Source organism: Nostoc sp. DSM 114160 (assembly GCF_053470305.1).
Genome location: NZ_JBPFGO010000001.1, coordinates 3603445 through 3661115, shown reverse-complemented (window position 1 = coordinate 3661115; position 57671 = coordinate 3603445). Strand labels below are relative to the sequence as shown.

The window sequence follows — 57671 nt, the reverse complement described above, 5'->3', positions numbered from 1 at the left end:
ATTGGTGTGATATTCAGTTTATTAACGGGAGCTGCCGTTGCCTTGTGCATAGATGTTCTGAACACTCATGATATTAAATTAGCAAGAATTCTGTACAGTTTTCTCAAACCTAATGATGTGCTTGTAGGGGATAGAGCTTTTTGTGCTTACGCCGATATGTTTAGTATCAAAAAGTTTAATTGTGATGCCGTGTTTCGTAAACATCAATCTCGCACAACAACTATGCGAAAAGGTAAAATTGTTGGAGATTGCGACAAATTAGTTACTTGGTATAAGCCGAAAACTTGCCCAAAAGGATTGGATAAAGATGAATTTAATGCTTTACCTCCTTCCATAACTGTGCGAGAGATTTACTATTATATTGTTATTCCTGGTTTTCGGACTCAACAAGTTAGCTTAATTACCACTCTTTTAGATGGATCTTCTTATTCTACTCTGGCAATTGTTGGGCTTTACGGACAACGCTGGGATGTTGAACTAAATTTAAGACATCTCAAAACTACCTTGGGTATGGATATTCTGCGATGTAAAACACCTTCGATGATCCGCAAAGAAATTTACGTTTATTTGCTGGCTTACAATCTACTTCGTAGCTTAATGTGGTCGGCTGGAACTACTTATACTACCTCTCCAAATCGCCTATCACTGCAAGGTACTCGCCACCATTTAATTAACTTTATTCCCTCTCTTATAGCAGCAACTTCTCAAAAACGGCACCAAATTTATCGCACTTTACTCAAAGTTATTGCTCACAAGGCTGTTCCTGACCGCCCAGCTAGAAATGAACCACGAGTCCGTAAACGTCGCCCCAAAGCCTACCCCTTAATGACCAAACCCCGGCATGAATTACGCAAACAATTGCAAACTGCTTAATTGATAAGCGTTTCCGCTTTTCTTAGTGCCATTCCTATCCGAGTCAAATTACCTGTTTTCGGGCAAGTGAGGTAAATTCTGATGATGTTTCTAGCCTGTCTGAATATTCAGAGATACTACAAGACCCAGCTTTAGGCTGGAACGAGTTTTCTACCAAAGCGGTAGAGGTTCATATTGTCCCTGGGGACCATGTAACAATGATGACTCACCCCCATGTTTTGACTCTAGCCGATCGCTTGCAAACATGCATTGAGAAAGCACAGGTAAATAGTGGAGTGAAATAATATGAGCCGACACTCTACACTTGGAATGCGAATTTTTATCTTCATCTGGTTGGGGCAGATGGGTTCTCTAATCGGCTCGTCTCTTACGAGTTTTGCCTTAGGAATCCGGGTATATCAGAATACACAGTCTGTAACCCTGCTGGCTTTAATTCTCCTGTCTGCTAGCTTACCATCAAGCTTAATCGCCCCGGTGGCTGGTGTCTTGGTAGACCGTTGGCCGCGCCGTTGGGTAATGATTTTCAGTGATTTTGGTGCTGGTTTGAGTACATTGGCGATCGCTTTACTACTTTTCGCTGGTAAGCTGGAAGTCTGGCACATCTGCATCGCTTCCGCCGTCAGTTCTGGATTCAGCGCTTTTCAGTTGCCAGCTTATAGTGCTGCTACTACTTTATTGGTTCCTAAACAATACCTTGACCGCGCCAGTGGCATGATCCAGTTAGGACGAGGAGTCGCTCAACTCCTATCACCAATACTGGGGGGCTTACTTTTAGTCACCATTCAGCTACAGGGAATTATCCTAATTGATTTCCTCACCTTCCTCTTTGGCATCATCCCTTTATTATTGGTAAAGTTCCCTGAACCGAAAATCACTAGTATCAGTCATCCTCAGACAGTTCAAAAAAGTTCCTTACTGCAAGAAGTAACCTCTGGCTGGGATTATATCACTGTCAGACCAGGGCTTTTAGGGCTGTTAATGTTCTTTACCATCAGTAATCTGCTTGTGGGAGCCGTTGAAGTGCTAATTAGACCATTGGTGCTGTCCTTTGCCTCACCTGCTGTCTTGGGTACGATGACATCCTTTGCTGGTATTGGTTTGCTAGCAGGCAGTTTGATTATTAGTACTCGTGGCGGGCCAAAACGATTAATTCATAGCGTGATTGGGTTTCAGTTACTTGGTGGATTTTGTATTGTAGTTGCTGGGTTACGCGCTTCCGTCCCACTGATTACTCTTGCTGCTTTTCTATTCTTTTTCGGCTGGCCGATTTTAAACACTTGTGTTCAAGTTATCTTTCAAAAAAAAGTTGCCATTGATGTGCAAGGAAGAGTTTTTGCAATACGGCAAATGGTTGCTGATGCATCGTTTCCGTTGGCTTATGCGATCGCCGGGCCACTAGCTGACAAAGTATTTGAGCCTTTAATGGTTGCTAACGGCCCCTTAGCCGGAAGTATTGGACAAATTATCGGTGTTGGTCCAGGTCGCGGCATTGGGTCTAATGTTAATCCTCATGGGCGCACTAACTGTACTAGTGGCTATAGCAGCTTATCAGTACCCTCGTTTACGGCTAGTAGAAGATGAACTACCGGATGTTATATGAATAACAATGTTGAGTGTTGACTAAAAAAGATTTATGCAAGAGATGTCATGAACGTAATTCATAACAAACTATGAAAATCTCTTAACAGTCATCGGCGATCGGTCAACTATTGGAAACTGAATTGATCGTAGACTTTTTGCATAAATAACTTTTGTATTGCTGACAATATTAATTAAAAGCTCACACCAAGTTGTCAAGGTGCAAGGAGACTAAAAAGTTAATTGTTACAAGCTAAAAAAGCATCTCAAGCTTTTATCCTTCGTGTTCTCTGCGGTTCGTTGTTTCACAATCCGCGTGTAATTCATAAAGCTATGTCTTCAGGTTATTCAATATTTGTGTAATCAGTTTGATATTGCTAACTTAGATTAAATTTTTAGGAGTAGAAAATGATATTAGCTACAGAAAAGGATATATCACATCTGGATTTATTTTCAATTAATCAAGGGATTTTAGGGACAATTGGTAATACACCCTTGATTAAGTTAAACCGGGTTATGCAATGCGATCGCTTTCAACTTTTTGGCAAGCTAGAAATGTTTAATCCTGGAGGTAGTATCAAAGACCGTCCAGCTTTCAATATGCTCAAAAGAGCCTTGGAATTAGGAAAGATTGATTCTGAAACTACAATCATCGAATCTAGTTCCGGGAATTTAGGCATCGGTCTGGCGCAAGCATGTACTTTTCTCGGCTTACGTTTTATCTGTGTAGTTGACTTGAGAACAACACAACAAAATATCAATATTCTTAAAGCATATGGAGCAGAGATTGTTCTAGTAGCAAAGCCAGATCCAATCACAGGAGATTATTTGCCAGCTCGAATTAATCAAGTGAGGTCATTGATTGCTTCTATTCCTAATAGCTTTTGGTGCAATCAGTATGCCAATTTAAATAATTCTTATGCTCATTATCAGACTGTACATGAAATTGTTACAGCACTACATGGACAGCTTGATTACTTGTTTTGTGCTACTAGTACTTGTGGCACACTTCGTGGTTGCTCTGAATATGTTAAGGGTAAAAAGCTTAAGACAAAAATTATTGCTGTTGATGTTGAAGGAAGTGTGATTTTCGGAGGTAAACGAGGTAAACGACTCATTCCTGGGCCTGGTGCAGCAAGAATTCCAGAGTTATTTAAACCTGGATTAGAGGATGAACATTTGTATGTATCTGATTTAGATTGTATTGTGGGTTGTCGTAGTTTACTCAAACGAGAGGCAATACTAGCTGGAGGTTCATCAGGAGGAATTATCTCTGCAATTGCCAAGAAAGCACGAGAGATACCTAATGGTGCAAACTGTGTTGCTATTTTATGCGATCGCGGTGAACGCTACCTTGACACAATTTATTCAGATAATTGGGTTGAAAAATATTTTGGTAATGTTTCTTCTGCTTGGCAAGATTAAGTTATCTGCTAAATATTCGCTTTTTAGATATTTTCTATTTACTACACAACAGAGGTTTTTTGTATGAACGACGATCGAATACTTATTTTAAAAGGCGATGAAATTGTCTCGTTATTTCACAACCGTGATTTGGAAATAATGCAAATCATTCAATCTGCTTATCAAACTTATGAACAAGGTAATAGTTTCTTGCCTCATTCTAGCTTTTTGCGTTTTCCACAAAATACTAAAAATAGAATTATTGCTTTACCAGCTTATTTAGATGGTGAGTTTGAGGTAGCAGGCATCAAATGGATTGCTTCTTTTCCAGACAATTTAGCTATGGATATGGAGCGAGCCTCAGCTGTATTAATCTTAAATTCAACACAGAATGGCCGTCCCCAAGCTATGATAGAAAGCTCTGTGATTAGTGCAAAACGTACTGCTGCTAGTGCTGCGATCGCGGCCGATCGTTTGCAGGGTGAGCAATCATTAACTAAAGTAGGTATGATTGGCTGTGGTTTAATTAATTTTGAAACCTTGCGTTTTCTCTTAGCTAGTCGCCCTGAAATAGAAACCTTATTTATTCATGATTTAAGTTTAGCTAGAGCAAAGCAATTCAAACTTAAATGTCAGCAGCTGTGTGAGCACTTAAACATTCTTATTCTGGAAGATCCCAGCAGTGTTTTACAAGCTGCATCTTTAATATCTTTTGGCACAACAGCAAGTAAACCATATATATTCGATACTTTAGATAGTAATGCTAATAAAATAATCTTGCATATATCTCTACGAGATTTATCACCAGAATTCATTTTATCAGCCGACAATATTGTTGATGATATAGACCATGTATGCCGTGCTCAAACATCTATTCATCTTGCTGAACAACTCACAAATAACCGAGATTTTATTAGATGTAGTATAGGCAGTATTCTTAATGGTGTAGCTCAACCACGACAAGAAAACAAAATTGCTGTATTCAGTCCTTTTGGATTAGGCATCCTTGACTTAGCTTTAGGAAAGTTAGCCTACGATTTAGCTACTAAAGAAAATCAAGGAACAATTATTCAATCATTTTTCCCTATTTCCTGGCTACAACGCAATTAAATATTAGTTTCAAAGTAAATCACTTTGGAATTTTTGTGTATTGATGATTCAAACAAGTACAAAAATATCAAGAAGTATCTCATACAAACTCGGTAAAGGATATATTCTTGAAAAACGAAAAAGCAGATTGAAAACCGTTTTACTTATACATTTTACAGGATGTTTAATTACGAGCTACGAATTAGTATCGGTTATTAGGAGTAATTGAAATATATGGCTATGCCCAAGAATTTAGAAAAGCTGCAATCTTTTTATGAAAGTCAGAACATGAAGCTCAAAAAACATATAAACTTTAATTTGACAGTGCCCTTAGTTTTGGCTGTAATTGGAGCTGCGATCGCTTTACCACTCTATAGTTTTCTAAGTTCTCAATCTCCTAAGCAAAGTCAGAAAGCTACTACAGTAATTCCTACCTCTAAACCTGTTGTTAATGAAAGTGTTACTGCTTTAGGACGCATACAACCTAAGGATAAAATTATTAACCTCTCCGGTTCTTCGTCTTTTCAATATGCGCGGGTATCTAAGATTTTTATCAAAGAAGGAGATCGAGTTAAGCGTGGACAGGTAATTGCTATTTTAGACAGCTTAATTAAACTACAAGCTGCTCTACAACAAGCTAAGTTAAAAGCCAAAGTCGCTCAAGCAGAGCTTGATAAAATAAAAAGTGGTGATGCCAAACAAGGAGAAATTTCTGCTCAGAAGGCACAAATTGCTAATATAGAAGCTCAATTTCAGGGAGATATAGCTACTCAAAAAGCAAAAATTGCCCGTTTAGATGCAGAATTGAAGAACGCTCAAACAGAATATTCACGTTTTGAGCAGCTATATAAAGCAGGTGCGATCGCGGCTTCCGAAATTGATAGTAAACGTTTAAATGTTGCTACTCTTCAAGAACAAATCAATGAAGAAAAAGCTAATCTCAACAGAATTTTATCAACTTCCCCCAAGCAGATTTTAGAGAGTAAAGCCAACTTAGAAAAGCTCAAAGAAGTTCGTCCAGAAGATATACAAGTTGCTCAAATTCAATACGAACAAACAAAAGCAGCCATAGTTGAAGCAGAGGCCGATTTAGATTTAGCTTATGTCTATGCTCCCGTAGATGGCACAATTTTAAAAATTCACACTTTTGCTGGAGAAAGCATTAGTGATAAGGGAATAGTTGATTTAGCTCAAACCAAAGATATGTATGTAATCGCTGAAGTTTATGAAACTGAAGTTGGTAAATTAAAAATAGGAGATAAAGCTACCATATCTAGTAGTTCATTGGCTAAAAAGCTAAATGGCAAAGTTGAGAAAATCGGTTTACAAGTTGGTCAAAAAGAAGTATTTAACGGGGATAAAACTCTAGACATAGATGCTAGGGTAGTCGAAGTTAAAATTCGTCTTAATCCATTGGATACTGAGGAAGCAGCCAAACTAATTAACTTGCAAGTTGAAGCAAGAATTAATATTAATCCATAAACTTTGATTTAATTATGATTCCCAAAATACCTATAGCTTGGCTACAACTATCATACCAAAAGTCTCGTTTATTAGTAACTTTAATGGGCGTAACTTTTGCAGTGTTTCTTATGTTTATACAATTAGCTTTTCGTGATGGCCTATATGAAGATGCAATCACTATACATAAAACCATTCAAGCAGATTTAGTTTTACTTCATGCTGACACTAACTACTTTTTTGGTATCAAAGAATTTCCTCGTAATTATTTATATATGATTTCAGGAATTAATGGTGTAGCATCAGCTAGCCCATTATATTTTGCTGATGGTAAATTTAAAAATCCTGAAACTTCAGTGACAGAGACTATAGGAGTTTGCGCGTTTAGACCCGATCGACCAGTTTTAAATTTACCAGATGTGAATCAGTTATTAGATACTTTACAAAAACCAGATACGGTTTTATTCGATAAATTATCACGAGGTGAATATGGCCCTATTGCTTCAGATTTTCAAAATAAAGGTTTGATTACTACTGAATTATCAAATCACAAAATCAATGTTGTTGGTTTATTTTCACTGGGAGGAGGAGTCATGTCTCAAGATGGGCTGGTCATTACTAGTGATTTAAATTACTCTCAATTACTGAATGTGCCGCTAGAAAAAGTTGCTGTTGGAGTTGTTAAACTCGATCCAGGTATTCAACCAGAAAAGGTAATTGAAGAATTCTCCAAAAGATTCCCTGGCAACAATGATGCTGTTCCTGTCAAGTTAATTACATTAAATAAATTCATGGAACTGGAAAAAGAACATTGGAAGAATTCTACTCCAATTGGATTTATTTTTAATTTAGGTACACTTATAGGTTTAGTTTTTGGTGGAGTGATTGTTTATCAAATTTTATATGCACAAATTGCTGACAACTTATATATATATGCAACATTCAAAGCTATTGGATATTCTAATTTATATTTAGTAAGTATTGTTATTCAACAAGCTATTTTAATGTCATTGATGGGGTACATTCCTGGATTTGCTCTATGTCTTTATCTATATAAGTTTGTTCAAGACGCAACTCGTCTCCCCATGTTTATGACTTTGAGTCGAGCCATAATTGTCTTTTTACTCACAACTACAATGTGTTCGATCGCTGGCTTACTAGCTATGAATAAACTACGTTCAGCCGATCCTGCCGATCTCTTTCGCTAATTGAAGAATAAATCATGACAAATGCAAATAACAAATAACAAACATGCAACCAGTTATTCAAATTCAAAATCTTAATCACTATTTTGGGAAACGTTTATTACGTAAGCAGGTTTTATTTGATATTAATTTAACAGTGCAACCGGGCGAAATTGTAATTTTGACTGGGCCTTCTGGTTCGGGGAAAACAACTTTATTAACTTTAGTTGCTGGTTTAAGGTCAATTCAAGAGGGAAGTGCTAAAGTTTTAGACTGTGAACTTTATAGAGCTAGCGATAAACAACTTCTGCGATTACGTCGCCAAATTGGTTATATTTTTCAAAGACATAATTTAGTACCATTTTTAACAGCTTCTCAAAATGTGCAGATGTCTTTGAATTTGCATCATAATCTTTCTAAGCGCGAACTAGATAAAAGAGCAGAGTTAATACTAGATGTAGTTCACTTAATGCACAGGATAAATTACTATCCCGAACAACTTTCTGAAGGACAAAAGCAAAGAGTTGCGATCGCTAGGGCTTTGATTAGTCAACCGAGAGTAGTTCTTGCTGATGAACCAACTGCTTCTTTAGATAAAAATAGTGGACGTGATGTTGTTGAATTGATGCAACAACTTGCAAAAAACCAAGGTTGTGCAATTTTGCTAGTCACTCATGATAACCGCATCCTTGATATTGCCGATCGCATTATTCATATGGAAGATGGGTGTTTGTATTAATTGATGACGGTTAACGGTTGACCTTCGCCTTGCTCATGCCATTACTCTGCTGTCTAGCTTTAAAAGGTATAAGCCTTATCTCGCATACCTTATAGCTTTTCTTAGTGCCATTTTGTTATATAATACTATTCACCTCAATTTTCGTGCTTTAGGCAAAAAACGAATCATCTTGAAGTTGACATTACAAAGTTTAGAAGTCAGCATCAGTCAACGTATCACAGACGGCATCTGCGGTTTTGAGCTTCTTCCTTGGCTTGCAACTCCTGATGCCAAAAATATGGTTGCAGGTGATGGGGTGTTGAGTGAGTTGTAAAGATGGAGATCGGGCAGAAATATATTGCGATCGTGTGAGAGCTTCAAATGAGAATTTTTGTTCCAGGGCGTCTTTGTTTGTTCGGAGAACACAGCGATTGGGCAGGAGAATATCGCAGTGTTAATCCTCTGCTCGAAAAGGGCTACACCTTAATTGTTGGTACTAATCAAGGAATTTATGCCGATGTCTTGCCTAATCCTAATGAGTTAATTATTCGTACTTCTCTCAATGATGGTAGGGGTTATGAACCTCTGAGATTACCTATGGAATCTAATACCCTGAAGTGCATAGCGGCAGAGGGCGGTTTTTTTAGTTATGCTGCTGGTACAGCATATCAAATTCTGACTCACTATGATGTTGGCGGACTTGAGGTTGATAATTATCTAACCGACTTACCCATCCAAAAGGGATTATCTTCGAGTGCTGCCTTTTGCGTTTTGATTGCAAGGGCTTTTAATCGTCTGTATGACTTGAAGATGACAATTCGTTCAGAAATGGAGTTTGCCTACTTGGGAGAAAGAACCACTCCTAGCCTTTGTGGTCGTATGGATCAGGCTTGTGCTTATGGAAATCGCCCAATATTGATGATATTTGATGGTGAAGAAATCGATCTGCTCTCCCTTCAAGTTAGTGAGGATTTGTTTCTTGTGATTGTCGATCTTGGCGGCAGCAAAAACACACAAGAAATACTACAAAAATTGAATCAGTGTTATCCTTTTGCTATTAATCCAATACAGCAAAATGTCCAAAAATATTTTGGTTATATTAGCTCTGAAATTACCCAGGCAGCAGTTGAAGCAATACAAAAAGCAGATGCCCAACTTCTTGGAGCTTTAATGACAAAAGCCCAAACAGAATTTGATCGGCACGTAGTTCCGGCTTGTCCTGAGCAATTAACTGCAAAAAAGCTGCATCTGCTTCTCGAACACGAGCCTCTTCAGCCTTATATCTTCGGAGGAAAAGGTGTGGGTTCTCAGGGCGATGGCACTGCACAACTGATCGCTAAAAATCAAGAGAGTCAAAGAAAAGCTATCGAAATTATTGAGCGTGATTTTCCTCAAATGCAAGCGTTACAGTTAACTATTTCAAGATTACCAGCTCCTATGATTGACTTAGCTGAGGACAAAAAGCAGTATAGGGATGTTTGTTAAAATACTACCAGTCCGCTAAATTAAAATTGTTGACTATGGGATTCTCATACCATTTTGGATTTTAAATTTTAGACTTCGGCTGCGCTCAGTCGAACGATTTTGGATTGTGAAACATCCAGACGAATTAGTTAAGAGCTTCTTAAAGCCAACTAAGCGATCGCCCATTCCATCCAATCTTGATGACCGAGAAGTAATTGACAAATGCCGATATTTACCGATTAGCTATGAATGATTCTTCACGAATAGTTGATGACACCAATGGCGGGCGCAGGCAAAGATAAGCAAGAGAACCAAGTAAGGGAACAAACACCACTGCTAAAAATACCTCGGTATTAGGGAAACGGCGACGAGCCATATCATCACCAACAACAGTAGGAAATAAAAGATAAAATAGGCAAAATGCCAAGCTCATGCCATTGATAAAGCGATCGCTCTGGAACTGCTGCACATAATCTCCCCAATCACCCAAGGCAAAACCATAGACAAGCAAGACAACTGTGCTGAAAGTTAAGACGATACCATAAATGCGAGAATCCAACAGATTCAAAAAAGTATCCTTTTGTCCAGAAAATTGTTGATTAGGTTCGCGCAAAGCCAAATACGGCAAAAGACCAAGTACACCCGAAGCCACTGATGCGATCGCAAAAGGCCAAAACCGAATCGATTGCATCCTGCCATCAATGAACAATAAACTACTGTAAATTAATAGCCAAATACCCACTAGAGAAAATAAAGACAGGATAATTGGATTAATAGTAGTCCATTGAAGAGTAAATATATTTTTCAACAGCGTTAGCGTTTCATCTAAGTGCAGAGGCGGTGCCAATAATAAAATATAGGCAATAAATCCAGCCCACAGTAACCAGAATGCAAGTTTAAGAGTCATAATCTTCATTTAGTTGCATAAAATTATTTCCAAGACACAATTAATTGAGTTTTATAGTGTCTTTATGTCGATCCTAGAAGTTTTTTGACATCCTCACCGAGCTAAAGGCGCGGTGATTCTGGAGTAATAAGTAATGAGTATATACCTATTTTTCATCCACTCATTACTCCAAAATCATTACTTTAAAGCATTGCGTGAAGCACAGGGTTTTAAACCTATTTTTCTGATAAAGCAGCTAGGATTTAACTAATTGATAGTTAAATCCTGACTGCATTGTAAATTATGAATCCTCTGCTCGTTGTCGCTCAATGGGTAGAGCTTCTACAGTTGAAAAAGGTAACATAGTTGCTCAAGTCCAATTTATTACCAATCACGTTTGAAAATAGATCGCTCTCCACACTCCACGAGCAACATCCACAACCTCGGCATAATAGACTTCTTGGCATTTGTCGGGAAAAGGGGAAAGGGGAAAAAGGTACTGCAAAAGTCCCTTTCCCCTTTAACCTTTACCCTTTTCCCCCTCTTGCAAAAAGCACTTTTGCAAGAGGTCTAATTGCTTCATCTCACCGTACCCGTACACCCAATTTTGTATCCCAATGCAGGGGTTTATCTGCTTTTTGCAGGGGAGACTCCGGCATTTGACCTACTGAAACGCCGTATTTCCAATTTGGCGGACAGATAGCAATGTAACGTGCATAACCTCCTAAACCACCTTTGAATTTGGGATACCCAATAGAGATTAACGCGCCTGTTTCTGGCACCCGATCTAGATTTGTAACACCCTCTGCTTGGGTATATCCATTTTTCAACAGCCAAGCTTCCCCTTCGAGTGTTGGGGTGCTGTCTGTATCAAGGGGTTCGTGTCCGTGGAAAAGAATTTTGCGCTCAAGGTGCAGAAACTTTAAAGCTTCTAGCTTCACCCCAGGAAACTTAGTTCTTGTAGCTAGTTCGGGGTTTGGCCATGATGAAGACCAGTCAGAGCGAACAAACACAACTGAGCCTTGAGGAATTTTGCCATATTTGCGTTCCCAATCCTGAATATCTTTGACACTCAAATGGTAATTGGGGTCTTTGGCAACTTTATCCTGGATCGGAATTATTACTAGAGGACGAACAGCAAAGGTCGCTGGCAACTCATCGATAGCTGGATAATCAGGGTTCCAGTGAGCAGGTGGATCTAATTGGGTTCCTAGCTGATCGGTGGATAAATCGTAATGAGTTGCTTCAAACCCATCCTTTTGGTAAGTGTATGGCTCACTCGTTTTTGGGTTGATGGCAGGCGCAAACTTTGATGAACCAAAACCTGACCATACAGGAATTGAAGGAGCGATTGTATGAGTCAAGTCAACATATTTGGCGTTTTTGAGCGACTGCTGATAAACTTGCCACAGATGAGGCTCACGTCTGGGTTGTACCGCGTTTACAGACACCAAACCAACACCAAACAGAACTATTAAACAAACAATTCCCCAGAAAGTTTTTTGAAATGGTTGACGCAAAAATCTATCTAGTTTTTGCAAGGTATGTGTTTGGTTACATTGCGGCAGTATTGTCATTTGTGAAAGCTTATTATTTTTGAAAGCTCTAATTGTTTTACCACAAATTGCTACATTGTTTATTCTGTAACTCTTTTGCAATACAAAAAAGCCCAGTCATCTCATAACTGGGCTTTTAGCATCTCAATCAATTATTGTCGGTAGAGTAGTTGCATTACAACCAATTAGGTAGTAGGAAGTTCAAGATTAACTTTGACAACTTTGTTCTTTTCTTGCTCGGACTTGGGTAGTGTCAAATTCAAAATACCGTCTTTATAATCTGCGGTGACATTGGTATTTTGAATCCGAGCAGATAGAGGAATTACACGTTGGAATTTACCATAGTAGAATTCGCTCTTGGTAGTGCCATTGTTTTCGGTTTGAGTTTGGGACTTGCGCTCACCGAAGACGCGAACAGCATCTTGGGTCACTTGAATATCTAAGTCTTTAGCTTCCAGTCCTGGCAGTTCTAACTTGAGATGAATAGCATCATCAGTTTCTTGTAGTTCAGCAGCAGGAACTTTGATAAAGCCTTTTTCAAACCGTGCAGATGGGACTCTGGTATCTCCAAGTAAGCCATTGATGTGACTTAAGTGAGCGTTCAATTCTTGCCAGGGGTTGTAACGAATTAGTGCCATAACTCTTTCTCGCAAAAATCCATCTCTTGTTTAACTTTTTTTGCACTTGCCTTTGTGCTTATGTATTTATAATAAGTATGGTTATAAGTCCTGTAAATTCGGTTAGTATCATCCAGTAATTGATGATTACCGCACCAAATTAAGCAGTAAAAAAAATTACGAGAACTAGCTATTGCTTCGGCATCGTCTCCCAAGCCAAATTTTTATTTAAGTACCGCTAACACTTCATCTGGGCAAAATTATTCTAGTTCCTGGACTGCTGTCTGCAAACTAAGATAGGGTTAAATGCCATCTCTAGAAAACTCAAGTTATGAAGTACAAAATTTTAGCTACACTCGTAGTACTAGCGACTACTAGCTTTGTTACTCCTGCTAAATCTCAAGAACCTGTAACTGAAGTTCCAGCAACATCAAATCAAGTTGTGAATGCTTGTGTTCAAAATCAAGCCCAAACTTTACCAAATCCTTTTACTGATGTTCCATCAGACCATTGGGCTTTCAAAGCAGTTATGACCATGCACTATTGTGGTGCATTTCGCCAAGCTACACCACCAACAATTTTAAAAAAACTCCAACCCACTCAACGTCAACAACAACCACAGCAAGAACAACGGTTTGAAAAATAATTACCTATCAACTGTTGCCCGTTTCTGTTGCTCGATCGGGAATGAGTAATTTGTGCGTCCATCGTGGTTATGTTCCGCAAAGAGTTTAATCAAGCGATCGCTAGAAATATTTATTGCGTAGCTTTCGCTCAAGGCTCTGCTTAGAATCAGACAGTCTCTTTTGAGGCTAAATTTCCCAAAATTTAGAACTCAGTACCAACCAACCTATCGCAGACGGTATCCGCTTCTCTACTCTCTACCTCTAATTTAGTTATAAAACTTCCTCAACCGGATTAGAACAAGCAAATAGAGAGCGATCGCACCAAGCTCACTGCCTTGATGCGATCGCAACTGGGAATTTTATTGTGGAATGCGTTCAGCTCCGAACTTGCGCTGATGCCAGTAAGGATAAATTGGCGCGATCGCGCTAACCTGATTGAGCCGATTTACTTCCTCTGATGTTAGCTCCCACTGAGCAGCACCAAGGTTGTCTCGAAGTTGTTGTTCATTCCGCGCTCCGATAATAACCGATGTAATACCAGACTGACGTAACAGCCAGTTGAGTGCGACTTGAGCAACACTGACACCACGGTTATTAGCCACTTCGTGCAGAACTTCCACAATGTCGTATCCCTTTTCCAGGTCACTGACAGTGCCAATATCACCGATTTTTGCTCGTCGCGTTCCTTCTGGTTCCGACTGACCACGACGATACTTACCTGAGAGGAAACCAAAAGCAAGCGGACTCCACACCAAGATACCCACACCTCGATCTAAACTTAGAGGAATTAGTTCAAATTCCAACTCTCGCGCCACAAGCGAGTAATAAACTTGTTGTGACACATAGTGCTCCAAGTTCAAACGCTCTGATACAGACAGCGCCTTCATTAAATGCCAAGCTGAATAATTAGAGCAGCCAATGTAGCGAACTTTGCCACTACGTATAAGTGAATCTAAGGCGCGAAGCGTTTCTTCTAGTGGAGTCAGAGCATCGAAACCATGAACTTGATAGAGGTCGATGTAATCTGTGTTTAATCGTCGTAGGCTGTCCTCACAGGCTCGAATCAGATGATAACGTGACAATCCAGTATCATTTGCTCCTTTTCCCATACGACCATAAGCCTTAGTTGCAATAATTACATCAGAACGACGCTTTCCGAGAGCTTTACCAAGAATCTCCTCAGAAAGTCCATTCGAGTAAACATCTGCTGTGTCAAAGATGTTGACACCTGCATCAAGGCAAATATCAATCAGATGTCGCGCCTCGTCTACCTGAGTCGCTCCAATTTCTTGGAAGAAGTCGCTACCACCGAATGTCATTGTACCGAAACTGAGAACCGAAATCTTAAGACCGGACTTTCCTAAAAATCGCGTTTCCATCACTCTAATTCCCCGATTTAGGTGTAAATCCAAGCTAAGACTGCGGATTTTGCCTAAGCCCTAACAAATTTCCGTCAAGATCCTTGAAAGTGGATAATTGCACTCCATGACCGACATCTGTAATTGGCCCAACTGAGACTCCTTTTTCAGTCAGGCTTTGACGAGCAGTAACTATATCATTGACAACAAAGGTACTGACAGTATTACCTGGTTCAACTGAGTTACTCAAGTTCAATCCGATTGCAAAGCGTGGAATATCAGGAAAACTAAACTGTCTCCAGCTAGGTGTGTCATATTTTTCTTCAGGAACTAACCCAAGCTTGGACTTGTACCACTCGGCACTAGCTTCGAGATTAGTAACGTCTAGTTTAGTAACAAAACTATATTCACCAAAAGTGTTTTTCAATGTCATATTCTACTGTGCTAATCCAGAACTTTTGTAGTAGAGCTATTATAAGCTTTTTAGTAAAATATACTCCAAGCTTACCAATTAATAGTAGTTTGGTTTTGCTCGTGTACTTTTACTCTAAAAGCCGCGCTTTTACGTCTAGGCACTCCAACAAAAGTTCAACCACAGTGAGCTTTTGTCCACTATTGGAATTATAAAGCGCATAACTTCATACAGCTTCAAGGGGGAAAGAGTTTAAATTCCTTACCATGAATTCCCTTTCCCCTTTCCCCAGCCCTCACAAGCGCATTTTTGGGTTGGCAGACTACTAGTATATTAACTGAGGATTTCTATATAGCCATCCGTTCCATTCACCCGAATTCTCTGTCCGTCATCGATCAGTTTGGTAGCATTATCCACTCCAACAACTGCACTTATGCCATATTCACGTGCGATAACTGCTCCATGTGTCATTAGTCCACCAACTTCGGTGACTAGTCCTTTTATAGATACAAACAATGGTGTCCAGCTAGGGTCAGTAAAGGAGGTGACTAATATATCTCCATCTTCTAGATCGGCATCTTCCATGTTTAAGATGACACGCGCTCGTCCCTCTATAACTCCAGAAGAAACAGGTAGACCGATAATAGCTTCGGCAGGGAGATTTTCTCGTTTGTACCGACCTGCAATAATTTCACCGTCAGATGTAATAACACGTGGGGGAGTTAGTTTTTCATATAATTTGTACTCGTCTTTTCGTTTGCCGATAATCTGGTAATCAAGTTTATTTGTGCGTACAACTTCGCGGAGTTCTTGAAAAGTGAGATAGTATATATCTTCTTTTTCATTAATAATGTTGGTTTGTACGAGTTGTTCCGCTTCTTTGAGTAAAGCCTGCTTATAAACGAAGTAGCGGTTAACTATGCCGTATTTTGGATATTCGCGATAACCGATGAAATTCCGAATTAGGCGGATCATTCGTTTTGTTTCTTCGGACTTTTGTTCGCCATCCGGTAATTGCTTCAATCGCTCTAATAACTCTTGTTCTTTCTTTAAAGCTGACCGTTGCCCTTGCTCAAATTTACGCTCGCTTTCACCAGGCTCAAAATTTTTGATGTTACTGAGAATCATCGGAACAAGTGTGGTTGGGTTTTCGCTCCAACGAGTTCTCGTAAGATCGATTTCTCCAACACATCGCATTCCGTATTTGTGAAGAAAAGTAGCGATCGCGTTCTGGGCTTCCTGTCCACCCTCAAGCTTCACCAATTCACCTAGAAAGTTATCCTCTTTTACCTGTTGCAAATACTCAATGACTTCCGGGTAAGGACGAATCGCATCCGCAACATCCAATAGTGCCAGACCCATTTCCGACGTAATATTGTTGGGTGCTGATTGAGAAAGTGTATCCGCTGCGTTTTTTTCGCCTAACCACTCGTTCATTTTTTCATTGATCCAGGAGGAAGCATTCATCCCAGTCATAAGCACACCAAAACTCTGTGAATCAGCGTTGGTCTTCTTTAATTGCTGGATATCTTCCAGGATAAAATCAAACAGATCCGCTCCTGATTTTGTTTGGATGGTTTGTTTTAACGCATCGATCGAGGTTTGACTCTGTTGAATCAAATCAGCAACAATCGCCGGATCGTAGTCGTTTAGGGTTTGAAAATCCGCAGGCGATCGACCTTTACCGCTTTTGCCGGAACTCTGCTCGTCGGGTAACGATTTTATAAAATCTCCCCGCTCTAGGATGGTTGTAAGTGCGTCTTTCATGAGCGGATCGGATTTTCCCAATGTGACGTTTAATACCGTTTCTCTGCTGACAGGTGAAGCCAGCGTCGCTGTAACATCAACAAACAACCTTCCACCAGCAGTGTGCATGGGTGCATGGGTCATTAACAGGAAAAAAGACAATCCCAATGGTTTCATGGCATCGGTCATCATTTGGTTGTGACCGACAGATACATAGACGTGATTTTCGCGATCGCTTGTTTCAGGAATGGGATATAAAGTCGTGATGGGGCGACTCTGGACAATATGAAATGTGTCATCAACCAAACACCATTCGATGTCCTGGGGGCAGCCGAAATGTGCTTCAATCTTCCTACCGATGCGCTCAAGCTGTACAATCTGCTCGTCTGTCAGTGCTTGTCTATTCTGCCGTTCAGGTTCAATTTCCTGTTCTTTCGTACCGCCATCTTTTAAGGCGTAAATAGCTAGCTTCTTGGTAGATATCTTCTTATCAATAATCTTGCCGTTACACACTTTATAGTTATCAGCATTCACAAGCCCGGATACCATAGCCTCACCAAGTCCGAAGCCCGCATCAATGGATAACACCTTCCGATTAGAAGTGACGGGATCGGCAGTAAACAGAATTCCTGCTACCTGGGGAAAGACCATCTTCTGAACAACCACAGACAGGTGGACTTGACGGTGGTCGAAGCCGTTTTGGAGGCGGTAAATTATTGCTCTCTCGGTAAATAGCGATGCCCAGCACTTACTGATCTGCTTTAAAATTGCTTCCTTCCCGATAATGTTCAAATACGTATCCTGCTGGCCTGCAAAGGAGGCTGTCGGTAAATCCTCAGCAGTTGCGCTGGATCTTACTGCATAGGCGTTTTTTTCTCCAAGCCTGGAGAGGTGGTGGGCGATCTCTTCATTAATGTCTTGAGGAATGGCTATCCCTTCGATGAAAGAGCGAATCTCACCGCTAAGTTCGCCGATTTTGTCCCGGTCTTCCACCAATAGATGCGATAACTGTTCGAGTAATTCGTTAATCGACGACGTTTCCCCAATGATTCTTTTAAAAGCTTCAGTAGAAATACAAAAGCCATCTGGTACGGAGATTCCTTCAATCTTGCAAAGTTCTCCCAGGTTGGCACCTTTACCCCCAACAAAGGTGAGTTTTGTTTTGTCTATATTTTGAAAACCAAGCACAAATGAACTCATCAGTTTTCCTCCTTGGGCAATTCATACTTTGGTAATATGGTTGCCATACCTTGCGGTTCATTGATGTATTTACCACTATGTAAGGGGCTGTATGTCTCGTTGTAAAAATACAGGCTCTGAGGATTTTTGAAAAGTATTTTTGGTAACATCTAAGTCTCAGAAACCTAACCCCCCTAGCCCCCCTTCCCTACAAGGGAATGGGGGTTTCAAAGCCTCTCTCCGCTTGCCTAACGGCAGGCTGACGCCAACGGGGAGAGGAATGGAAGTGGGGTTTATAGTATACTTTGTGACTTTTCAAACAACCTCTAAGGATTTTTGGCAATAAACTGCATCATCTGTCGATCGGGTTCACCCCGGAAAAATTCTTTCAGGCTGTCTTCAGCCCCTCAATTGCCTCTGCTGGGATAGCTGTCTTGATTGCTTTCAGTATCTCAGTATCCTGTATGTTTGGAGACAATAAAGAAAATTCTTTCAGATGCACCGGATTATCTTTAATTCTAAGCGACAATACTTAATTTAACGTGAGTTCGACAAGCCCTTTTTTGACCTCTCCCCCAACCCCTCTCCATGTTGGAGAGGAAAGCCAAAACCCTAATTTCTCGTTGCTCCTCCCTTGCCCGTGGGAGAGGTTCATCGAACTCACGTTAATTTACATAACTTTTGGGCTTAACTGAACCATATTACAGTATAGGTTGCTTATTTCACCCCCTTATTCAGAGTAATATATCTTCTGAACAAACTCCAGTCTTCAAGATGGATGAGGTTTATAATCGGGATCAAAGTCAAGTTGAAAGATTTTCTATGTCCACAGTACTTGCTTATCTTGAAGATACCTATAAATTTACTTATCAGGCTCGCGTTGAGTATATTGCTAATGATGAGCGGGGTGATTATTGTGTACTCGATAGTACTGTGTTTTATCCACAGGGTGGTGGTCAGCCTTCAGATATAGGCACAATTGAAGCCAGAGGAGTTCAAATTCCCATCACTTTCGTAAGCTTTGTAGATGAAGAAGTTCGTCATTATGGAGATTTTTCATCTATATCTTTAGAAAAAGGTGAAGAAGTAATTTTATATGTTGATCAAACCCGTCGTATGCAAAATGCTAAAGCTCATACGGCTGGACATCTCATGTACACAATAGTCGAATCCCTTGATAAAAATCTCATCGCAGTCAAAGGATATCATTTTCCGGATGGTTCTTATGTAGAGTTTCAAGGAAGCCCTTCATTTGAAAATACTGAAAAATTTATTGCTGAAGTTAATACAAAAATTAGTGAAGCTTTAGATGAAGCTAGCAATGTAGAAGCTTCACTGATTACATCAGAAGAATTGGCAGTGCGTTGGTCTAATATACCCAATAACCTACCTCCAGGAAAACCTTTAAGAGTAGTAACAATTGCCAATCTTCATCCAACTCCATGTGGTGGAACTCATTTAAAATCACTTAATGAACTAAAAAGTGTAGTAGTTACTAAAGCCAAACGTCAAAAAGGAAATCTAAAAATTAGTTATAAATTCGAGTAAATTTATGCTTTTTTAATCTGAAGTTACTTTCAAACAAAAAATGCTGATATTTATGCAGAGCCTGAGGCAGTCCGGTTAGTCCAGCAGGGAGGGTTTCCTTTTGTAGGTGACTGGCGTTAACGAGCTTGCGGGCGATCGCTAATTTTACTTATAATATCGTGTCCGCTTAAAAACTTATCATTAAGACCGCTCTAGGGGCAGAGGGGAGGAGTTTTTAGGCTTTCTGCATAGAGAAAGGGAATCATAACTAATTAGCCGGACATGATATTATAAGTTCTAATTTGTCTTTACGACCAAAAAACTAAATCACCTCCCGGCATTTTTCCAATAAAAGAGTTAATTGTTATACGTTCTCCCATGCCTGGCAAGACTTCATGAAAATTACGGCTGTTGAAGATGACCAAATCTCCTGTGAGTGGAATATTATGTTTTACTTCTGAGGTAGCTATTAAGGAACGATCGTAGCCATAGGAACCAGGAGTTTTATATTTTTCATCTTCAGGCTGCCACTGTCGGTTATAGACTTTGCAAACACCTCCTTGACTAGGCGCTTTGACATAGAGATTCCATACTAATTGCGAGGTAATATTTCCTATTACCCAATCTGGAGCATCTAACCCTGCAAAGTCTATGTGTAGCAAGGCAACATTAATCTGACGTATCAATCCAGCGAAGTAATATCCATAAGCTTCATTTTCGTAAGCAATTTGTACTTGACTAGAGACATTCTGCCGGAGAATTGTTGTCAAACGTTTTAGCGGGTCAAAAGATAAGGAAGTTACCTGATTATAAGTTTTGTTAGCTTTTTCAACCGCATCAAAATATCCCCTTTTATCCTTTTTTATATATTCAAATTGGGTAATTCCAATTCTTCCTATTGGTGGTTCCACATTTTTATAAAAATTAAATCCAACTTTTTCAATTGCCAAAGCTAATTTGTGACATTCTTCAGATGAAGCAAATTTAGAAATGCGAATTGATGGAATTTCATTTCTCAGCAATGCTTGGAAATTTTGCTGATTCATTTCACAGTCATTTAAGGTTTGCCACTTTGTTGCTCTTAGCATGGTAACTTTCTCACTCATAATTTCTGGTAAATTAAGTTGTTGTCAAAACAGGAAATGATGGAAATAAAGATAAAATCAAAGTTAGTTTTTTATTTGGTCTTTAAGCTGTCAAACCCACATTCGACAGGTGCGATCGCAATCAGCCAAAAAAGGGAGTGTCACTTTATCCCCACACTATAAGCAGGGGAGAAAAAGTCTTAGTAAAGCCTATCAATTAGATAATTTATTCTTTTGACTTCGTTAAACTCTCACCCATTTCAACACTTTAGGATCTTTGTCATAGCGATAGGTTAAGCCATCCCTAGTAGTGATAGACTCCCCTTTGCTTGCCTTACTTCTAATAGTGGAAACGGAATAGTTCGTTAATGCATTCATTTCTTTATGAGAAAACCTTTCGCTTGTACTGATTTCTAATTGTGGTTCATTATTAGGTAAAATATCTGTTGTGTTCTCAGCATTTTCAGAAGTATTAGTGACAATTTCTCTTGCTTTTTGCAGTCGATAATCCTGCACGGTTACAAGTTGCCAACTGGAATCTTGTGAGAGTTCTAAAACCCATTGATGATAATTAAATAGACTTTCTCGATGTCCAACACTAATAAATGTTGTTTTTGTCTCTTGTAGCTGTTGATATAAACTCCCTTCATTTCTTAAATCTAAAGCACTCGTTGCCTCATCTAAGATAGTGAAGCTAGGATGAGTAACTAATAGTCGAGCAAATGCCAAACGTTGTTGTTCTCCCAAAGATAATATGTTTTCCCAAGGAACTTCAGTATCAAAACCTTCAACTCGACTGAGCAAGTTTTGCAGGTTTACTTGTTGCAAAATATCTTTGAGTTCTGCATCGGTCATCTGACGATTTGTATTAGGATAAAGTAATTGTTCGCGCAAAGTTCCTAAGATAATGTAAGGACGTTGGGGTAAGAATAAGACATCTTGTAGCGGAGGACGCACCAGACGACCAGTTCCCGCATTCCACAAACCTGCGATCGCTCTCAATAAAGAACTTTTACCTCGACCACTTGGCCCGACAATTAATAAACCTTCTCCAGACTGAACGTTTAATGACAAGTCTTCGACGATCACCTGTTCATAGTTAGGTGTTTGTAATGTCACATGCTCAAAAGCAAATTGCTTCTCTTCTATTGTTTTAATAGTACTGACATTTTCGGGTTGTTTAGTTACTTCTTCTAAGGCATCTGAAAACTCAGATAAACGCTCAACATAACTAGAAAATCGCCCAGAAACACTAAATTCTCGAATTAATTCTTCTAAAGCACCAGCAAACATATAGCAAGCTGTAGTAGCTTGTCCAACTTGTCCGAAATCAATTTCACCTTTAATATATAAAGGTGCGAGTACTACGAGTGCGATCAGTTCGATAACAGCCCGATATCCTCTGTTAAAAATTTCCTTACTTCTCTCCCAATCAATCTTTTGTTTAATCTCTTTGACCAAAATACTAAATCGGCGTTGAACTATATTTAGTTCCTGTTCTTCTCCTCGGAAAAAAGCTATCGACTCGGCGTGATTGCGAACATGAGTTAAACAATAGCTATAATCAGCTTTAGCCTCAAGTTCTGCCTGATTAATCTTAATTAATTCTTGATTTAAGTAAATAGCAATAAAGTTGCCTACAATTGTATAGATAATTAGCGCAATAGCTATCTGTTGCGAAATTGTCCAGACAACTATTAAAAAGGTTATCATTTCCAGTACTTTTTCTAGGAAAGTGGCTGAAAAACTGAGGGCATTACCAGTAACTGGTTCAATCTCTTGAGATAAACGTTGATCTGGATTATCAATATCTGATTGAAAATTAATTTTATAATAAGCACGTTTGTTTAAATATTTATTTAAAACATGATTATTGAGCCATTGATACCAATCAAGAGAAATTTGTTTTCTTACAAATTTAGTCAGTCCTACTAGAAGCGTTATTAATACAAGTCCAACAGCATAAAAAGCTATAGTATAACTAAATTTAGAAGAATCCTTCTCTTGAATAATAACATCGATTAAATAACGATGAATAAAACTATTAAAAGTAGTTACACCGACAAGAGTGAAGATGAGAAATATTAGGAGAATCAGCATTCCCCAGGCACGAATAACATCTGAAAAAGCTCTTTCTCCTGGCTTGTTTGGGTACCAATAAGGGCCAGCGATCGCTTTTACATTTTCCCAAAATCGAATAAAGTCTGTAAAAACATTTGTTGCGGGTTTAGCTTGAATAACTTGGGTTGACATATTTGATAAATAAACTGGAATTTCTGAAAAGTATATTTCATAGTTTTTAGTGTTGAATAATCAGTAATAATTACCGAATCAAGAATACCATTCACCACTACTTATTCAAATCATATTGCCTAACTGTTGAGTGCGGCTCAAAGCAGTAAGCACTGCATTAGAGATGACAGTTCGCATCCCACCTTTTTCTAACTCGTAAAGACCAGCAGCAGTCACTCCCCCAGGACTCGTTACCTTGTTGCGTAAGACTGCTGGATGTTCATCAGTCTGAAACATTAGTTCTACACTCCCAGCAATCGTATGCAATGTGAGTTCTTGGGCTTGTGCGCGAGTTAAACCCATCTGTACCCCAGCATCAATCATCGCTTCGATGTACAGAAAGATAAACCCAGTGCCGGCGCTACTCAACGCCGTTGCCATATCTAGATAATGTTCATTTTGGGTAGTAAATTCTTTGCCTAATGCTTGTAAAATGACTTGCGTATGCGATCGCTGTATTTCTGTCACACTTGGTGATGCGCTCCACACCGTAGTCCCATGACCAACTTGTACAGCAATATTCGGCATTGTACGAACAACAGCAGGATGATTCAACCCTTCGCACAGAGATGCAATACCTACTCCACCCACAATACTAATTACTAAAACATCAGGTGAAATTTTATCCTTCAGCATAGCCATAACAGAGGTTAAAACCTGCGGCTTTACAGCCAATATCACAATCGATACGCCTTGTATAGCTTCTATATTGGAGGTTGTAGTACGTACTCCATATTCCCTTTCTAAATACAGGCATCGCGTAGAAAGTGGGTCACTGACTATAACTAAATCGGGTTGTTGAATGGTTTTTGTCGATAACAATCTACTAATTATCATTTCGCCCATCGTGCCACCGCCGATAAAGGCAATTTTTAAATCTTTGAGCATATCTTTCTCCTTATTTTATATGTTGTTGGTATCAATATAGATTAGGTTTAATTACAGCTTTTAATACAGAACCTTGTTCTACGTCCGCCAGAGCTTGATTAATTTCTGCTAGTGTGTATGAACGACTAATTATGCTCTCCCAAGCAATATTTTTTCTGGGATCGCTATGACGTTTTAGTAATTCAATCATTCTGTAAAAATGGCTGAAATCAATTCCCCAAGTTCCGCGAATATCAATATGTTTGAGATTAATTTCTAAGTGGGGATTGATGAGAATTTCACCCGTATTTGTGTAATGCCCGACAACCACATAACGACCGCCATTTCTCGTCATATTCAAACCCTCTTTGACAGCAATGGGAATGCCTGTGGCTTCAATAGTGACATCAGCACCATGTCCGTGTGTCAATTCCAAAACCCGCTCAATATGTTGTTGTGGGTCGTTAGCATTAATTACCAGGGTTTCATCTACACCGAAAGATTTGGCAACTACTAAGCGACTTTCATATTTATCAATGACAATTACTTTACCTGCACCTGAGAGTAAAGCCAGAATTGCCGCACTCAAACCTACAGGCCCGCAACCCTGTACCACGACAATATCACCAATTTGAATTTGCGCTCGATCGATAGCGTGTAGTGCAGTTGGTAAAGCACATCCCCCAGCAATGAATTGCTTTGGCGAGACTTCTTCAGGTAAAGTGAGAACTTTCACCCCTGGTTTGAGGTAAATCAATTCAGACCAACCACCCAGTAATCCATCTTTGGCTGAGTAGGTGACACCATAAACCTTGCGTTGTGGACAGCGAGTGGATGATTTGGCTACTAGACAATACCAGCAGTTGTAACAGGTTTCGTGGACATCGAGAAAAGTAGCGATCGCTCCAGGCTTAATTAATCTACCATTAACATCACTAACCTCTCCACCTGTTTCCACCACACGACCGACTGAAAAGTGACCGGGGATAATTGGATACGGTACTCCTTCTAAATGCCCACGCAGTAAATGTACATCTGTTCCACAAACTTCAGAATATATGGTTTCAATAATGATTCCACCCTTTTCTAAAATAGGGTTTGGTAATTGTTGGATTGTAACTGGCTCATTAGGCGCAGTCATCACAGCTGCATTGGGCATGAATCATTACCTCACTTTGGGCAGGGGGCAGGCAGGGGGCAGGGGGCAGGGGGCAGGGGGCAGGGAGCAGGGGGCAGGGAGCAGGGGGCAGGGGGCAGGTTTTTTTGATTAGACAAATTTTTGGGATTTTAAAACCAAAACCATTGTCTGAGAACTTAAAACTACGTTCAATAATTGAGAACATTCTCAACTATTTATCGAAAGCCTAAAAGCCTGCCCTTGAAAGGCAGGGGGCAGGGGGATTAGAAATTAGCGTTTTATGAGCCAGGGTGATGGATTGTTGATCATGGTTACTAGAATGCCTAAAACTTGGTTTAATCTTCCATATAGTTCTCTGCCTGTATCAACGTCTAAATAACCACATTTCACAGCAAATTTAAGCCAAGTCTGAGTTTCTGCTGCTTCAGCCTCTGAATCATTCAATTTTGCAATAAAAGCAGCCTCATAGCGGCGTTTTCTCCATGCCTCGGCCAAGTTGGCACAAACTGACCGTGATGACCTACGAATTTGGTCAATCAATGAATACCTTTCTTCTACGGGAAACTTCTTAGATAATTCAAAAATTTTCATCGCTACATCAAACGCCATTTTGTATACTTCTAAATCTTCATGACTTTTGATTGGTTCTTTCTCCATTCCCTCTGCTCCCTGCCCCCTGCTCCCTTGCCTCTTTTAAGACCAGAAAATAATTTCACCGTTAGGAAGTAAGCCAATCATGGAAGTGAAAGCTACACGCTGTCCATGCATCGGCTCAACATAGTGAAAGTTGGTTGTATTAAAAAGCAGTACATCTCCTACGTAAGGTTGGAAAGCGATCGCATCTGCATCCGCAATTACTCGATCGCTATATCCGTAGGAATCGAGTTTATATTGCTCATCGCTTGGTTGCCAACGGCGATCGTAAATACAAGTTTTACCTTGATTGTTGTCAGATAATTTCAAATACAAAGTCCAAGAAAGTTGAGCAGTAATTGTACAAACTTCCCATTCAGATTGCTCTATTGGCGCAAAATCAATATGAATTTGGGTTCCATGCTCTATTTTTCTGATCAGTCCTGCATAATAGCTACCGTAATCTGGTTCAGAAGCAATTCGTGCATTCACGCCACACTCTCGAAATTTTTCGATGATGCGCTCCAATGGATTGAAGGAGGCTGCAAAAATGGAGTCTCTTAATTTAGTTGCCCGTTCTACTTCTTTAAAATAATTTCCTTTACTAATGCTGTTATATTCAAACACTGTGATGCCAACTTTTTCAATTTTAGGAGTGACATCTTGATAAGCGTTAAAGCTAAGTGATTGAGATTGAGCATATAACATCTCACACTCTTCAGGTGTGGCAAATTCTTTCAACCGAATCAGAGGTATTCGGTGTTCGAGGAGCATTTTTAAAGTTTCTGTAGTTAAGGGATACTCTTGTTTTTTATCCCACAGTGTCGATTTAATCTGATTAGAAGCAGCAGTCATAATAAAATTCCTTACATTTAAATTTCAAATTTCGGTTTTGGTGAAAAATCAATACGCTTGGGTTAAAGGTTATTGGCGTCGAAAATTGGTCTTTCAGACGCGATGAATCGCGTCTCTACATGAGTTACAAATCTCAATTGATATTCATACTCAACAACGCCATATTTGCTTTAAAACTTCCAAAAAATAAATTATCTAATTTACTCAGATAATATATTTCTCTTTCCCCCTGCCCCCCAATACGGTTCGGTTAAAGGGGAAAGGGTAAAGGGGAAAGGGGAATAAAAAACCTTTAACCGCAAACCCATTTCCCTTTTCCCCAAACCCTATTTTGAATTCAAAATGCTTATCCGAACCGTATTGCCCTGCCCCCTGCTCCCTGCCCCCTGCCCCCTTGCCTATATAAGGCTTGCTGAATGCAATCTTTCAATTGTTCGGCTAAGACTTGGACGTGGGGTTCTGCCATCATAGTAATATGATTGCCTGGAACAAAATGGATATCTACTGGTTCGCAAGAATACTCACTCCAGCCCCAGGTCGAATCTTGGGAAATCTCAGAAAACTTGCTAGTCAACCGTTCCGGGGGAGTCTCGCTGGCACGTAAAAGTGTAATTCGATCGGTATAAATCTGTTGTGGTACATAATTAATTAGGGATAGAGAGTTTGCTTTTAAAGCTTGCACCATGTTTTTCAACTGCGTAATTTCAGCGTTAGGAGGGAGCATATTCACCATTTTTAAATGCTGTAAAACGTATTTTAGTTGCTCCTTTTCAGATAGCGATCGCAGGGTATCGTAAGAAATATCCATGTTGGTTGATAGAGAAACTTCTACTGCTTTGATCGACTCAATTAACCACCGAGCATGATCCCAATCAAGACGCTCAATCCGTGCTTGTTTGTCTTTAGAAGTTGGTGCTGACATATCAAGTATGACGACTAAAGCAACCTCATGTCCCCGATCGAGCAACTGAGTTGCCATTTCAAAAGCTACTATACTTCCTAAAGAATGTCCTCCTAAAAAGTATGGCCCTTGCGGCTGGACGGTTTGCATTGCTTGGATATAATGGCTAGCCATATCCTGAATTCGGGTTTCTGGCTCTACATCTAGATTGTTTGCTTGAAAACTGTATAATGGTTGCTCATCTCCTAAATAACGCCCTAAGTGATATAAGTAGAAAGGTTCGCCCCCAGCGCCAGGAATGCAGAAGAAAGGTAACTTTGAACCGTTTGGCTGAATTGGTACTAGACAAGACGAATTTGAATAATTCGAGTCTATTTGCAAAATTGTCGCTAACTGTTCAATAGTTGGGTTTTGGAAAAGGCTTGTTAAACTCACATCTTTACCAAACTGCTGCTTAATTTGAGTTATTAAGTAGGGGGCTAAAAGAGAATGACCACCTAAGTCAAAAAAGTTATCTTGTACTCCTACTTTGTCAACTTTCAGAATTTTTGACCAGATTTGCACCAGTTGCAGTTCTAATTGGTTACGGGGTTCGACAAATGTATCTAGGTTATTAATGTTAGAAGGTGTAGGCAAAGCACGGCGGTCTACCTTACCGTTGGGTGTCAGGGGCAAGCTATCTAGGAAGACAAAACTAGAAGGCATCATATACTGTGGTAGCTTAGTGGAGAGGAAGCGCCGGATTTCACTAATGGTAGGTGTTGAATCCTGATTGGGAATAATGTAAGCCACTAAGCGTTCTTCATGGGCAATTACAACAGTCTGATGTACAAATGGATGTTGTGCTAATACTGTCTCAATTTCTCCAGGTTCAATGCGTATGCCGCGAATCTTGACTTGACGATCGAGGCGACCGAGAATTTCGAGAGTGCCATCTGGAAGATAGCGACCGCGATCGCCTGTATAATACAGCAAATCTTGGTCATCATTGCGAAAATGGTTTTTAACAAACCGAGAGCGCATTTCTTCTAGGGCGTTAATGTAGCCCAAACTGCGAAATGGTGTCCGCAAAACAATCTCACCCGCTTCCCCAATACCACACAATTGGCGATTTGCACCTAAAACTAAAGCTTGAGTTTCCGGAAGTGTCCGTCCTACTGGCTGTACCCCTGGTGTGGGTTTACTAGGTACTTGGTAATAACATTTCGCCAAAGTTGTCTCTGTCGGCCCATACAGATTAACGATTTCACCTGCTTGGGGGAAAGCATCTCGCCATTGCAGTACAAGTGTCTCCTTCAAAGGTTCTCCGGCGAAGAATAACCAGCGTAAGTTATGCAGAGAAACTTCTTTTGGCACATTAGCCAGCCATGATTGCGCTAAGGAAGGAACTGTGTGCAGAACAGAAATCTGTTCGCGTTCCAAGTAGCGCAAAATTTTCGTTGGTTCTAACTTATCTTCTTGTGCTGGTAGACACAAGGTTGCACCACTGGTCAAAGATAAGAAAATATCTCTGAGAACGACATCAAAGGAAAGTCCTGTTAATTGGGCAATGCGGTCTTTTTGATTAATTCCAAAGGTTTGTCTTTGCCAATTGAGAAAATGCGCCATCCCTTTGTGACACCCCAACACTCCTTTAGGAACGCCAGTAGTACCAGAAGTAAAGAAAATATAGGCTGCATCATTAGCAGATATTTCCGGCAGAAGTATTGTATGACTGCTTTCTTGGCGATAATTTATAGCTACTGCTGTGTCTGGATTTATACAGATAACAGTTAAAGACTGCCATATTTCCTGGTCTTTTGGGTATTGACTATCGACATACAATATGCATTTAGCTTTAGCTTCCTGAAGCATTAGCCGTTGGCGTTGACTAGGAAGTTGCGGATCGATGGTTAGCAGCACTCCTCCACTCAAGAGAACAGCGATCGCACTGGCAATCAATCCAAAACTTGATGTCCCGTACACCGCTACGACATCTCCCCGTTCGATTCCGTGACTTAGTATCACCCTAGCTAAATCTTGAGAGCTTTTGCCTAATTCTCTATAGTTCCAAGTGCGAGATCCTTGACGCACTGCTGGCTGTTCTGGGGTGCTATTTACCCAAAAAGTAAACGTTGTTGTAACTAATTCGTATTCTGGTTGTGGTATGGCTGTTGTGGGATCTGGTAGTAAAAATCGGGTTTGTGGTGTGACAAGAGAATAAGAGGCGATCGCACTATCAGGTTCAGCCACAATTTGATTCAGCAAATGATGGAATTGTTGCACCATTTCCACCATTCGTTCTGAAGTAAATAGGTCAGCATTATATAGTAGTTGCAGAGTTATTCCTTGTTCGTATTCTGCAACATACAAGCTTAAGTCAAACTTGGAAGCCGCTTCTGACATCGATATAGGTTCTACAGACAACCCAAAAAGTTCTAGTTGGGTGTTTGCCAAATTCTGTAAATTAAACCATACCTGAAAAATTGGGTTATGGCTGAGATTTCGTTCTGGCTGCAACGCTTCCACCAACATTTCAAAAGGCAAATCTTGATGAGAGTATGCTCCCAAAGCCACTTCTCGCACCCGTGATAATAGCTGCCTAAAACTGGGATTACCATCCAAGCGGGTACGCAACACCAGGGTATTGACAAAAAAGCCAATTAACCCCTCAATTTCTGCACGATTACGGTTAGCGATCGGCGTACCTATACAGATATCATCCTGCCCACTATAGCGCCATAGCAATATTTGGAATGCTGCTAACAGCGTCATAAACAAGGTGACACTTTCTTTTTGACTCAATTGTTTGAGCGCAATACTTAGTTCTTTTGAGAGTGCCAACTCTTGATATGCGCCGTGGTAAGTTTGTACAGCTCCTCTGGGACGGTCAGTAGGTAGCGACAATAAAGTTGGTGCATTGGCTAGTTGTTGTTGCCAATAACTCAGTTGGCTTTGCAGTACATCCCCTTGCAACCAGTTTCGCTGCCAAATTGCAAAATCTGCGTACTGAATCGATAGTGGTGCTAAAGGTGATATTTGATCTTGAGAATAAGCATTGTACAGAGCTACTAATTCCTGGACAAACACACCCATTGACCAGCCATCACAAACAATGTGATGTATGAATACTAACAAAGCGTGTTCTGTTTCGGACAGCACAACTAATGTTGCTCTAACCAATGGTTCATTTGCTAAGTCAAAAGCTTGAATAGCTTGTTTTTGCACTAATTGCTGCAAAGCAATTTCTTTTTCACTTACTTCGGCTTCGCTCAGTACAAGTGTGGATAAATGCTTCAAATCAACAATAGATACTGTCCAAGGTGTAGATGTTAGTTGGCTCAGAAGAAGCTCGCTGCCCCCTGCTCCCTGCCCCCTGCTCCCTGCCTGTTCCCTAATAATTTGTATTGGTTGTCCATCAACGGTAATAAAGTTAGTACGTAATGCTTCGTGGCGATAAATAATTTCTTGTAAGCTTTTTTCTAAAGCTGCTTGATTAAGAGTTCCTACTAAACGCAAAGTTAGGGGTATGTTATAAGTGCCACCTAGAGACTGTAACTGGTCTAAAAACCACAAACGCTGTTGAGCATAAGACAGTGGTAATTGTGTATTTTTTGTCCTTGGTAAGATGGGTGGTGTAGAAAATTCTAAGTCCTGTTGCTGCAATTGCTCAAGCGATCGCGCTAATTCGGCAATTGTTGCTTTGGCAAATAACTCACGCAATGGTAGTTCCACTTTGAAAATGTTACGGATACGTGAAAGCAATTGCGTTGCTAGTAATGAATGTCCCCCAACTTCAAAGAAGTTATCATGTATGCCCACTTGCTCTAGTTTCAGCACTTGTGTCCAAATTTGTGCCAGCATTTCCTCAATGGGTGTGCGTGGGGCGACATATTTGCCTTTTTGTTCGCTGTGTAAATCTGGTGCTGGTAGGGCGCGGCGGTCTACTTTACCGTTGGGAGTTAGTGGCAGGGACTCCAGCACTACAAAAGCATTTGGAACCATGTACTCTGGGAGTTTTGCTTTCAGGAATTGCCGCAGTTGGTTGATTGTGGGTGTACTTCGACTTACCTCGGCTCCGGCTCCATCGAGCGAAGTCGAGATGCTCGGCACGAGTCGCTCAGTACAAGTCACGTCTTTTTGCGGCACTATGTATGCGACTAGGCGCTTCTCTCCTGAGATATCTTCACGAGCGATCGCACAACAAGTCTGCACATCACCATGTTGGCTCAGTGCTGTTTCAATTTCTCCTAATTCAATGCGGAAGCCACGGACTTTTACCTGATTGTCAATGCGCCCTAAGTATTCAATGTCACCATTCGGTAAATAGCGTGCTAAATCCCCAGTTTTATAAAGGCGCTCAGAATTAGAAGATTGGTCTTCTGTTTCCCCTCTGCTCCCCTGCCCCTCGGTCACTGAGCGTAGTCGAAGTGCTGCTCCCCTGCCTCTTTGAAAGGGATTGGAGATAAATTTCTCTTGTGTCAACTCAGGACGGTTGAGGTAGCCTCTTGCTAATCCCACACCCCCAATGTGTAACTCTCCAGGCACACCAATGGGAACTGGTTGCAAATTTTCATCTAAAATGTAGACTTGCGTATTGGCGATCGCCTTACCAATAGATATTTTCTCATCTTCAGGAGTGCATTTGGCAATAGTCGCACAGACACTAGCTTCCGTTGGCCCGTAAGCGTTGAAGAAGTTTCTGCCAACAGACCACTGCTTGATTAATTCAAGAGGACAAGCTTCTCCGGCGACAATTATTGTTTGCAGTGTCGGCAGTTCCTCCACAGGCATAACTGCTAACGCCGATGGTGGTAGGGTGATATGGGTAATGCAATGCTTACGTAATTGCTTAATTAATGGTTCTCCTGGCAATAGAGAGTCTTTAGTTCCTAGATAAAGCGTTCCACCTGAAAACAGAGCCATCAAAATTTCTGAGATGCTTGCATCAAAACTGAAGGAGGCAAACTGGAGAACGCGACTAGAACAAGTCAAGCCAAAAGTTATTTTCTGAGCTTGAGCTAAGTTGCACAATCCCTGATGCTCAACCATCACACCTTTGGGTCTACCTGTAGATCCTGAAGTGTAAATCAAATTAGCTAGATGAAAAGCTTTGACTCCACTGCTTGGATTATCTTGATTGTTTTGGGCAATTTCTGACCAAGCTTCATCTAAAAAGACAACTTGTGCTTGATTTGGAGGAAGTTTGTCAATCAGTTGTTGTTGAGTTAACAGCACCGAAACAGTAGCATCTTCTAGCATGAAGCGCAAACGCTCAGGCGGATACTCTGGATCTAGTGGTAAGTATGCTCCACCTGCCTTGAGAATACCCAGTAGTCCAACTACCATTTCTAAAGAACGCTCCACACAAATGCCCACCAGCGTGTCTGGTTTGACACCCAATGAGTGCAAGTAATGAGCTAACTGATTAGCACGACAATTCAACTGATGGTAGGTGAGTTGTTGATTGTCAAACACTACCGCTACAGCATCGGGTGTACGTTCTACCTGTTCTTCAAACAACTGATGAATACATTTATCTTGGGGATAATCTACTTGAGTATTGTTCCATTCAACGAGTAACTGCTGTTGCTCAGATTTTGTCAGCAGAGGCAATTGTGCAATTCGCTCTTGAGGATTAGCAACAATTCCTTCAAGTAATGTTACAAAATGCCCACTCATTCGCTCGATTGTGCGCTCATCAAACAAATCAGCGTTGTACTGCCACATACCCACCAATCCAGTGCTTGTACTGAGCGTAGTCGAAGTGCTTGTATTCTGCATTGATAAAGTTAAATCAAACTTGGCAGTTGCACCTTCTACTGGTAAAGAACTGATAGTTAAGCCAGCAAGTTCTACTTCAGATATGGGTGCATTCTGGAGGACAAACATCACCTGAAACAGTGGTGTATGGCTGAGGTTTCGTTGTGGCTGTAATGCTTTGACCAACTCCTCAAAGGGTAAATCTGGATGGGCATAAGCTTCCAGTGTCATTTGCCGCACTCGACTGAGCAATTGCCCAAAACTGGGGTTGCCTGACAAATCGGTACGTAATACTAAAGTATTGACAAAAAAGCCAATTAACCCTTCAAGTTCTAAGCGATCGCGGTTAGCAATTGGCGTACCTACTACAATATCATCGGAGCCTGTATAGCGATAAAGCAAGGTAGCATAAGCACAGAACAGCGTCATGAATAGGGAAGCTCCCTCTTGCCTACTGAAATTGGCGATCGCTTGACTCAGTTCGCTTGATAATTCTAGATATTGGACTGCGCCCCGGTAAGTTTGAATGGCTGGTCTGGGTCTATCTGTGGGTAATTCTAGTAAGGTAGGAGCGTTTTTGAGTTGTTGCTTCCAGTAGTCAAGCTGCGTTTGCAGTACTTCTTTTTGCAACCATTGCCGTTGCCAAATCGCAAAGTCGGCATACTGAATTGGTAGCTCAGGTAGCTTGGGCGACAAGTTATTGCAGATGGCTGAATAGATGGTTGCTAACTCACGCATCAATATACCTGTTGACCAACCATCCACTATGATGTGGTGGACTGTTAGCACAAAAGCGTGTTCTAGCTCTTTGAGTTTCACCACACAAGCTCGGATTAAAGGAGAGCTAGCAAGGTCAAAAGGTCGAGCAAGTTCAGTCGTGGCTAATTTTTGGCAAGCGATCGCTCTTTCACTTTCCGGTAAATCTGTTAAATCTACTACTGGCACACTTAAGGTTAAGCTGTCAGCAATAATCTGGACTGGGCGATCGTTGATGGTGCGGAAGTTGGTACGTAAAACTTCGTGACGAGCAATAATTGTGTTGAGGCTTTGCTCTAGCGCCACAACGTTCAACTGACCGTGAAGTTTTATCGCTGTTTGTTCGTTGTAGAAGGGGTTATCTGGTTCTAACTGGTTTAATAACCAGAGTCGTTCTTGGGCAAAAGATAGAGGTAAGTTCTGAGGGCGATCGGCTTTGACGAGGGGTAAATCTGTGTCGGGGTTCGCATTTTTCTCTTGCAATAACAAGATAAGTTTTGCTTTATGGTTAGCTAATAAGTCACGAGTTTCTAGCGTCAATACGCCCTTTGGAGCATTGGCACGCAGCTGCTCACCTTCAACCCACAACTTCACACCCTGTTTAGTAAGATTAGCTAACAATTGCTCGACGTTCACAGAAACATTACCTCCACTCGGTTAATTCGTCATTCGTCATTCGTCATTCGTAATTGAATAATTATTTATTGGTGTTCAAATTGCGATTTCTTCTCGTTCAATTTCACTTAAAATATCTAAGTCTGGTTGGTTCTCTAGCTTGGGTGCTATTTCAGCTATTGTGGGAGATTCAAATAAACTGGCTACAGTTAATTTAATAGGAAAAATCTTTTTTAGTCGAGATATAATTTGAACAGCTATTAAAGAATCTCCTCCTAATTCAAAAAAATTATCATGAATTCCTACCTGTTTAATTCCTAATAATTCTTGCCAGATATCAGCAATTTTTTCTTCGATTTCATTACGCGGAGCTATATAGGAATTGGGCAAAGTAGGTCTTGAGTGGAGTGTAGATAATTTTTCGGGCTGAAAAATCTCCGGCTTTGTTTGTAATGAAATCTCTAATTTCTGGTCAGTCTCTTTTTGCCCAGATTTTACACTAAATGCGGTTGATGCAGAAGCCACAGCCATAATAATCTGATGCTCTAATGCTTCAGTTTCAGGAAATGCAGCAACTTGCACAAAATCTTGAGCGCGTAATGCTTCAAACCACTGTTGTTTGATGATAAAAGGTTGACCTGGGTTGCGTCTTTGATCGTCTAAAGGTTTCAACAGCAGACCCCAAGTGATATCAAAGTCTATTTTTGGCTGAGTTATTTCCCACACTAAAAGGAAGCCGCCAGGAGCTAATAAAGAGCGTACATGGTGGAGTGTTTGATCTATATTTCGAGTGGCGTGTAGAACATTAGAGGCGATGATTACATCAAAGCTGTATTTATCAAACCCTTGCTCAGTTGGAGACTTGTCTATATCTAGTAATCTATATTCAACAAATGGATAGTCTTTAAACTTCTGTTGAGCTTGAGTCAAAAAGCCGCTACCAATATCAGTAAAAGTATAGTTTGTTCGTTCGGGCGGCAACACAGGTAATAATGATTGTGTAGACACACCAGTACCCGCGCCGATTTCTAAAACTCTCAGGTGAACGGATGATGGCAATGATTTGACTACCTGTTCTAAGCTGGAACGCAAGATAGAGTTGTAGTAAGAAATTAAGGGAGTTTCTGAATATGAACCATTGTTTTCTTTTTGATAAACCAGTTCATCGAAAATCTCTAATGGTTCTTGTTCGCCAATCACAACAGCAGCTAAATTTTCACCACAACGTTGCACTAAATCTAAATCTACTAAAGATGAAGCAGCAAACCTTGCTCTAACTGCTTCTAAATGTTCATTAATATAATCTTGCGAACATGGCAATAGCTTAGTAAATAACTTCTCCTGTTGCTGTAGTTGTCCTTGTTCCACTAATATTTGCAACCATCTAGATAACAATTGCTGATAGCGGGGAGAAATATGGTATTGCGCTAACAAATTATCTAAAGAATACTTTTCTTCAGGATTGCTAAAAGCTCCTAATTGCTGGAATGCAGAGTTGATGTAAGCTGTACATAAACGGTCTAACCATTGTCTATTTTCTTGATAGGTTAACTCATTGAGTTCTGCATTTCTAGTATTTGCTTGCTTTTGACCTGCTTGGGTAAGCGATGTCCACAATTGTGATGTTGTGGGTAAGATTTGCAACTGTCCCCAAGCTGCTTTTTGTGGAGGGTCAATCCAATAACGTTGGCGTTCAAAGGGATAAGTTGGTAAGGGAAGACGATAATACTCATCCTGGCTATAAAATCCAAACCAATCTACTTTCACTCCAGCCAACCAAAGTTGACCTAATGTGTTGAATAAAACACGAATATCAGATTGCTTTTCTTGAGGATGACGTACCGAAGTTAAGACAGTTTGTAGAGGTGCTTTGTCTGGATGTCTCTTGACTAATGTAGTTAGTGTGTGTCCTGGCCCTACCTCTAGTAAAACTTGCTCTGGGGTTGCTAATAATTTCTCGATACCTTGAGTAAACAGCACTGTAGAACGTAGATGTTGAGCGTAGTAGTCAGGATTTGTGGCTTGCGTGACTGTAATCCAAGTACCAGTCAGATTGGAAATATAAGGAAGTTTAGGGGGATTTAAAGTAACTTTTTTGACTCGCTCTGCAAAGGCCTCTAAGATTGGTTCCATCATTTGAGAATGGAAAGCATGAGAAGTATGCAGACGACGACATTCAATTCCTTGAGCAGCTAGCTGATTTTGTAGTGTATCTATTGCTGCTGTTGAGCCGGAAACTACACACTGCAAGGGTTGATTAATTGCAGCAACAGAAAGTTCTGAACCTAACAGAGATTGTACCTTATCTGCGGGTAAGGGAACAGAAAGCATTGCTCCAGTGGGCAATTGCTGCATCATCTGTCCGCGTGCTGCTACCAAAGATAAGGCATCTTCTAGAGAAAAAACTTCTGCTAGAGTTGCTGCGACATACTCGCCAATACTGTGACCGATCGCAGCTTGTGGTTCCACTCCATAAGACTGCCATAATTTAGCTAAGGCGAACTCAATTACAAAAATAGCGCTTTGAGCAATTCCTGTTTGTTGAAGTTGCTTTGATACCTCATCAATCTTTTCGTCACTGGGGTAAAGAAGATGACGTAAATTAAGCCCTAGTAAAGGTTTAAGAAATTCTGAGCAATAATCAACTTGTTCTTGAAATACTGTTTCAGTTTCGTAAATTTCCCGCGCCATGTTGACGTATTGAGAACCCTGACCAGGAAACATAAAGACCACAGGCCGTTCTGTAATCTCTGTATAGTTCGTAAATACTTGTTGGGCTGCTAAGTTACTGAGAGCTTCAACAGCATCTTCTAAATCACGACAAATCAACATCCGTCGATAATTAAAACCCCGACGACCACTGTTGAGCGTATAAGCAACATCACCCAAGTTAAGTTCTGGATGCTCTTTTAAATGTGTGGCTAAGTTAACTGTCGCCTTCTCCAGCGCACTCGCAGTCTTAGCCGAAAGACACAATAATTGATAATCTCCCCCCTGCGCCCTGCTCCCTGCTCCCCTGCTTCCTTCTCCCTGCCCCCTGCCCCCTGCCCCCTGCCTCAACAAAGGTACTTCTTCTAAAATTACATGAGCATTAGTACCCCCCATACCAAAAGAACTAACTCCGGCACGCCGAGGGCTGTTATTTGTTTTCCATTCAGTCAATTTTGTATTGACATAAAAAGGACTGTTGGCAAAATCAATTTTGGGATTAGGTGTCTCGAAATGCAAACTCGGAGGCAGCATTTTATGTTGCAGTGCTAATACTGTTTTAATCAAACCTGCAACACCTGCTGCTGTATCCAAATGTCCCAAGTTGGTTTTTACCGAACCAATAGCGCAAAAACCTTTTTTATCTGTAGTTTGACTAAAAGCTTGAGTTAAAGCGGCAATTTCAATCGGATCTCCTAAAGGTGTAGCTGTGCCATGAGCTTCAATATAAGAAATTGTCTCGGCATCTACACCCGCTATAGCTTGAGCTTCGCCAATCACTGCTGCTTGACCGCTAGCACTAGGAGCAGTGTAGCCGACTTTCATTGCACCATCGTTATTAATTGCCGAGCCTTTAATAATTGCATGAATGTAGTCGCGATCGCTGATTGCATCCTGTAATCTTTTTAATACCACAATCCCAGCACCGCTACCTGCGATCGTTCCTTGTGCTTTCGCATCAAAAGCACGGCAGTGTCCATCAGGAGAAAGAATCATTCCTTCTTCATGCAAATAGCCGATTTTTTGGGGAATGCTGATAGTAACTCCACCAGCTAAAGCTATGTCACATTCACCATTTAAAAGACCTTGACAAGCTATGTGAACAGCAACCAAAGAAGTAGAACAGGCTGTTTGCACATTTACTGCGGGGCCAGTCAAATTTAGTTTGTATGCAACTCTTGTCGGTAAAAAATCTTTATCGTTAGAAATTCCTAATTGCACAGGGTCAATTGCGGCTAATACTTGATAGTTAGGGTAGAGGTTGTTGAGCAAATACCCACTCATTCCCACACCACCATAAACCCCGATTAAACCATTGTAGGTTTGCGGATCGTAACCAGCTTTTTCCGTTGCTTCCCAAGCCAATTCTAAAAATAGGCGTTGTTGTGGATCTATTAACTCAGCTTCTTTGGCGCTATAAGCAAAGAAATTTGCATCAAACAATTCAATGTCTGATAGAACACCCTTAGCTTTTACATAATTAGGATTACTCAGTAAATCAACAGAAACCCCAGAATTTATTAATTCTTCATCCTTCAAACAAGAGATAGATTCTACACCATCTCGTAAATTATGCCAAAATGATTCAATATCTTTGGCGCCAGCAAATCTACCAGCAACAGCAATTATTGCTATTTCAGAATTATTAAATTCATTATTGTTATGTACTGAATTTATTGTCATTTTGTACCTTTCTTCTGAGAGCGATATTGTTGTCTGGATTGTAATTGTTGATTTCTTAAAATTTTAACTTCATTTAAAGAATGAGGACGATAATTATTTTGTTTAATTATATCTTCTTTTTGAATCTTATTATTTAAATATTGATTTAGACTATGTACAGTTGGATAATTAAACATATCAACTATTGACAATTCTAAACCAAATTCTTCTTGCAATTGCTGATTAATTTTTACCAGTAATAAGGAATGACCTCCTAGCTCGAAGAAATTATGATAAATTCCTACTTTTTCTACTGCTAATGCTTTTTGCCAAATACCAGCAATAATTTTTTCTGTTTCTGTATTTGGGATTACATAATCTGATAGTTCTTTATGTAAATCTGGGTCAGGCAGAGCGCGACGGTCTACTTTACCATTAGGTGTCAGAGGTAAAGACTCTAGTATTACAAAAGCAGTTGGCAACATATACCCAGGCAGTTTATCGGCAAGGAACTGACGCAGTTGGCCTGTTGTCAGTGTCACGTCTTTTTGTGGCACTACGTAAGCGACTAAACGCTTACTTTGGCTTCGCTCAATACAGGTATTGCCTGGAGTTTCTTCACGAGCGATCGCACAACAACTCTGCACATCACTATGTTGGCTCAGTGCTGTTTCAATTTCTCCCAACTCGATGCGGAAACCCCGAATTTTTACTTGATTGTCAATGCGTCCCAAGTATTCAATGTTACCATTTAGCAAATAACGTGCTAAATCCCCAGTTTTGTAAAGCCTTCTGCCTCCTGCCTCCTCAAAAGGATTGGAGATAAATTTCTCTTGTGTCAACTCAGGGCGGTTGAGGTAGCCTCTTGCTAATCCTGCTCCACCGATGTGTAACTCTCCTGATACACCCACAGGTACGGGTTGCAAATTTTCGTCTAAGATGTAGACTTGTGTGTTGGCGATCGCCTTACCAATCGATATTTTCTCATCTTCAGAGGTGCATTTGGCGATCGTTGCACATACAGTAGCTTCCGTTGGCCCGTAAGCGTTGAAGAAGTTTCTGCCAACAGACCACAGCTTGATTAATTCAAGAGGACAAGCTTCTCCGGCGACAATGATTGTTTGCAGTGCCGGAAGTTCCTCTTGTGGCATCGCTGCTAAGGCTGATGGTGGTAGGGTAATATGGGTAATTGCATAATCGCGTAATCGCTCAATTAATGGCTTTCCTGGCAATAGCGAGTCTTTTGTTCCCAGATACAGCATTCCACCGGAGCCAAAAGCCATGACGACTTCCCAAATCGAAGCGTCAAAACTGAAGGAGGCAAATTGAAGAACCCGACTATCTGAAGTTAAGCCAAAAGTTTGAATTTGAGCTTGAGCTAAGTTGCACAGTCCTTTATGCTCAACCATCACACCTTTCGGTCTACCTGTAGATCCTGAGGTGTAAATCACATTCGCTAGATGAAAGGCTCTAACTCCAATATTTGGGTTAGTTTGATGATTTTGGGCAATTTGTGACCAAGCTTCGTCTAAACAAATCAGTTTTACTTGATGCGGAGGAAGCCTTTCAATCAGTTTTTGTTGAGTCAGCAGCACTGAAACTTGAGCATCTTCTAACATGAAGCTCAAACGCTCAGGTGGATACTCAGGATCAAGTGGCAGATATGCCCCACCAGCTTTAAGAATACCAAGTAGTCCGATCGCCATGTCTAGCGATCGCTCCACACAAATACCCACCAGCGTATCTGGTTTTACACCCAATGAGTGCAAGTAATGAGCTAATTGGTTAGCACGACAATTCAACTGCTGATAAGTCAGTTGTTGATTCTCAAACACAACCGCCACAGCATCCGGTGTGCGCTGAACCTGTTCCTCAAACAATTGATGGATACACTTATCTTCAGGGTAGTCCACCGATGTATTATTCCAATCAACTAATAATTGCTGCTGCTCAACTGCTGTCAGCAAAGGTAATTGGGAAATTCGCTCTTGAGGATTGGCGACAATTCCTTCAAGCAATGTTACAAAATGCCCACTCATCCGTTCAATCGTGCTGGCATTAAACAAATCAGTATTGTACTCCCACACACCCACCAATCCTTGGGTAGTGTTTTCCATCGATAAAGCTAAATCAACTTTTGTAGTTGTGCTTTCTACTGGCAATGAACTAACAGCTAACCCAGCAAGCTTTAATTCTTGTACAGGTGAATTCTGAAGGTTAAACACCACCTGAAACAGTGGCGTATGTCCCAGATCCCTTTCTGGCTGCAATGCTTCCACCAGCATTTCAAAAGGCAAATTCTGATGAGCGTATGCCCCTAAAGCTACTTCTCGAACGCGAGTGAGTAATTCGCTAAAACTGGGATTGCCTGCTGTGTTGGTGCGCATGACTAAAGTATTGACAAAAAAGCCAATTAACCCTTCGATTTCACTGCGATCGCGGTTTGCGATCGGCGAACCCACCAAAATATCTGATTGTCCTGTGTAGCGGTAAAGCAGGGTATCAAATGCTGCCAACAGCGTCATAAAAAGGGTACAACTTTGCTCCTGACTGAGTTTTACTAACCTATCAGTTAACTCAACTGAAAGTGCAAACTTCTGATATGTCCCAGCGAAAGTCTGCACAGCAGGTCTAGGTCGGTCTGTAGGTAGCAACAATAAAGCTGGTGCGTTTGCTAGTTGTTGTTGCCAATACGAGAGTTGGCTTTGCAGTACATTTCCTTGCAACCACTGTCTTTGCCAAATAGCAAAATCTGCGTACTGAATCGGCATTGGTGCTAACGGTGACGGCTGACCTTGAGAATAAGCATTGTAAAGTGCCATTAATTCTTGGACAAACACACCCATTGACCAACCATCAAAGACAATGTGATGTATAAATATTAACAAAGCCTGTTCTGTCTCAGACAACGCTACTAATGTTGTCCTGATTAATGATTCATCTGCCAAGTTAAAAGGTCGTTGTCCTTGTTCTTGCGCTAATTGCTGCAAAGCAATTTCTTTTTCGCCTGTAGCTAAATTCTGCAAGTCCACAATTGATAATATTCCCTGCCCCCTGCCCCCTGCTCCCTGCTCCCTGCTTTTTATTCCCTGCTCCCTAATAACTTGAACTGGTTCTCCATCAACTGTAATGAAGTTAGTGCGTAAAGCTTCGTGGCGATAAATAATTTCTTGTAAGCTTTGTTCTAAGGCAGTTCGATTCAGAGTTCCAGCTAGACGTAAAGCTAAAAGTAAATTGTAGAACGCACTGTTGGGATTTAACTTGTCTAAAAACCACAAACGCTGTTGAGCATAAGACAGTGGTAACTCTGCATCCCTTGCTTTTGGTAAAATGGCTGATGTTGTTAGATCCTGTTGCTGCAACTGTTGAATATTTTGGGACAATTCAGCGATCGTGGGTGCAGCAAATAAACTCCGCAGTGGTAATTCTACCTTCAAGCTGCTACGCACGCGAGAAACCAGTTGCGTTGCTAATAGCGAATGTCCGCCAAGCTCAAAGAAATTATCATGAATACCAACTCGCTCAACTTTTAAGACTTGCGCCCAAATTCCTGACAGAATTTCTTCAATGGGGTTACGTGGGGCGACATAGCGATCCGATAATTGGTTGTGTAAATCAGGCACAGGTAACGCGCGGCGGTCTAATTTCCTGTTAGCAGAAAGCGGTAGAGCCTCCAAGATGACTATTGCACTTGGAACCATATACTCTGGTAATTTTTCCTTGAGGAAGTTACGTACTTCGCCAATAGAGATTGTACTTCGACTTCGCTCAGTACAAGTCTGCTCTGGTTGCGGCACAATATATGCAACTAAGCGTTTATCGCCCGGTGTATCCTCACGAACAATTGCACAAGACGCTTGTACATCACTTAGTTGACCCAGTACCGCTTCAACTTCGCCCAATTCAATGCGGAAACCCCGAATTTTAACTTGATTATCAATACGTCCTAAAGATTCGAGTTTCCCGTCCGGTAAATAACGTGCCAAATCTCCAGTTTTATATAAAAGTGCTGTTAGCGGTAGCGGGGCGTTCAGCCCGTGCTGAGTAAAATATTCTTCCTCTGCTCCCCTGCTCCCACTTCGGCTACGCTCAGTGACCACCTGCTCCCTGCCTCTTTGAAAGGGATTAGGAATGAATTTCTCTTGTGTTAACTGAGGTCTATTAAAGTAACCTTGGGCTAAAAGCGCACCTGCAATGTACACTTCTCCCTGCACGCCCACAGGTACAGGCTGTAGATATTTATCAAGGATGTAAATTTGCGTGTTAGAAATGGGTCGCCCAATGGAAGGAAGTAACGGCCAAGTATCTATTGCATTAGGCAAAGTATAACTGGTGGCTAGATGGCTTTCTGAAGGCCCATACTGATTGTGCAAAGTAATATCAGTTAGTTGGCTCAACCAAAGAGAAATCGCAGGGGTAATTTGTAACTGTTCTCCAGACGTAATAATTTCTTGCAAACCAGTATTAACTATGTCATTCCCCAAGGCGACTTCTGCTAGTTGCTGTAAGCCGACAACAGGGAGAAACATTCTCTGAATTTGTTTCTCTTGTAGAAAACTTAATAATGCTAAAGCATCACGGCGTAATTCTTCTGTGATTAAGAACAATGTGCCGCCAGAACACCAGGTAGTAAAGATTTCTTGGAAGGAGACATCAAAGCTAACCGAAGCAAATTGCAGGGTTTTTGCACGAGTAATCTTGAGATTGTCCCGATGCCACAAGATATGATTGCACAGGGCAAGCTGACTCATGGCTATACCCTTGGGTTGACCTGTGGAACCGGAAGTGTAAATTATATAAACTAAGTTATTGGGTTGTACGCCAGAAATTACGTTGTTTGTGCTGCACTGAGAAATATCTTCAGCGTCAGTATCTAAACAAACAAGTTTTGCTTGATAAGAAGCAGGGTAGCTCAAAACCTCATCTTTCCCTTTGATTGAAGCCCCATCCCTTGTAGTTGGCTTTTCTCCCCTGCCTCCTGCTCCCTGCCCCCCTGCTTCCCACTGGGGTAACCTGTCAATAAGTCGCTGTTGAGTCAGTAAAACTTTAACTTGAGTATCGTCTAAAATAAAGCTCAAGCGATCGCTCGGATACTCTGGGTCAAGTGGTACATACGCTGCACCCGCTTTGAGAATTCCCAGTAGTCCAATGACCATCTCTAAAGAACGCTCGACACACAGACCAACTAAGACATCTGGTTTTACACCCAATGAGCGTAAGTAGTGCGCCAACTGGTTAGCGCGGTAGTTTAATTGCTTGTAAGTAAGTTGTTGATTTCCAAACTCTACCGCCACTACATCTGGTGTAAGCTCGACTTGTTCTTCAAATAATTGATGGATGCACTTATGAAGTGGATAATCAACTTCTGTATCGTTCCACTCCACTAATAACTGCTGTTGCTCAACTGCTGTTAGCAATGGCAATTGAGAAATTCGTTGTTCTGGGTTAGCAACAATACCTTCAAGTAATGTGACAAAATGACTTGTCATTCGTTCAATTGTGCTGGCATCAAACAAGTCAGTGTTATATTCCCACCACCCTGCTAATCCTGTGGCAGTGTTTTCCATCGATAAAGTTAAATCAAACCTAGAAGTTGTGCCTTTTATTGGCAATCGATTTACAGTCAGCCCGGTTAGTCCTAATTCAGATGTGGGTGCATTCTGAAGGACAAACATTACCTGAAACAGCGGTGTATGACTGAGGTTTCTTTCTGGCTGCAATGCTTCCACCAACATTTCAAAAGGCAAATTTTGATGAGAGTATGCCTCCATTGCCATAGAGCGAACACGGGTGAGTAATTCGCTAAAACTGGGGTTGCCTGTCAAGCTGGTACGCATAACTAAGGTATTGACAAAAAAGCCAATTAACCCTTCTATTTCAGAGCGATCGCGGTTAGCAATTGGCGAACCCACCAAAATATCTTCTGTACCTGTATAGCGGTAGAGTAGGGTATCAAATGCTGCTAACAGCGTCATAAAGAGGGTGCAACCTTGCTCTTGGCTGAGTTTTGTCAGCTTACTAGTTAGTTCAAGAGAAAGTGCAAACTCTTGATGTGTCCCGTGGTAAGTTTGCACAGCTGGTCTAGGTCTGTCTGTGGGGAGCGACAATAAGGCTGGTGCATCTTGTAGTTGTTGTTGCCAGTAATTTAATTGGCTTTGTAGTACTTCCCCTTGCAACCAGTTTCGCTGCCAAATTGCGAAATCTGCGTATTGAATCGGCAGTGGCGCTAACGGTGACGGCTGACCTTGAGCATAAGCATCGTACAGTGCTGCTAGTTCTTGGACAAACACACCCATTGACCAACCGTCACTCACAACATGGTGCATACACACTAACAAGACGTGTTCGGTCTCATTAAGCACTACTAATGTCGCCCTGATTAATGCTTCCTTTGCCAGGTCAAAAGGTTGAGTAACTTGTTGTTGCGCTAATTGTTGGCTAGTAATTTCTCGTTCTGTTGTAGATAAATACTTCAAGTCAACAACTGAAACTGTCCAAGTAGTTTCTGTTTGAATAATTTGAGAAGGTTTGCCATCAACTGTAATGAAGTTAGTGCGTAACGCTTCGTGGCGATGAATAATTTCTTGTAAGCTTTGTTCTAAGGCTACTCGATCCAAATTTCCCACTAGCCGCAAAGCCATAGGAATGTTGTAAAAGGGGCTGTTAGGCTCGAACTGATCTAAAAACCACAAACGCTGTTGTGCATAAGACAGTGGTAATTCTGCATCCCTTGTCCGCTTTAAAAGTGGCGGGGAAGTTATTTCTGAGTCTTGTTGCTGTAACTGCCCAATTGATTGTGCTAATTCGGCTACTGTCGATGCAGCAAACAACTCACGTAATGGTAATTCTACTTTGAAAATGTTGCGAATGCGTGAAAGCAATTGGGTTGCTAGTAGCGAGTGTCCGCCAAGCTCAAAGAAGTTATCATGAATGCCTACTTGCTCCAGTTTCAGCACTTGCGCCCAAATTTGCGCCAGCATTTCTTCAGTTGGTGTGCGTGGGGCGACATACAATTCTCGCAGTGTGCTGTCTAAGTCTGGTTTTGGCAGGGCGCGGCGGTCTACTTTACCGTTAGAGGTGAGGGGTAAGGATTCCAGCAGCACTATTGCACTTGGCATCATGTACTCTGGTAGCTTTGCCTTAAGAAACTGACGCAGTTCTGGGACTGTAAGAAATTGTTCGGTCTGCGGGACTACGTAAGCTACTAAACGTTTACTTCGACTTTGCTCAGTACAAGTGTCGCCCGGTTCATCTTCTCGTACTATTACCACGCTTTCCCAAATGGCTGGGTGAGAAGCCAGTAATGCTTCAATTTCTCCCAACTCAATGCGGAAACCACGAATTTTAACTTGGTTATCAATTCGTCCTAAATACTCTAACTCGCCATTGGGCAAATACCGCGCTAAATCACCTGTTTTGTATAATTTTTTGGAATTATCAAATGGGTTAGAAATAAAACGTTCTGCTGTCAGTTCGGGACGATTGAGATAGCCGCGTGTCACCCCCTCTCCACCAACATACATTTCACCAAGAACGCCTATCGGTGCTGGTTGTTGATGTTCGTCTAGTACATACACCTGCAAATCTGGTATTGGGCGACCTATTACACTTGCCGTGCTTTGCAAATCAGCTTTACTTAACGGGCGATAGGTAACGTGTACGGTGGTTTCTGTAATTCCGTACATATTAACTAATTGGGGTGAGGTGTCGCCGTGTCGCTCAAACCAAGGTTGCAAACTGTTGATTTCTAAAGCTTCGCCACCGAAAATTACTTGGCGTAAGTTCAAGGAGGAGGCAGGGGGAAATGTAATTGACTGTTCTGCTTGAATTAACTGACGGAAAGCTGAAGGGGTTTGATTGAGAATTGTGACTTTTTCTTGACACAATAATTGATAGAAAGATTCAGGCGATCGCGTCACCAAATAAGGCACTATTACCAGTCGTCCACCATACAGCAAAGCACCCCAAATTTCCCATACAGAAAAATCGAATGCATAAGAGTGGAACATTGTCCACACATCATCTTGATTGAAGTGATACCAAGAGTCTGTGGCTGCAAACAGACGAGTTACATTTGAGTGATTGACTAAAACGCCTTTGGGCTTACCTGTAGAACCAGAAGTGTAGATGACATAAGCTAAATTATCGGGTGTTGCGGTATTTTCTGGGTTTAAGCACTCTTGAGCAATTTTTTCCCAGTCGGTGTCTAAGCAAACAATATGCGCCTGATGTTGAGGAATAGTGTCTACTAATTGTTGTTGTGTTACCAGGACTTTAACTTGAGCATCTTCTAACATGAAGCTTAAACGCTCAGTTGGATACTCAGGATCGAGCGGCACATAAGCACCACCCGCTTTGAGAATGCCTAGTATTCCAACGATTGTTAAGAGCGATCGCTCTACACACAACCCCACCAGCGTATCTGATTTTACACCCAAGGAGCGCAAGTAATGCGCCAACTGATTAGCTTGATTGTTCAACTGCTGATAAGTCAGTTGTTGATTTTCATACACAACTGCTACTGCATTTGGGGTACGCTCTACCTGTACCTCAAACAACTGATGAATACACTTATCAGAGTAATAATCCGCCTGAGTATTGTTCCATACTAATAACTGCTGCTGTTCGGGTTGTGTCAATAGGGGCAATCGGCAAATTGGCTGAATAGGATTTGCCACAATCCCTTCAAGTAACGTTATAAAATTCCCCGCTATGCGCTTGATAGTGCGCTCATCAAAAAGGTCAGTGTTGTACTTGAAAATTCCAGCTAAAGAAGAACTTTTTTCTGCGATCGTCAAATCTAGATCGAACTGACCCTCCATTTGGGGCATTTCAAAAGGTTTGAGGATAAATCCTTCTTTATTTACTTCACCTTCTAACAAAAGTTTTTGCGTCTGCTCAAACTGTCCTAAGTTCTGCAAAATAAAGTTGAATACAGTTTGAAAAATCGGGGAACGGCTGGAATCGCGCTGTGGCTGCAATCGCTCTACCAATAAAGCAAAGGGAAAATCTTGATGCGCTAATGCTTGTGATACGCAGGAGCGAATTTGAGCCAGAAATTCCCCAAAACTGGGATTTCCTGACAGATTTGCCCGGATGACAACTGGATCGACGAAGTAGCCGACAATTGAGGCAAATTCTATCTGAGTTCTACCTGAAGTCGGAACGCCGACTAGAATATCCTCTTGCCCTGTATAACGATACAGGAGAACCTGAAATGCAGCCAGAAGCAGGATATATTGGGTAACGCCTTCTGTTTGAGCTAATTTTTTCAGTTTTTCGGTCAGTTCTGGGGAAAGAGTAAAGTTATGGGAAGCACCGTTATAAGTTTGGATGGATGGCCGTGGTTTGTCTGTCGGCAAATTGAGTACAGGTAATTCTCCTGCTAGTTGTTGCTGCCAGTAGTTCCAGAGCTTTTCTCCTTGGGCGGTGGTTAATAATTCTCTTTGCCAATAAATGTAATCGATGTAAGAGTGCTGTAGAGGAATTAGAGATGGCTCAACACCTGACTCTAGTGCAGGATAGCTGGCGATTAATTCTTCCATCAGTAATGGCATCGACCAACCATCACCTGCAATATGATGTACTGACATCAACAGGATGTGTTCGTCTGGCGAAGAAGTAAATAAACGCACCCGGATGATTGGGCCATTTTTGAGGTCGAAGGGTTGCTTGTATTCCTGAAAAACTCTTTGCTCAAGCTCCTGCTCGCTCCAATTAGAGGCATTTATTTGTTGAAAATCTGGTAATTGAGTTTGATGGATTTGTTGAACAACTTGATTACCTTGCTTGGAAAAGGTGCTACGTAACTGAGGATGACGGTTAATCAGGAGTTGGAAGGTTTTTTGCAAAGTCGTAACATTCACCTGCGAACAAATACGACAGGCAAACACCATATTGTAAGCTGCACTTTCAGGTGCTAGTTGCCACAAAAACCACAGCGCTTGTTGACCGTAGGAAAGAGGATAAATATTTAAAATATCTGGGCGATCGCGCAGTAATTGTAAAATTTCACTTTTATACTGCTGTAATTGAGCAACTACATCAGGAGTTAACAGCGACTTAGAACCCCCAATACGTAATTTTTCCCCGTCATTTCCCAATTTAATCCCTTTCAAAGAAAGGTCTTGTAAAAATTCAACCAAGCTCATAGTTCCAACTCCACCCAATCATTATTTTCGAGATTCTCTAGCTGAAATTGCTCGCTACCTGTGCTTTGGCTTTCTTGAGCAAAATCTAGGGGAAAAATTTCCAATGCCAAATAATTAGCCAGTTCTGTAACCGTAGGATAATCAAAAGCTAAATTTGGGGGTACAGAGCATCTTAAAGAGTTTTGCAAGCGGTTTCGCAACTCAACAGCCGTTAGAGAATCCATCCCTAGCTCAAAAAACCTCTGCTCTCGATCTAGGGTTGAGAGATTACGCCCTAGCACCTTAGCTACTTGTGAGGAAATATGCTCAATTAAGAGTGGTTGGCGATCGCTAGGATTGGCCATCTCTAATCGAGTCCGAAAATCAGATTGTTCGAGTTTCTTGGCTGTGTGGCTGAAGTTAGCAAAGAACAGCGATGCGAAACTTGATTTACTGAGAAATTCTGACCAGTCGATCGGTATTACCGCTACTTGAGCAGAAGATTGATTCAACAATTGCTCTAGTACAACTAATCCTTGTTGCGGTGCAATTGTACCAATACCGTTTGTTTGTAGGCGATTTTGATTTTGGCTATCTAAGTTAGCCGTCATACCCACTTGCGACCAAGGCCCCCAGTTAATGCTGATTCCAGGTAAACCCAAAGTTTGGCGATAATGGGCAAAGGCATCCATAAAAGCATTCGCTGCTGCATAGTTGCCTTGTCCAAGAGAGCCAATTAGCGAACTCATCGACGAGAAACAGACAAAAAATTCTAGTGGTAGATGTTGGGTGAAGGTATGGAGATTCCACGCACCTTGCACTTTCGGAGCCATTACCCGCCAAAAACGCTCTAAAGACTGTTGCCGTAAAACACCATCATCCAGCACGCCAGCCGCATGGATAATTCCCCGCAGTGGCGGTAACTGAGAGTCGATTTTTTCTAATACTTCAACCACGCGATCGGCTTCGGAAACATCCGCTTGCACCACCAGTACTTTTGCACCCGATCGCTCAAAGCTAGATATTCTTTGTTTTGTGGCAATAGATACCTTACTTCGCCCAATTAATACCAAATGTCGCGCACCTTTTTCTATCAACCACTCAGCCACCTCTAGACCCAGTGCGCCGAATCCACCAGTAATTAAATAACTCGCGTCTGATTTTATAGATAACTGCCCCTCATCAACTGTTGTACTGATTTGCGGCATCGATACTACTACTTTGCCGATGTGCTTGGCTGCTGCCATATAGCGGAAAGCATCTACTACTTGCTCTAGGGAAAATACTGTTTGAGGTAAAGGCTTAAGAGTACTTGTTTGGAATTGTTCTATTAGTTGCTGCAACATCGGGGAAATTAAAGCAGGATACTTATGGTGAACTTCCCCTAAATCAAAAGCAAAATATGAAACATCATCTCTTGCGGCTTTTACTTGGCTTTCATCCCAGATGCCAATTTTGCCGATTTCGACAAATCTTCCTTTGTGAGCTAACACCTGTAAGCTTTTGTTGATGAATTCACCATTTAAGCTATTGAAAACAACATCTACCCCTTGTCCCTGTGTCAGACTCATCACCTCGTCAGCAAATTCCAGACTGCGGGAGTTCATTACATACTTAACTCCCATTGATTTGAGAAATTCCCACTTGTTAACAGAAGCAGTAGCAAATACCTCTGCACCAGCAGCTAATGCTATCTGCACTGCTGCCAAACCAACACCCCCAGCTGCGGCATGAATTAAAATTCGTTCTCCTGGTTGAATTTTTGCTAGATGATGCAACCCGTAATGGGATGTTAAAAATGCTAAAGGTATGGTCGTTGCTTCTTGGAAACTTAAGTTTGTGGGCTTTTTCACCACAGTCGTTGCTGGTAAGGTGACAAAACTGCTGAAGGCATCGTGAGTTGTCACCCATGCTAGAACTTCATCCCCAACTTGGAGATGGTCAACATTCTCTCCCACGGCGACGATATTTCCAGCACACTCAAAGCCAAAAGTCAACTGACTCACTTCGGTAATGCCCATTTTTTCAGCATAATATTCTTTAAGCATTCCTAAAGCATTCAGGACATCTCGGAAATTCACGCTTGCAGCTTGCACTTGAATTTCCACCTCGTTGTGTTGCGGTAGGCGACGAGTCATCGCTTGCAACGATAGATGATCTAAGACACCATACTCAGATAACTTTAATTGCACAGGCTGGTGCGGTGCGATCGCAATTTGTTTATCCCGATCGGAAATGGCTTTGCGCCGCACCAGTCGCGCTACGTAGCGTTTGCCGTGACGAATGGCTATTTGGTCTTCTGCATCTGGAGAACAGATTTCTGACCACAGCGATGGCTCCGCCAACGTCAAAGACGAACGCAGATTGTCCTCATCGGCAGCTAAATCTAAGCGCACACATTGTAATTCGGGATGTTCTAGAGCAATGACTCGACCTAATCCCCACAATGCCGCCCCACTTAGTTGAACTGGCTGTGGCAATGCGCTATCTACCGCTTGAGTGCCACGAGTTACCAGCCATAGCCGAGGAGGTGTTGGGAAGTTGGCTTGCACCACAGCTTGCACTAAATGTAAGACACCGCCGCAATTTAGAATTTGTTCTTGTTCTAAATCTATCAGAGAGTTTTGTGACTGCTCTTGGTAACTCCACAGATGAACAATATTACTTATTTGATCCTGACTGATAGCACTAATCAATTTTTGCCAGTGGTCTGAGAGGCTGGGATCGATTTGATAATGTTGCTGGTCAGTTTTCTGATAGCTAACACCAGCAGACACTAAGATACAAGCAACTCCTTGCTGTTGCAGCTCTTTGGCTAGTTGTTGGCCTAGTCCTTCTGAATCAGTCAAAATCAGCCAACTGCCACCAGGGACAGCAGCCGATTGACTTTTTTCCACCGCTTGCCATTCAATTTCATACAACCAGTCTGCGAAATCTTGCTCAAGAGATTGCAGCAACGCTTGGCGAGTCGCTTTTTTGGCTTGTAAACCTTTAATATCTGCAATCAACTGTCCATGAGTATCAAACAGTCTAATATCTGCTAGTAGCTTGTCAGACTGAGAACTTTCTAGCTGTCGTTGCACCGCATGACACCATAACTGCTGACTTTGAGGACGTTGGTAAAACTCGAAACTCTCAATTGCAAAGGGTACAAAAGTCTCATCGTCAGAAAAGAAAATGCTGGTCAGTTGTAAGCAGGAATCTAGAAGACCTGGATATAATTGATAATCTTCTAAACCATCTACTACCGAAAGCCATTTAAGCTTGGCTAGGGCTTCTTTTTCTTTCCACCAAACCGAATCAAGCCACTGGAAACTTGCACCCAGTTGAATCTGTCGCTTTTGCCAACTTTGATAAATTTCTTTTGCAGCTATTTGTTGAGTACAGCGTGTCTGTATCTCTTGGAGAGAGACTGTTTCTGGTGTAGTGTTAACGCCAGAGGAGATTTTACCTGTGGCATGAACTAACCACTCACTTATCTGAGTACTACCATTTGGAACTGTATCAAAGCCGATAAGTTGGAAAGATGCGCCACTTCCCTCAAAAGACAGCACCAACTGTACTGTGCGCGCTTTACCTTCGGGGATAGGCAATGCTTGCGGGAAAACTATATTTTCTAACAGACATGACTCACTGGCGAAAGTCAGCTTTGCTGCACCCAATAATAAGGAGAGATGACAGGCTCCAGGTACTATAACTTGGTTATAAACTTGATGTTCTGTTAAGAACGGTAGAGTTTGAGTACTAAATTCCGATTCAAACAAGATTTCCTTGCTTAAAGGCAACTGAAGCTTTTTGTCTAATAATGGGTGCAGTTTTGCTGCTTGTTGCTGTTGATGCCGAGGTGGAGTATGTTCAAGCCAATAGCGTTGTCTTTGAAATGGATAGGTCGGTAGTGCAACTTTGCGGCGAGGATAATCTTGCTCAAATCCTGACCAATTAACTTTGCTTCCGGCTACGTATAACTCACCTAAACTAGAGAGCAACTGTTGCCATTCTGGTATGCCCTCACGTAAAGAAGGTAGCCATAAACCTTCACCATCTGGCAAGCATTGACGACCTATGCCTAACAAAATCGGTTTCGGCCCGATTTCTAAGAACACTTCACATCCAAGAGTACGCAATGTCTGCATACTATCAGCGAACCGTACTGGTTGACGGATATGATTGACCCAGTATTGCGGCGTTGTGATGCGATCGCCTGCCAATTCTCCAGTCACATTAGATACTAACTGAATCTGTGGCTGATTGTAGGTAACTTGATTAGCTATTGCTTCAAACTCAGCCAACATCGGTGTCATCAAAGGCGAATGGAAGGCATGGGACACTTGTAAACGCTTTGCCTTCACTCCTTGGGCTTCTAGTTGCTGACAAACAACGGCGATATCTTCCCTAGTTCCAGAAATTACGATGCTTTCGGGGCCATTGATGGCTGCTATTGCCACCCGTTGATTATAGGCTGCAATAACTTCTCTCACCTTCTCTTCACAAGCCATCAAGGAAACCATTTCACCCCTATCAGGCAATTGCTGCATTAACTTTCCCCGATGAGCAATGAGTTTTAATCCATCTGACAAACTAAAAACACCAGCTACAGTTGCAGCAACATACTCGCCAACACTATGCCCCATGACGACATCTGGCTCAATTCCCCACGATTTCCAAAGCTGATACAAGGCATACTCAATCGCAAATAGCGCAGGTTGAGTATATGCAGTTCGATCCAGCAGATCCTCAAGACCTTGACTAGGATACAGTACCTCTAACAAAGAATGCTCTAGTAATGGGCGAAGAATTTCATCGCACTGCTCTAAAGTTTGGCGGAAGATGGGTTGGGTTTCGTATAATTTGTGACCCATGTTGATGTACTGGGAGCCTTGGCCAGTAAACAAGAAAGCTATTTTTGTTGGCTTGTTATTAGACTGGAAGCTCTTAGAAGGTGTCAAATCAGCCAGTTTCTCTACCAACTCCTCCCTAGAGTCAGCCACAATCGCCAGACGATGGTTAAAATGCTCCCGCCCTGTATTCGCCGTATAGCAAACATCTGCAATAGATACTCCAGAATTCGATATCAAAAATTCCCGATACCGATGTCGCAATTCATCTAAAGCATTCAGAGTTTTTCCTGAGAGTGCAAGCAAGTGGTAAGGACGCTCCTCTGCTCCCCTGCTCCCACTTCGGCTACGCTCAGTGACCACCTGCTCCCCTGCTCCCCTGCTCTTTCCTATTGGTGCTTCCTCAAGAATCACATGGCAATTAGTACCACCTATTCCCAGAGAATTCACCCCAGCACGACGGGGATGATCTTGGGTATGCCAATCCTGCAACGTAGTATTAACGTAAAAAGGCGTATTGGGTAAATCCAGTTGAGGATTAGGTTGTTCAAAGTGCAAACTTGGTGGAATTTTTTGATGGTACAGTGACAGGACTGTTTTGATAAAACCAACTATACCAGAAGCAATCTGGAGATGGCCGACATTGGTTTTTACTGAACCAATACCACAAAAGTTTTTTGACTGCGTACTAGCACGAAATGCTTGGGTGAGTCCGCCAATTTCAATCGGATCTCCTAAAGGTGTGCCAGTTCCATGTGCTTCTACGTAGCTGATAGTTTGTGCATCAACGCCAGCCATCGCCATTGCTTCTGTAACCACAGCTGCTTGACCATCTCCATTAGGAGCCATGTAGCCAACTTTTGTACCACCATCGTTATTAACGGCGGAACCTTTAACTACAGCATAGATGTTATCGCCATCAGCGATCGCATCCTCCAACCGCTTCAAAACCACAAGCCCTACACCACTACCAAAAATCGTCCCCTGAGCCTTAGCATCAAAAGCCCGACAATGACCATCTGGAGTGACAATCATTCCTTCTTGATACAAATGACCAATCTTTTGGGGTGCATTCACAGAAACCCCACCAGCTAAAACCATGTCACTTTCGCCACTCAGCAAGCTGGCACAAGCCATGTGAATTGCTACTAGGGATGTAGAGCAAGCGGTTTGCACATTCACGCTTGGCCCAGTCAAGTTGAGTTTGTAAGAAATCCGTGTGGTTAAATAATCTTTATCATTAGCAACCATCATCTGCAAACCACCCATTGAATCTATGGTTGCTACTTGCAGATTATCGTTAATATCAAGCTGATGGCGGTTGGGATAAACATTATTTAGTAAATAAGTGTTCATCACCGCGCCAGCATAGATCCCGATCGCACCATTGTATGTTAGAGGATTATAACCCGCAGTTTCTAAGCTTTCCCAGGCACATTCGAGTAAAAGCCGCTGTTGAGGATCTAGTAATTCTGCTTCTTTTGTGCTATAGCCGAAGAAATCAGCATCAAAAGATTCCACATCCGATAATATTGGTTTGGCTTTGACGTAGTTGGGATTTTTCACCAATGCTGGATCTACACCTGCTTTGATAATTTCTTCATCACTGAAAAACGAAATCGATTCCACACCGTTGCACAAATTTTGCCAAAATTCATCGATATTATTCGCACCAGGGAAACGACAAGACATCCCAATGACGGCGACATCTGTGTTGCTGACAGCGTGGCGAGAAGTACGAACTTTGGAGCGTTTTTGACCTTGTACTACAGCAGGCGATTCTGTTTGCCCTTGACTTAAGAAATTCGCTAAGGTGCTGATGCTGGGATATTTAAACATATCCACAATCGACACCGGAATCTGGAAGAACTCTTGCAATTTACTCTGAGCCTGCACTAGAAGTAATGAATGTCCTCCTAGCTCAAAGAAGTTCTCATGGATGCCTATTTCTTCAAGACCCCAACACTTCTTGCCAAATCTGTGCAACTTGGCGTTCAATGTCTGAAACTGGTTGTGCTTGGTCGTTGGCGCTTTGGTGCAACTCGCCTCTAGTAAGCTTTTCTATATCGATGATGCCTGTTTTAGTTAATGGCATCTGTTGTAGCTGCACAAAATTGCAAGTACTGGGTGTACCATAGCGATCGCACACCACTAATTTAGACAATTGCTCGCCAACTGAGGAATTACTAGCGGTAAAATAAGCAGTTAATTTTTCCAGAGGGTAAGTATCTTCTACATAACTGCGGATATATCGGTTACTACCATCTAATCCCACTAGCAATTGCACCTGATGATGGTGTAAACCGATGAGCAAAGAATACAGTCCTTGCCGTGCAGACATGGCACAGTAACCCGCTTTTTGAGCCAACTTGCTTCTTTGGTAGTCTTGGCTAATACCGAGGCCATCCCACAGACTCCAGCTAAAGCAATAGCTCTTTAACCCCAAAGAGCGTTGATAATGTGCAAAACTTTCTAGAAACTGATTAGCTGCAACAAATGTGCCGACAGTAGCGCCTCCCAAGAAACTACTTACCGAAGAAAAGCTGATGAAAACTGCTTGGGGATCGTATTTGAGTAGTTGATTGAGTACCCAAGCTCCCCCAACTTTTGAGCGTAAGGCTGCTGACCAACTGTGATGATTTTCTGCGATGAGCGATCGCTCTTGATAAGATCCTGCTAGATGTAATATCCCGTCTAATTGACATTGCCAGCTAGACTTTGCCTGTTCAATCACACCTTGCAAAGCTGGCAAATCACAGACATCCACTGCCTCGTAGATGATTTCTCCACCTAGCTTTTCTAGTTCTTGATAAGCCGCGATTTTTTGAGATATAGCATTGGACTGTTCTGTGTAGTTGTGCCATACACTTCTTTGGGGTAGTTCAGTTCTACCAACTAACACTAGCCGTGCTTTGTAATGTTTCAACAAATACTTAGCAATTTCAACACCAACACCCCCAAGACCACCGCTAATTAAATACATTCCACCTAGTTGAAAGGCAAAATCTTGCTTTGGTTGAAAGCGAAAATCTACTTTCTCTAATCGAGGAATCCAACGCTGTCCTTGGCGATAAGCTACCTCAGACTCTCCTGAGAAGATATGCAACTCTTGCAGAATCCGCTCTGCATTCACCGCAGTTTCATCTACTGTTAAATCTAGATGACGACTTGTCAATCCTGGTATTTCCTGCTTGATTACCTTCAATAACCCAAGCAGTGGTGATTTTTCATAGGCAATTCGATCGACAGATGATGTGAACTGCGTATAATTAGAAACTACTAATAACTCGATAGGATATTGCAATTTCTGGATATTAGCTAACGCTTTAATTAAGAATAGTAGACTATAAACACTATATGTTTGAGCTTGTTCTAAGGACTCTAAACTGGAAATCTCATGAATACAACTGTCATAAGTCCATAAATGTATAATTTTATCGATTTGAAAGTCGTTAGCTTTCAGGGCAGATAGCAAACGTTGATAATCTTCGGGATTATTTGGTGCAATTTGATAGCGGTTATTGCTCAGTTGCTTAAAGTCTACTCCCGCTTCAACACCAACCCAAGACAGCCCTTGCTTTTGAAGTTCTGCCCCTAAATATTCACCTAATCCTAATTGGTCGAAAAATACCAGGAAGTTACCATTAATTGTAGACTTTTGGCTTACAGGTAATTTACGTCGCCATGTTTTACGATAAAACCAGTCTGGTAGTAAGTTGGGATTATCTAAATTGATGCCTAACTGTTGAATAATATTATCGAACTCACCAGCC

Annotated in this window: 30 protein-coding genes (2 of these 30 only partly in view); 12 read left to right on the top strand and 18 right to left on the bottom strand. The window is 41.4% G+C overall.

The window, feature by feature from the left end; translation table 11 throughout:
• From NSTCB13_RS16030 to NSTCB13_RS15985, 10 genes are all read left to right on the top strand, one after another.
• Nucleotides 1-873: the 3' portion of an IS4 family transposase gene (locus NSTCB13_RS16030; RefSeq protein WP_448272954.1), read on the top strand. 495 nt of this gene lie to the left of the window's left edge; 873 of the gene's 1368 nt are visible here — the last part of the coding sequence; the start codon falls outside the window, past its left edge; its stop codon occupies nt 871-873.
• A 285-nt stretch (nt 874-1158) separates the two neighbouring features.
• Nucleotides 1159-2454 carry an MFS transporter gene (locus NSTCB13_RS16025; RefSeq protein WP_448272953.1) on the top strand — a complete coding sequence of 432 codons (1296 nt, stop codon included), beginning with the start codon at nt 1159-1161 and terminating at the stop codon, nt 2452-2454.
• A gap of 405 nt (nt 2455-2859) precedes the next feature.
• Nucleotides 2860-3876, top strand: coding sequence for a 2,3-diaminopropionate biosynthesis protein SbnA (gene sbnA / locus NSTCB13_RS16020; RefSeq protein ID WP_448265487.1), 1017 nt, complete (start codon nt 2860-2862; stop codon nt 3874-3876).
• Nucleotides 3877-3939: 63 nt separating this feature from the next.
• Nucleotides 3940-4965, top strand: a complete 1026-nt coding sequence (gene sbnB, locus NSTCB13_RS16015) for a 2,3-diaminopropionate biosynthesis protein SbnB (protein WP_448272952.1) — start codon at nt 3940-3942, stop codon at nt 4963-4965.
• 213 nt (nt 4966-5178) lie between these two features.
• A complete protein-coding gene (locus tag NSTCB13_RS16010) occupies nt 5179-6426 on the top strand; it encodes an ABC exporter membrane fusion protein (RefSeq protein ID WP_448272951.1) in 1248 nt (415 codons plus the stop codon).
• 14 nt (nt 6427-6440) lie between these two features.
• Entirely contained in the window at nt 6441-7613 is a 1173-nt protein-coding gene (gene devC, locus NSTCB13_RS16005) for an ABC transporter permease DevC (protein ID WP_448272950.1), read from the top strand.
• 43 nt (nt 7614-7656) lie between these two features.
• Nucleotides 7657-8328, top strand: a complete 672-nt coding sequence (locus NSTCB13_RS16000; RefSeq protein ID WP_445627722.1) for a DevA family ABC transporter ATP-binding protein — start codon at nt 7657-7659, stop codon at nt 8326-8328.
• A gap of 112 nt (nt 8329-8440) precedes the next feature.
• A complete protein-coding gene (locus tag NSTCB13_RS15995) occupies nt 8441-8641 on the top strand; it encodes a hypothetical protein (RefSeq protein WP_445627723.1) in 201 nt (66 codons plus the stop codon).
• 47 nt (nt 8642-8688) lie between these two features.
• Nucleotides 8689-9792 carry a mevalonate kinase family protein gene (locus NSTCB13_RS15990; RefSeq protein ID WP_448272949.1) on the top strand — a complete coding sequence of 368 codons (1104 nt, stop codon included), beginning with the start codon at nt 8689-8691 and terminating at the stop codon, nt 9790-9792.
• Nucleotides 9793-9898: 106 nt separating this feature from the next.
• On the top strand, nt 9899-10024 hold the full coding sequence (locus NSTCB13_RS15985) for a hypothetical protein (protein WP_448265481.1): 126 nt from the start codon (nt 9899-9901) through the stop codon (nt 10022-10024).
• Here the strand turns inward: NSTCB13_RS15985 and NSTCB13_RS15980 are convergent.
• From NSTCB13_RS15980 to NSTCB13_RS15970, 3 genes are all read right to left on the bottom strand, one after another.
• A complete protein-coding gene (locus tag NSTCB13_RS15980; protein ID WP_448265480.1) occupies nt 10004-10678 on the bottom strand; it encodes a hypothetical protein in 675 nt (224 codons plus the stop codon). The genes NSTCB13_RS15985 and NSTCB13_RS15980 overlap by 21 nt on opposite strands.
• A 563-nt stretch (nt 10679-11241) precedes the next feature.
• Nucleotides 11242-12234, bottom strand: a complete 993-nt coding sequence (locus NSTCB13_RS15975) for a cyclase family protein (protein ID WP_448265479.1) — start codon at nt 12232-12234, stop codon at nt 11242-11244.
• Between the two features lie 164 nt (nt 12235-12398).
• Nucleotides 12399-12851, bottom strand: coding sequence for an Hsp20/alpha crystallin family protein (locus NSTCB13_RS15970; protein ID WP_448272947.1), 453 nt, complete (start codon nt 12849-12851; stop codon nt 12399-12401).
• A 310-nt stretch (nt 12852-13161) separates the two neighbouring features.
• Here NSTCB13_RS15970 and NSTCB13_RS15965 point away from each other — a divergent pair, with 310 nt between their 5' ends.
• A complete protein-coding gene (locus NSTCB13_RS15965; protein ID WP_445627729.1) occupies nt 13162-13476 on the top strand; it encodes an S-layer protein in 315 nt (104 codons plus the stop codon).
• Here NSTCB13_RS15965 and NSTCB13_RS15960 read toward each other — a convergent pair whose 3' ends face one another.
• The 4 genes from NSTCB13_RS15960 to ppsA form a co-directional block, all read right to left on the bottom strand.
• On the bottom strand, nt 13477-13608 hold the full coding sequence (locus NSTCB13_RS15960; RefSeq protein WP_445627730.1) for a hypothetical protein: 132 nt from the start codon (nt 13606-13608) through the stop codon (nt 13477-13479).
• 207 nt (nt 13609-13815) lie between these two features.
• Nucleotides 13816-14835 (bottom strand): aldo/keto reductase, encoded by a 1020-nt coding sequence (locus NSTCB13_RS15955; RefSeq protein ID WP_445627731.1) that lies wholly within the window; start codon nt 14833-14835, stop codon nt 13816-13818.
• A 34-nt stretch (nt 14836-14869) separates the two neighbouring features.
• Complete coding sequence (locus NSTCB13_RS15950) at nt 14870-15247, bottom strand: VOC family protein (protein WP_445627732.1); 378 nt, start codon at nt 15245-15247, stop codon at nt 14870-14872.
• Nucleotides 15248-15559: 312 nt separating this feature from the next.
• Complete coding sequence (gene ppsA / locus NSTCB13_RS15945; protein WP_448272945.1) at nt 15560-18172, bottom strand: phosphoenolpyruvate synthase; 2613 nt, start codon at nt 18170-18172, stop codon at nt 15560-15562.
• Nucleotides 18173-18925: 753 nt separating this feature from the next.
• Between ppsA and NSTCB13_RS15940 the strand changes: the two genes are divergently transcribed.
• Nucleotides 18926-19699, top strand: coding sequence for an alanine--tRNA ligase-related protein (locus NSTCB13_RS15940; protein ID WP_448272944.1), 774 nt, complete (start codon nt 18926-18928; stop codon nt 19697-19699).
• Between the two features lie 287 nt (nt 19700-19986).
• Here NSTCB13_RS15940 and NSTCB13_RS15935 read toward each other — a convergent pair whose 3' ends face one another.
• From NSTCB13_RS15935 to NSTCB13_RS15885, 11 genes are all read right to left on the bottom strand, one after another.
• Nucleotides 19987-20784, bottom strand: coding sequence for a 2OG-Fe(II)-dependent halogenase WelO5 family protein (locus tag NSTCB13_RS15935; RefSeq protein WP_448265474.1), 798 nt, complete (start codon nt 20782-20784; stop codon nt 19987-19989).
• Nucleotides 20785-21006: 222 nt separating this feature from the next.
• Nucleotides 21007-23016 (bottom strand): ABC transporter ATP-binding protein/permease, encoded by a 2010-nt coding sequence (locus tag NSTCB13_RS15930; protein ID WP_448272943.1) that lies wholly within the window; start codon nt 23014-23016, stop codon nt 21007-21009.
• A gap of 105 nt (nt 23017-23121) precedes the next feature.
• Complete coding sequence (gene proC / locus NSTCB13_RS15925) at nt 23122-23943, bottom strand: pyrroline-5-carboxylate reductase (RefSeq protein ID WP_448272942.1); 822 nt, start codon at nt 23941-23943, stop codon at nt 23122-23124.
• A gap of 31 nt (nt 23944-23974) precedes the next feature.
• Complete coding sequence (locus NSTCB13_RS15920) at nt 23975-25081, bottom strand: zinc-binding dehydrogenase (protein WP_448272940.1); 1107 nt, start codon at nt 25079-25081, stop codon at nt 23975-23977.
• 249 nt (nt 25082-25330) lie between these two features.
• Nucleotides 25331-25717: a four helix bundle protein gene (locus NSTCB13_RS15915; protein ID WP_445627739.1), complete on the bottom strand. Its 387-nt coding sequence runs from the start codon at nt 25715-25717 to the stop codon at nt 25331-25333.
• 36 nt (nt 25718-25753) lie between these two features.
• A complete protein-coding gene (locus NSTCB13_RS15910; protein ID WP_445627740.1) occupies nt 25754-26548 on the bottom strand; it encodes a 2OG-Fe(II)-dependent halogenase WelO5 family protein in 795 nt (264 codons plus the stop codon).
• Nucleotides 26549-26894: 346 nt separating this feature from the next.
• Nucleotides 26895-34583: an amino acid adenylation domain-containing protein gene (locus tag NSTCB13_RS15905; RefSeq protein ID WP_448272939.1), complete on the bottom strand. Its 7689-nt coding sequence runs from the start codon at nt 34581-34583 to the stop codon at nt 26895-26897.
• A gap of 75 nt (nt 34584-34658) precedes the next feature.
• Nucleotides 34659-38954, bottom strand: coding sequence for a beta-ketoacyl synthase N-terminal-like domain-containing protein (locus NSTCB13_RS15900; protein ID WP_448272938.1), 4296 nt, complete (start codon nt 38952-38954; stop codon nt 34659-34661).
• A complete protein-coding gene (locus NSTCB13_RS15895; protein WP_448272936.1) occupies nt 38951-49084 on the bottom strand; it encodes an amino acid adenylation domain-containing protein in 10134 nt (3377 codons plus the stop codon). Before NSTCB13_RS15895 ends, NSTCB13_RS15900 begins: the two co-directional genes overlap by 4 nt.
• Nucleotides 49081-55896 carry an SDR family NAD(P)-dependent oxidoreductase gene (locus NSTCB13_RS15890; protein ID WP_448272935.1) on the bottom strand — a complete coding sequence of 2272 codons (6816 nt, stop codon included), beginning with the start codon at nt 55894-55896 and terminating at the stop codon, nt 49081-49083. Before NSTCB13_RS15890 ends, NSTCB13_RS15895 begins: the two co-directional genes overlap by 4 nt.
• Nucleotides 55850-57671: the 3' portion of a KR domain-containing protein gene (locus NSTCB13_RS15885; RefSeq protein ID WP_448272934.1), read on the bottom strand. 668 nt of this gene lie beyond the right edge of the window; only the last 1822 of its 2490 coding nucleotides appear in the window; its start codon lies off the right edge, out of view — the gene reads right to left on this strand; the stop codon is at nt 55850-55852. The genes NSTCB13_RS15890 and NSTCB13_RS15885 overlap by 47 nt, the downstream gene beginning before the upstream one ends.

Coding starts and splice junctions, on each gene's coding strand:
- sbnA (WP_448265487.1), top strand. CDS start 2,860: ATGATATTAGCTACAGAAAAGGATATATCACATCTGGATTTATTTTCA.
- NSTCB13_RS15940 (WP_448272944.1), top strand. CDS start 18,926: ATGGATGAGGTTTATAATCGGGATCAAAGTCAAGTTGAAAGATTTTCT.
- devC (WP_448272950.1), top strand. CDS start 6,441: ATGATTCCCAAAATACCTATAGCTTGGCTACAACTATCATACCAAAAG.
- NSTCB13_RS15920 (WP_448272940.1), bottom strand. CDS start 25,081: ATGCCCAATGCAGCTGTGATGACTGCGCCTAATGAGCCAGTTACAATC.
- NSTCB13_RS15915 (WP_445627739.1), bottom strand. CDS start 25,717: ATGGAGAAAGAACCAATCAAAAGTCATGAAGATTTAGAAGTATACAAA.
- NSTCB13_RS15990 (WP_448272949.1), top strand. CDS start 8,689: ATGAGAATTTTTGTTCCAGGGCGTCTTTGTTTGTTCGGAGAACACAGC.
- NSTCB13_RS15975 (WP_448265479.1), bottom strand. CDS start 12,234: ATGACAATACTGCCGCAATGTAACCAAACACATACCTTGCAAAAACTA.
- NSTCB13_RS15895 (WP_448272936.1), bottom strand. CDS start 49,084: ATGAGCTTGGTTGAATTTTTACAAGACCTTTCTTTGAAAGGGATTAAA.
- ppsA (WP_448272945.1), bottom strand. CDS start 18,172: ATGAGTTCATTTGTGCTTGGTTTTCAAAATATAGACAAAACAAAACTC.
- NSTCB13_RS15965 (WP_445627729.1), top strand. CDS start 13,162: ATGAAGTACAAAATTTTAGCTACACTCGTAGTACTAGCGACTACTAGC.
- NSTCB13_RS15980 (WP_448265480.1), bottom strand. CDS start 10,678: ATGACTCTTAAACTTGCATTCTGGTTACTGTGGGCTGGATTTATTGCC.
- NSTCB13_RS16010 (WP_448272951.1), top strand. CDS start 5,179: ATGGCTATGCCCAAGAATTTAGAAAAGCTGCAATCTTTTTATGAAAGT.
- NSTCB13_RS16000 (WP_445627722.1), top strand. CDS start 7,657: ATGCAACCAGTTATTCAAATTCAAAATCTTAATCACTATTTTGGGAAA.
- NSTCB13_RS15950 (WP_445627732.1), bottom strand. CDS start 15,247: ATGACATTGAAAAACACTTTTGGTGAATATAGTTTTGTTACTAAACTA.
- NSTCB13_RS15930 (WP_448272943.1), bottom strand. CDS start 23,016: ATGTCAACCCAAGTTATTCAAGCTAAACCCGCAACAAATGTTTTTACA.
- NSTCB13_RS15935 (WP_448265474.1), bottom strand. CDS start 20,784: ATGAGTGAGAAAGTTACCATGCTAAGAGCAACAAAGTGGCAAACCTTA.
- NSTCB13_RS15900 (WP_448272938.1), bottom strand. CDS start 38,954: ATGACAATAAATTCAGTACATAACAATAATGAATTTAATAATTCTGAA.
- NSTCB13_RS16025 (WP_448272953.1), top strand. CDS start 1,159: ATGAGCCGACACTCTACACTTGGAATGCGAATTTTTATCTTCATCTGG.
- NSTCB13_RS15910 (WP_445627740.1), bottom strand. CDS start 26,548: ATGACTGCTGCTTCTAATCAGATTAAATCGACACTGTGGGATAAAAAA.
- NSTCB13_RS15955 (WP_445627731.1), bottom strand. CDS start 14,835: ATGGAAACGCGATTTTTAGGAAAGTCCGGTCTTAAGATTTCGGTTCTC.
- proC (WP_448272942.1), bottom strand. CDS start 23,943: ATGCTCAAAGATTTAAAAATTGCCTTTATCGGCGGTGGCACGATGGGC.
- sbnB (WP_448272952.1), top strand. CDS start 3,940: ATGAACGACGATCGAATACTTATTTTAAAAGGCGATGAAATTGTCTCG.
- NSTCB13_RS15970 (WP_448272947.1), bottom strand. CDS start 12,851: ATGGCACTAATTCGTTACAACCCCTGGCAAGAATTGAACGCTCACTTA.